Raw genomic sequence first — 57,671 nt, 5'->3', positions numbered from 1 at the left:
TTGGCTCGAGGCCAACGTGCATTCCAATTCAGGCCGATAGGTGCGTCTGACCGGTCACTGAGCTGGTCCCGATTGTCTGAACAGATTCCCTCCTCGATTGGTCGAGGCTCTGCCGAGGCTAGCCTCGCCTTTCAATCCAATTGCGCTGCCGCGTCCATCGTCGCAGGACACCACGTGCCCATTACGAGATTGGGAGGTTTGCAGCCGCAAGGGCCTCCCCGTTTCAAATGGTGCCAGGCGAGCAAGGTGTGGTGCTTGCTCAGGACAGGTAATTTACAATATTCCAATGCTGAGCTTTTGAGATGCCAATCGGCTATTCTTCGCAATCAAGACGAGCCGTTTGTTGACGTAGCGAAGGGACTCCTCGTCCAGCCCATCAAGCATTGTGGCATTGAGGGATTGTCTTTTGATTGACAGCTTCGTGATTTCCGCTTGCGCCTTTTGAGTCAGCGATATCTGCAAGTATCTCGCATCATCGGGCGAGGTCACGCGGGAAAGGAACCCCATTGCCTCGAGTTTCTTTGTTTGGTTGGTGACGAAAGCGGGATGAATTCGCAGCTTGTTCGCAACCGCTATTCCCGAGACTCCTCGGCCTTCATCGAGTTCGTCAACAGCCATCAAGATCAGCCACTGCGGTTCGGTTATGCCTAATAGCTGAGCCCAAGTCTTGTGTATTTCCTCGAGCTGGGAATGGACCTCGACGATATTCCAGATGAAGTCACTAACTGCTCGATCGAGTTGTTCTTTTACTTGCATGGTGTTGTTCCCCGGCAAATCTAGATTGGCCGACACGCGCACAGTCGATGTTCACTCCGGCGGAAACGTACGTACTCTTCTTATGCGTTCGAAAATAGAGCTCACAGGACACACTACATCAAAAACAATTGAGGCGTGCAATTGATCTAAGTGCGCATTGAAGTTGGATGTCGCGCAAATGTCACTTTTGCGTTTGACTCGTCATTTAGGCGGCGTTCGCCTTCGTTCCGCTACCCTTATCCGCCAAAACTTCGTCCACGAAATCGTCTTGCGATAGAATAAAGTTGCTCTCATCGAATCGCGCACATGATTTCGATCTGACGCTTTATTGAAGCCGAGATTGCCATTCGGCAGGTCGTGGCGAGACGCCTGTGCTCAGGCGGGTTGCTGACTGCGAGAATTCGATAGATTTAGCTTCGAATTCCAAAGGGAGCTATAATGGCCGTCATCCTCAAGACATGACTCGCCTCTAACGTGATGGGTTGGGTGAGTTGATCCGTCTGCATACGACGTAGGCCGCCTGATTGACGCATGCGCGCTGGCACGGCGAGCTCTATGATGGCGTTGCGTGAAGGTCAGGCGGCCTGGTGATCGGCGGGCTTGTCGGCTTGGCGCAGGCGTTTCCATTCCCAGGGCAGCAGTTCGTGCAGACGCGAGGTGGGAAGATCGGCGATACGGGCGAGGACCTCGGCGAGCCAGGCCTTGGGATCGACGTCGTTGAGGCGACAGGTCGTGATCATCGTCAGCATGATGGCGGCGCGGTCGGCGCCACGCTGGCTGCCGGCGAAGGTCCAGTTGCGCCTTCCCAAGGCGATGCCTCTCAATGCGCGCTCAGCACAATTGTTGGTCAAGCAGATCCTGCCATCGTCGAGGAAGCGGGCGAAGTCGTCCCAGCGCCTGAGCATGTAGTTGATCGGCTTCAGGACCTCGGAGGAGCGCGAGAGGGTTTCGCGCTCACGCAGCAGCCAGGCGCGCATGTCCTCGAGAAGCGGCTTGCTCTTTTCCTGGCGCACGGCGCGCCGCTCGTCGGCGCCGCGGCCGTTGATGGCGCGCTCGATCTCGAACAACGCATCGAGGCGTCTGACCGCCTCCAGCGCGATCGGGGAGATGGGTTTGCCCTTCTGGCCTTCCCGAGCATTTTTCTCGATGTCGGCCAGCTCGAAGAAGCCCCGCCGCGCATGGGCGAAGCAAAACGCCGGCGTGATCGGCAGCGCCTTCTTTTGCGGATCGAACAACGGCTCGAAGCCGCTGTAGCAATCCGCCTGCAGGATGCCGGCGAAGGCGGCCAGATGCCTCTGGGGACGCTCGCCTCGTCGGTCGCTCGAGGCGTAATAGACCGCCGCCGGCGGCGCAGGCCCGGCGAAGGGCCGGTCATCGCGCACATAAGTCCAGATCCGCCCGGTCGTGCACTTGCCCTTTGCCAGGATACGGATGGTGGTGTCATCGCCATGCAGGCGCTCGGCAGCGAGCACATGGCGTTCGATCAAGTGGAAGAGCGGCATGACGGCGAAGGTCCCGTGGCCGACCTGGTCGGCCAGCGTCGACAACGGCAGGTCGATCCCCTCGCACTTGAAGCGCGCACTCTGGCGGTTGAGCGGGATATGCATGCCGAACTTGTCGAACAGGATCGTCGCCAGCAACTGCGGGCCGATGAAGCCGCGCGGCGTAGCATGGAACGGCGCCGGCGGCTGGGTGATCCTCTCGCAATCGCGGCAGGTGAACTTCTCGCGCACCGTCTCGATGACCTTGAAGCGGCGCGGGATCTCCTCCAACGTCTTGGTCACATCCTCGCCGATCTTCGCCAGCCGCGATCCACCGCAGCAGGCACAGGTCGTTGGAGCCTCAATGACGACGCGCTCGTGTTCGATGTCATCCGGCCAGGGCTTGCGAACCGGCCGCTTGCGCGTGAAGGCGCGCACGGCCTGCGCCTTTGCCGCCGCGGCCTGCGCGGCAAGCTCATCCTCGCTCGCCGTGGTGGCGAGGTCTTCGAGCTCCAACTCCAGCTGCTCGAGCAGCCGTGCCGTGCGCTCGGAACGCGGCCCGTACAGTTCGCGTTTGAGCTTCTCGATCCGCAGCTCGAGATGCGCGATCAACGCCTCGTTGTCCGACAGCTCCGCCCGCGCGTTGGCCGCTTCGGCTTGCCAATTGATGGCTTCGGCCTGTATCTGGGTGACCTTCGCCGCGGCCGCATCGCGTTCGACCTCGACCCGCAGCCGCGCTTCGCGTTCAGCCCGCAACGCCTCACGTTCGATCAACAGCGCCGCCTGGGCGCTGGCAAGATCCGAAGGAAGATCATCCGGCTTCAAACTCATGAAGCCAGTGAATCAGATTTCCCGGTAGGTTCAATCGCAGAATGCTATCCAACTCGCGTTGGACGCAAAGTTTCTTGAGGATTCCGCCAGTCGATCCCAGACAGCAGATAAGAAAGTTGCGCCGGAGAGATCGTCACCGCTTCACCGGCGGCCGAAGGCCAGATGAATCTTCCTCTTTCGAGTCTTTTTGTAAACAGGCATGCTCCCTGAGAATCGTGCCAAATGATTTTTATCAGGTCTGAACGGCGCCCCCTGAAGCAAAACAAATGACCCCCCAGTGGGTCATGCTTCAAGACCTCCTGCACCTGCAAAGCCAAGCTCGGAAAGCCGCGCCGCATATCGGTATGGCCCGTCGCCAGCCATACCCGCACGCCAGAGGGGATCGGAATCATCGCAGCGCCTTCAACACCGCCGACACCAGCAAGGGCGGCGCCGACCCGCAAATCCGGATCCGCCCGCTCCCCGTCAATTCCACCACGATCACTTCACCGGACGGTGCCGCTTCCTTGATCGGCTCCGCTTCCGTCGCCGCTTCCACAAAGCCCTGGTCAGCAAGGTCCTGGCGAAGCCGGCGCCGCCAGGTGTAAATCAGCCCCGTCGAAATATCGTGATCCCGCGCAACCTGCGCCACACACGATCCCGGCGCAAAGGCCTCCGCAACGATCCGGCACCGTTCATCCTCGCTCCAACGCCGCCGCCGTTCCGGCCCCGTCAGCACCGAAATCTGACCCATCAATGGCTCTTAAGCTCGCTCTTAAACACGTGCTTATGAGTGCTCAATCCGCCTCTCAGAACAAGGCGGCCGTCATCGTAGGCGTACGTTGATCCCTCAATAGGACGAGCGTAGAGGACGGGTGGGCCGTGCTGTGGCCCTCAGGAATATTACCGACGAGCGGCGAATTTTTTCCGCGTCCTCGGCCCTATGCGTCCGACAAAGACAAAGCTTTGAATGTTGCGTTCGGACTTGTCCGTGTGGCATCAGGAGCGTGCGCCGATGTCTTGAGAGTCTCATTCCAAGTACGCGGGGTCGTCGCGCCGAGACCGTCACTTCTTGAATGATTTGGGTCTTCCAGGCGCCACGATTGCAATCCACACGTTCATAGTGAATGCGCAGGGAGTGCGCGGGGCCAAATGCCTGGCGCAATATTGGCTGCGCTCGCGCGTTCAAACCGGATCGGTTCGCGCTCCGAGAAACGCTCTATTCGAGATTATGTTAGCCCGCGGCCAGAATTGCATGCCTGACCGCTTAGAAGTAGTCCGCTTCTCGAGGACCACGGTGGCCTCAAAGTGTGGCGGAAGCGAACGCCGAACGCGAGCCCCTTAGCAGCAATCTTCTTCAGTCCTCCCTTGATGTAAGAAAGGCGCGGTACGCCTGCTGGATGCCATCATTTAAGGAGGTTTTCGCGTGCCAGCCAAGCTCTGCGAGACGGCTGACGTCGAGCAACTTACGCGGCGTACCGTCGGGGCGAGAGGCATCGAACGCGATCTCGCCTCGATAGCCGACTACCTCCGCGACAAGCCGGGCGAATTCCAAGATCGTGACGTCCTCGCCAGTCCCTATATTGATCAGCTCCGCACCCGAATAGGTCTTCATTAGGTGGACGCAGGCATCCGCCATGTCGTCGACATAGAGGAATTCGCGGCGGGGTGTGCCGGTGCCCCACACCAGGACGCTTTTTCCACCGGAGACCTTGGCTTCGTGAAAGCGGCGGATTAGAGCTGCGACCACATGACTATATTCCGGGTGGTAGTTGTCGCCGGGACCATAGAGGTTGGTCGGCATCACACTGATGAAGTCACTTCCGTACTGACTGCGATAGGCCTCCACCAGCTTGATGCCGGCGATCTTGGCGATCGCATAGGGCTCGTTGGTCGGTTCGAGCGGACCGGTCAGAATCATGTCTCCGCGCAAGGGCTGGGGAGCAAGTTTCGGATAGATGCAGGAGGAGCCCAAGAACATCAGCTTCTCCGCACCGTTTAGATGCGCGGCATGGATGACGTTCGCGGCGATCGCGATGTTGTCGTAAAGAAATTCGGCGCGCAGTGTATCATTGGCGACGATGCCGCCGACCTTGGCCGCAGCCAAAAATACCACCTGTGGCCGCGTCTTGGCGAACCAGCCGAATACCTGGGCCTGGTCGCGCAGATCGACCTCGCTTCGCTCAATGGTGACGAGCCGGGTGTCTTCCCGCGCGAGCCGGCGCATCAGCGCCGCCCCGACCATGCCGCGATGGCCGGCGACATAGACCGTCTTGCCTTTCAGCTCAAACGGGGCGCTTGCCATTTTCGGCTTCCCGTTTCGCCTCGGCAAGATCGCCTGCGACCATCTCCTGCACGAGCTGTGCAAAGCTGCGCTTCGGCTTCCAGCCGAGCTGTTCGCGCGCCTTGCTGGCATCACCGATGAGAAGATCAACCTCCGTCGGGCGGAAATAGGTCGGGTCGATCCTGACCACGATCTTGCCGCTCTTGATGTCGACCCCAGTTTCTTCTACGCCCTTGCCGCGCCATTCGATGCGGCGACCGACTTCGGCAAAGCCGAGCTCGACCATCTCGCGCACCGACCGCGTCTCGCCGGTTGCGAGCACGAAATCGTCAGGCTTTTCCGCCTGTAGGATCATGTGCATGCCTTCGACGTAGTCGCGTGCATGCCCCCAGTCGCGCTTGGCTTCGAGGTTGCCAAGATAAAGTGTATTTTCGAGACCGACCTCAATGCGGGCGACGGCGCGAGTGATCTTGCGGGTCACAAAGGTCTCGCCGCGGATCGGGCTTTCGTGATTGAACAGAATGCCGTTACTTGCGAACATGCCATAGGCTTCGCGGTAGTTCACCGTGATCCAGTAGCCATAGAGCTTTGCCACGCCATAGGGCGAGCGCGGATAAAATGGCGTGGTCTCCTTCTGGGGGACTTCCTGAACCAGGCCGTAAAGCTCCGACGTAGACGCCTGGTAGAAGCGCGTCTCTTTCTCCAGGCCAAGAATGCGAATCGCCTCGAGCAGGCGTAGCACGCCGATCGCGTCGGCGTTTGCGGTATATTCCGGGCTTTCAAAGCTAACGCCGACATGGCTCTGGGCGGCCAGATTGTAGATCTCGGTCGGTCTAATCTGCTGGACCAAGCGGATCAAATTGGTCGAATCGGTCATGTCACCGTAGTGCATGAGAAACGGCACATTGCCGGCATGCCTGTCCTGATAGAGGTGATCGACTCGCGCGGTGTTGAAGGAAGATGACCGCCGCTTAATGCCATGCACGACATAGCCGAGCGACAGAAGATATTCGGAGAGATAAGCGCCATCCTGCCCGGTCACGCCAGTGATCAGAGCGACCCGCCTGTGAGAGTTTCCGTTAGACAAATTCTACCCTATGCAAACGAAGTGATCATTTTCCGTGCCCCTTGGTCACCGCCGTACGCACCCGGCCGGAACGCTATTCGAGGGAGCAAAACCGGCCACGGTGATAAACAAAAGGCTGGCCAAGGACAATAGACGCTTACGACAATGATTTTGCAAAGGTTTTTGCCATTTTCCAGATTTGGCCGTGCAAAGGCGGTCAGAGGAACTGCTCCGAGCGGGATGCGGCCTTAGATCCTCTGAATGAACTCTCTACCCGTATTCGGCAATCGCAGGCCCGCCACGATGTTCTTCATGCGCCGCAATCTCAGAGCGATAAAAATCGATCGAAATCGTGAGGATCACCGTCAGAGCAAGAAGGTGAAATCCGTCGAAAAATGCAATCACGCGCGGAACTAATGCGCCAATACACCACCCCTTGCATCAATCCACTTGGCTGCTGCGCAATGAGAACTCTTGCAGGTAGCTGAAGAGAATGAATCGGCAAAACCATATCAGCAAAGGGCGATAGGAGCACGACGTTGCTGGCGCTGTCCGCATAGGGGGGTGGGCAAAACTCCCTGGGACGGTTTGGGGCAGACGCGGATGAAGCAGTAATAGAAGCAACTGTGATCTATCCCACTTGAATTTAGGAACACGCGCTTCGTATTATCTTCTTCATGAGGGGACGGGGGATCTGCAAATGTTGGATACCGCTACCGCCAAGCTTCTGCGCGCTGTCCTCGACGAGGTCTGCGCGAGCATTTCTCGCTACGAAACAGGCGTCCGTGCACATGTGGCCGCTAAGCTTCTGGAAGCCGCCACCAGAGGCGAAACAACGCCCAGTCGCCTCAAACAGATTGGTATCGAAGCGCTTCGTGAAGCACCGACCATGTGGCGGTAGGCGCGGACAAGGTGAATCTCCAAGTTACCGTCCTAAAAATCCTTGTGAGCTATCCGGACGGCTTCGCGCCGATGGAGGATCTTAAGCGCGACATGGCGATTCTAGCGACGAGTGGTCGAGAGTGGGACAAGCGCACGACGAGAATGGCCGCCCGTGTTCAGAACCTCGACATCTTTTCCCAGAAACTCATTGAGCGGATGAACGGTGGCTGGCGTATCATTGAAGAGGGCCGTGCCGTCCTTGATCTCATGGAAGCGCGGCCGGTCGTTGCACAGCTGCCGCCCGAAACGAACGAATCTGCATCCGAGCAAAGAGACGACTAATCACGGATCGAGAAAGTCGTGCCGGTGTTGTGAACGCTAAAATTAGCATGCTGAGAACGATGCTTCCTCAAGTCTTTAGTCCCGTGCTCTATGTTCCTGGTGCGGCCGGACTGGATGCCGCGCCTCGTTCATTCCCGCTGACGAGAGATGGTAGGCCGCCCAAGTTGTATCGTTCCCTGCATAGGCCATCGGACCTGCCTTGCATGCAGACAAGCCAAAAAAGATCCAAGCCGATCTGATCTGTTCGGTCCCCAGCGTTTTCCACGCTGGGAGCATGTGTCGTCTCACGTATTCTACGCGCGCCGTTGCGCGCGCAACGCGGGTGACGGTGCCATAGATTTAAGAACCTGCGGAACGATTCGCGATGGCTTGTGCTCTCGCGACCAGAGCGTTCGCCTATTTCCGCTCGGGGCGTGCTCATGCGATTGCGGCATCCTTGGATTCCGCAATCATGCCTCAGCCTGGCCCCGCTATACGGACGATGACGCAAAGCAGGGCGATTGAGGCGGCCCACAGCGCCAAGTAGTGCCACCAACTCAACTCACGCTCCGACGTCTCACGTGCGATGGTGGCAGCCAAGCCCCCCAAGGTCATGCCGGCTATGACGGTTACGAACATATCAATGTCTTTCATAGGTGCTCCATTCAACCAGGCGCGCGCCGCGGTTTGCTCCCCACGTAAAGAGCTGGTTGCGCGTTGTGATCGATGCCGCGCCTGGCGTTGGCCAGACCGATGATGGGAGAGTCGAAACATAAATGTTCGGCCCACCACAGTCGGTGCGTGACAAACAGGAAAGCAGGATCATGCGTGGGCCCACACGGCGGGTAGCCGATATTCCAACTATGCAAACGAGTTCGTCCGGGCGAGAAAGCCCAGAGTGCGCCCCTGCACAATTGAGGTCGTGATCCTCAACCGGGAAAGCGACTTCACTGAACCATCCCTACAACTTGACGCTACGTACGGTTCAATCCCCAACGACATCCATGCGAAATTGTCCAAAGACTATTTCGCGCGCAGGCGCACTCCCGAATCGCAAGTGGCATCCTGCTGAACGATCTTCGCTATGTCACTGTTTGCGATGTGGTGTTTCGACCTTCCCAGCGCGGCGACACATGGCTCTTGAGCGACATCAATGCGCGTTAAGAACGTCTCTATCTAGTTTGTGGCAGTAGCCGACCAACCCGCGCTACCGTGCTGCTGAGGCTATGGGCTCGGATTGCTGCGCAGTCCGGGCCCAACGCTTCGAGAAGCACTTCGGACTGTACGTTTCCACGGAGCACGAATTGCTTCTTGGTGACGACGTACTGATGGGCTGTGAAAGTCGCAAACATTCCTGATGAAAACAATGAGCCGGACTGTCGTGGCTGCAGGCCGTAGCGAACCAAACGTGGGGGCGGTGGGGCCAATTGTTGCCTTGGTGACAATTCGAATGACTTGATGTTCACCAAAGCTGTCCTTTCGAAGATGCTCGCGCGAACTGCTTGTGAATGCAGCGCTCGCGGTCGCGGCACACTACTTGCTTTGTTCAACGTAGCATCGCCACCCAGTCTGGTGATGTAGGGGCGGGCCGGCGCGCCCCCGCTTGTTCGTCAGGCCCGCCCTGTTCCGTTCTAAAAACCAGCAGCGCGCATGCCTGGTGGTAATTCAAAAACTTGAGACGGCCTCAGATTGAAGGTCGCCCGAAGGGACAATCGTATGGAACGCCTAGACCGATCACGGCCGCACTATCACTTGTCGCATGCTGGCGCGAACATGCAAAAGCCATTGTGCTATCTGCGTCACATCGTCGGCTTTGCTGCGTCGCGGTTATCAACAATCGCCCGCAGTGTGTCCGCGCCAATTCATCTACATCAACGTCTGATTCTCGACGCCCGTCCACCGGTGTGAGATCTGCCGTTTTAGTCCCAGTTTCCGAGAGCTATTGGAGAAATAGCGATGCACAACGTCGTCTGCATAAAACAGGTTCCGGACTCCGCGCAGATCCGCGTCCATCCCGTAACCAACACCATAATGCGCCAGGGCGTACCAACAATCGTCAATCCTTACGATTTGTTTGCGATCGAGGCCGCCATGGAGCTACGCGACAAGATTGGTGGCGAGATCACTGTTTTGACCATGGGCCCCCCCGCCGCCGAAGACTCGCTTCGAAAGGCGCTGACCTTTGGGGCGGACCGCGCTGTGTTGCTCACCGATCGTGTTTTCGCAGGCGCCGATACGCTGGCGACGACTTACGCGCTGGCGGCGGCCATTCGTAAGATTGGAGAAGAGTACGGCCCGCCCGACCTCATCTTCGCTGGCAAGCAGACGATCGACGGCGACACAGCGCAGGTTGGGCCTGGTATTGCCAAGCGGCTTGGCGTGGTTCAGCTCACCTACGTGGCCGAGATCACGAGCCTGGATCTCGCGGCGCGCGCAATCGAGGTGGAGCGACGTTCGGAAGGCGGCGTGCAGGTGCTTCGAACCAAGCTTCCATGCCTCATTACCATGCTCGAGGCGACAAACGAGATCCGGCGAGGTGGCATGAAGGACGCGCTGCGCGCGGCACGTACTGACATCGTAAAATGGAACGCGCACGATGCAGGCATAGTAGATACACAGAAATGTGGTCTTAAGGGCTCCCCGACAATCGTTAAGCGCGTGTTCGCTCCCTCCAAGCGCGCCGAGAAAGCAATGCTTGTCGAGGGAGCCGATCAACCTGTGCCGGCATTAATCGATGCAATTTTCAAGCAACGGCCGAAGCTTGAAGCTGAACTTGCAGCGCTGGCGCGCGCTTCCGACGTGCGATCGGAGCGATGAGCCGTTGAAATGTCTCTCGATCTTCGCGTCGTGGTGTTGCCCATGAAGCCTTGGTACAAAATTCTGTACGCCCAGGTATTGATCGCAATTATGCTGGGCACCATCGTAGGATGGTTATGGCCCTCGGTCGCCACCAACGACTGGATCAAGGCGATGGGCGACGGCTTCATCAAGCTGATCAAGATGGTGATCGCGCCGATCATCTTCTGCACGGTCGTCTCCGGCATCTCTCACATCCAAGATGCCAAGAAGGTCGGTCGCATCGGCGTCAAGGCGCTGGTCTATTTCGAGATTGTGTCGACGTTTGCACTCCTGATCGGGCTCATCGTCGGCAATCTCGTCAAGCCGGGCGCGGGCTTCGGCAGCGCCGCGGCGAGCGCTAACGCAGTTGCCAACTACGCCAAGCAGGCCGAAGGGCAGAAAACCGTCGACCTCATTCTGCACATTATTCCCGACACCGTGGTCGGCGCTTTCGCGCAAGGCGAGATCCTCCAGGTGCTGCTGTTCTCGGTCTTGTTCGGCTTCGCGATCATGGGCCTCGGCGAACGGGGGCACGCGATCCGCAACTTCATTGACGATGCCGCCCATGCCGTGTTCGGCGTGATCTCGATCGTGATGCGCGCGGCACCGATCGGCGCCTTCGGTGCGATGGCCTACACGATCGGCAAGTTCGGCACCGGCGCGATCCTCAACCTCGTCGGCCTGATCGCGACGTTTTACGTCACCGCGGCGTTGTTCGTGGTGATCGTGCTGGGCATCATCGCGCGGCTCGCCGGCTTCTCGATCTTCAAGTTCCTTGCCTATATCAAGGACGAGCTGCTGATCGTGCTCGGCACCTCGTCCTCCGAGAGCGCGCTGCCGTCCTTGATGGAGAAGCTGGAACGTCTCGGCTGCTCCAAGTCGGTGGTCGGCCTCGTGGTGCCCACGGGATATTCGTTCAATCTCGACGGCACCAACATCTACATGACGTTGTCGACCCTGTTCATCGCGCAGGCGCTTGGCTTCGACCTCACATTGGGCCAGCAGATGACCATCCTGGTCGTGGCCATGTTGACCTCCAAGGGAGCCTCCGGCATCACCGGTGCGGGCTTCATCACGCTCGCCGCGACGCTGGCGGTGGTCGACCCGCGCCTCGTGCCGGGCATGGCGATCGTACTTGGCATCGACAAATTCATGAGCGAATGCCGCGCGCTGACCAATCTTTGTGGCAACGGCGTCGCCTGCGTGATCGTCGCCTGGTGGGAGGGCGAGCTCGACCGCAAGAAGCTCAGTGGGCGCGTCTGCCGAATCGATCCCACGAGCCTCAGGAAATCAGGATAGGCTAGACGGGCGTTAGGCGACGGACCTCGGGATAACCGGCTCGACCGTGGCGCCAATCGGTGCGGCTGACGAACCAGGCATGACCCGAGGGTAACCTGCCGATCTGAATTCCGCTGCCAACATAAAATGACAGGGGATCTCGAATCTGAAGGCCTCGGTCGAGTCGGACATAGCCGAGTGCTCTATAGCTCGTGGACATCCGCCGTTAGCTTGCGACGGCTATCTGGAGGCGACACCAATCAGCTGTAAAGTACGCAACGTTCCATGCAGCGACAGAAACGAGACAAAACTATCTCCGAAGGAGTTCTGTTAGTGCGCTAATTGAGTCTGCCGAGCAACGAATATCCCCAATGTCCCGCGATAACGCGAGCGCTCTTACCGCTATAGCCGAAAGATCTGGAATCTGACACTCAAGTTCATTCAGGCGTTGTTTCAGGTCTTCTAGCTGGGTCTGAAGTTGTTTAATCGCCGCATCTTTCTGTATTGCAGAGTTAATGGTCCAGTCCCGTAGCGCTTGCATGAGTCGTCCCCGTTTTCATCTCGCGCCATGTCTTAGCGATGTTCGTGGCCGGAATTGGGAATTCCTCGTCGAATGCTTGGCGGTTTAACGTCGCACCGGACCCGCTCTGCTATCTGGGCAGCCTTCGCAGCCGCCAGCGTCATGTTGACCAGCGGGCGCGGCCCTCCTGCAAGCGACTATGCTGGTAGTGGAATAAGGCTTAGCCCGGCATTGGAGTGGCTTGAATCTGACGTTGCGTCAGGTTGTAGGTCTTCAGACAATCGCGATCGACTTCACTGCGTCAACGTGTGTCGATTAGTCAGCTCTCAGGGAGAGTTGGCGGCCTCGCGGGGGATCAAACACATGTAGAGAGCGTTCGAATCAATGCGCGACGAAGGGCACAAGAAAGATCACGAACGCTATGGTTGCAGCGCTCGTATCGAAGCGCCCGCACGCAGTCGGCAATGGCAGAAGAAGCCTTTGAGAGTGGGCGCGGTGCGTCCGTTCCGTTTGCCTCCGATCATTGCCGACCTCGGATTGAAGCATCGGACAAGACCGACAGCGCCATCGAATCAAATGGAGCAGGTTCGTGTTTCGCTGATCGACTGCGCCATCACCATCGCTTTCCCTAAATTCTGCGAGGCGGGTTCTTTTGTCGAACGACGGCCCGCCGAACAGATTGTCTTATTCGGACCTAGGATCAACTGTTCACTTCAAGAGATGGACCGCTTGAAGGTTTGCAATCAGCTACGCCGCAGTGTGGCGTCACGGCCGCCGCTTGTCGCTTATCGGTGAGCTCGCGTTGCTTTTGGGAAGCTCGACCGGGTCGTTCAGCTCCGAGCCAATGGGGGTGGCGGCAAGCGCGGCATTCCCTCTCGCCTAATCTTAAGGCATTTGCCCAGGTTTCGACGTGATCGGGCCTTGCGCCGAATCAGCACGAGCGCGGCAGAGCTGAACGCGTGGAACAGCGACGTATTTCATGAATGCAGAAAGTGAACAGATGAGGAAGCAGAATGGTCATTGCTCGGCAGTGCTCGAGGAAGCGTCTGGGCAGAACATGATCTACGTCAGTATCTGCGCGGCAAAGGAGCTAGCATGAGAGCGCAAATTGGGGACCAGCTCGAGGGCGGTCGCGTACGATATGGAGAGTTCGCCAGCGCACCGGGATCAGGTCCTTGCGGTCTCTTCATCGTGCAGGGGCCCTGCGGCGCTAACCTCAAGATCGTTGGATCGCTCCACCCGCGCTGGGAACATGTCTCCGTTTCGATCCCGCGGCGCTGCCCGAACTGGCAGGAGATGTGCTTCGTCAAGGATCTATTTTGGGACGAGGAAGAGTGCGTGATGCAGCTTCACCCGCGCCGGTCAGAATATGTAAATAACAATCGTTACTGTCTGCATCTCTGGAGGCCGACGAATCAGGAGATTCCGACACCACCCTCGTGGTTCGTCGGGATAGTCGGGATCGGTCCATCTGAAGCGGCTAGGCTGGCTGCACGAATACCGGTCGGATGACCCGGCCCAGATCTTAAGGGAGAACGCGCGATCAAGCATTGAGGCTCATCATCCTCGTGACGGATGGTGCGCTGCAGGCGGGTTCGCGGGCGTGAAGCATGGAACGGTGCATCGGTCCATTTTATGGGCCTTTAGGAACTAGTGATGTCGATCGGCAACCCGTAGTCGTCCGCTAGCTTGTGCCCGTGACGAAGGACCCATCCACTGTTCAGATATGTTCCATCGATACAATCGATTTTACGAGCGACCGCGATCGGTCGATAAGAAAAACGCTTCGACAACATTAATTCAGGTCTATCAGGATGGCACCGAGAAGATTCTCGGGTTCGCCTCGAGCATCGAGGGCGGATGCCAGTCAAAGCCATGTTTTCGGCGACCGTCTCGTCGAGGGCTGCCGGCAAACCTCCGTATAAATAGTCCAACCATTTCGATGTCGGCTACCTACTTCCGTTCGATTGAATCACCGCTAGCTCCGGCCGTAGCCTCGCGGACGAGAACTGTCGATTGCAGGTGTTGAATGCTGCTTCAGAAGGATCGAGTGCAGTGCGGTCAGGTCGCCTCACAAGTGCAGAAGAGGTCCCTCCTAGATTTAGTCCGAATGGCCCACACGCTCAATATCATCTCCGTCGTGTGCGACGATCAGTCGGTCCGTGAACCACTAATGGATATGCTCATTTCGGCCGGATGCGTGGCCGAGCTCTTCCGGAGTGCAGATGAATTCCTGAGCTCAAAAGGCTATATCAGCACGTCTTGTTTGATCGCTGACACGCAGTTGCCGAGGGCAAATGGGCTCGACTTATACGAGCAGCTCATTTTATCCGGAAACGTAATTCCCACAATCCTGCTTGTGACTGGCCCCGACGACAATCGTGCGCGCGCGCTGCAGGCCGGCGTGTCACATTTCCTGCGTAAGCCGTTCAACAATGGCGAACTGCTTGCGTGCATCAAATCGGCACTGAAAGACCGAACGATGATTCGAGGTCGCCCTTGAATATAGGGTATGCCTGCTTGGAGATCCCGTCCTGCGGGCTCCAGTTGAGCCGGTCCTGGCGGCGAATGTGATGAGATTATTTATCACGCCGACCTTAATCGCTTGGCAGTAACGATCCCGCTTTTTCAGCGTATTGAAAAAGGGGATCAAAGGCACGGGCCCAAAGCGTCGGGCGATAGTCGCACGGCAGGAGTCGCACGTGCATTTAACCAAAGGAGAGGTTTGATGAAGATTACGCCCTTGTTCAGAGAGGGTCTGCCGACGCTGTTAACGCAGCCCATGCTTGAGGACTATAGCGCATGCTAGAATCGACCTCGAAGCTAGATGTACACGAGCAGCTTGTTTCGCTTCTGGGAAATCAGAGCCCCGTTATTCTGGATATCGGCTGTAACGATGGAACCGACACGAAGCGGTTTCTGGAGTTGCGTCCCGAGGCGCGGTTATACTGTTTTGAGCCGGACCCCCGTGCTGTGGTCCGCTTCAAGAAAAATCTACATTCGGCCCTCGACAAGGTGAGGCTGTTTGAAATTGCGATTAGCGATCGAAATGGAAAGATTGATTTCCACCCAAGCAATGGGGATGGGGAGGTCGAGGAATGGGACCTCTCTGGCTCAATACGCCGACCAAAGAACCACCTTGCTGAATATGAATGGGTTCGATTCGATAAGCCGATCTCGGTTGAAACTCGAAGGCTGGATGACTGGACCAGTGAAGTTAGCGTGGACAAGATTGATTTGATTTGGATGGATGTTCAGGGAGCGGAGTCCGATGTCATCGCCGGTGGTAAACGGGCTTTGAGCAATACGCGGTTCATCTACACGGAATATAGTGACCGCGAGCTTTATGAAGGCCAGCTGTCCCTAAACGCCATCCTTGAGCTTTTACCATCATTCGAAGTGGTAAGGCTCTATCCCCGCGCAGTGGAGGGCGATGTATTGCTTAGGAATACGAACTGTTAGCGCGGTCCTTAAGCTTTCTTTGCAACCAGAGAGCCGCATCACGCGATCCGCGTGATGCGGCAGCGCAGTTCAGCCCGGATGGTTCTTTATTAAGTTATTCGTTTCGCTATTTGCGATAGCGCTTGCAGATTAGTTCGCGCGCGACTATTTGATCGATGAAATTTTCTCGCGCTGGCAGACCGCAATGAAGATGAATGACCTGAAGTCAATGAGTGTGGACGAGCTGTGGAATCTCCACGAGAAGGTGTCCGCCGCTCTAACTCAACGGATTGCGGCGGAAAAGGTCAGACTCGAGGAGCGGCTGCGAAGCATCGGAGCGTTCGATAACCCACCTCGGCCCACCCGTGAGCGCCGACCATACCCGCCAGTGCGGCCAAAGTATCGAAATCCGAAGAACCCGGCGCAAACTTGGTCAGGACGCGGGAAATTGCCCAGATGGCTCGACCCGCAACTGCGCGCCGGCCGAAAGTTGGATGACTTCCTCATTGACCGATCTGCGCGTAAGCGTCGCCACAAGGCCTGACAGGCGGGTCAACAATCCTGATTCGACTTTATATGGCAGCGCCTGTTCTGAGCTGTTGCTTCTGACCAGCTACGGCTTTCGTCACGCGTGTCTCGCAAATGCTCGACGGCTTCGCTAGAGCCTTCGGCTCTGCACGTCCACACGTTCCAGGCCGCCAATAGCTCAACCTGAGCGGCCAACGCCGTCTGGTGCGAGCCGATGGTCTCAATTTCCGGACCTTTTTGACAAATTGTCTCCACAAAACGATTTCGGCATCCTCTTTTGCGGCCAGCCCTTTCAGTGAAGCGATCGGCTTGGCAGCGGAGCAACGTGCCACGCATCATCGCCTGACCAAGAGCTGGTCCGTCTCCTTCCATCCGTTTGCGTTCGCGGCCAAAAGCACCTGGGCCGCAAAAAAGAGGCCGTCAGGTGCGTCGCAAGGTCTTTGATGGCGAGGACGAAGCAATCGATGGCCTAAAGCCGGTCAACGTCATCCGTTTCTGAGGACCTATTGGATTGCGAGTACAGGTCCACATTTTGGACCGAGCAACCTCACTCCACGAGCTATATAGCTACCGCGCGGCGGCTCAACATAGTCGACGCCATCGATCCAAAAGGACATATCGTCGATCGCAAGCTGCGGATTGTAAATCCACCCGGTCTGGACAGCCTTCACCACGGCGAAGGCTCCGTGTGGCGAAAACGAGTCCGGGATAACGACATCAGCATCCTGTTCGCATCCTGATAGAACCTCAATAAGCTCTTTCACCTTCATTTCGCAGCCTTAGGATCGCATTTGCGAGGAGTATTCATCTATGACTTCTGTAGGATCAGTAAACCCCACGTCAAGCTGAAGCTGCCAATCGCGATCAAGCCTCGGTGCGTTCGCGCGCAGCGCTAGCTCTAGGCCGGTCAAAATGTCGACGCACCTATGACGTTTTCGGGTGCCTGTCATAACTAATCCGCGAACGGTCGATCCGGTTGCCGCCTGAACGCTCAGCACGCTCAGCGCCGCCGCACAAGCCCAGCTAGGCGAGAGTCGGGCGAGCGAATGCCGACGTTCCACGAGCAGGAAGCTGGCTCAGCGCCCAGCTGATTCTTTATGACCTTCGAGATAGTCCAGGCGAGCGGCTGAGCTATGTCGGCGGATATCATCAGTCCATCTTCGGCGATCTGGCCTTGAGCGAAGCAGTGTCGCCTGCTGGCTTCTCCAGCAGCATAATATTACGTCGCAAGAACCGTCGAGGGCTTGAACCGGACCCAGCGTCAAGTTGTAGAAGCGCAAACGGATGACGACACAAACAACGAGAAGGGCCGTTTCATGATCTCCTCGCTGTTCCGCCGGGAAAGCGCAACCGCTTTGGAAAGAGAGACTTCTTAATGATGCTGTTTCTAGTTCTGCTTCCTATCCTGTTCGTGGGGTTCGCAGCTGGGTACGCTATCCGCGCATGGCGCTCTCGGAAAAGGCGTGAGCGCTATCGTCTGTACGGGCCCTACCTTCGGACAACATCGCGCATGACCGAACGTCAGACCGAATTGTCTAAGCGCAGAGCATTCTGACGCTTTATAGGAGCGTCGGCATGGAACTGAGACGGAAAGCCGAAAGGTGCGCGTAGTCGGCGGTTCAGCGGATAACGCGCATCTTCCGTCAATCGAGCTCATCTTATCGACGATACTGCGATCATAGACGTAAGGCGCTGGTGCGGACAAAGAAATCCGAGCTAGCCGCAGGTTAGAGCGTCCAATGAGTTGCGGGTCCTTGATGCGACACCTCGTTCGCGAGCCTCGCGTCATCCACCTGCAGAGCCCCCGCCGACTGCCCCGGCGGGGGTGTCTTTTGAACGCCGAGGCGCACATCGAGCTCGATGCGTCACGAAAAAAGCAAGGACCTTGATAAGAAGATGCTGAAAGGTGAGTGAGTTCGTCAGGTTGAAAGGCGATCGCTTATCCATTTCGCGATCCCGCGTGTCTTTGATGCGCGTCGGGACCACGCGCCGAGACGATTTGACGAGAACGGTTACGGTTCCGCTCCGGTCGCGTTCCATCTTGAGATTGCACCCTCGGCCCCTCGATCATTGCCATTGCTCCACCATGGACCAGCGGCGCTGGCCATCACCGCTGTTGGCAGGCGGCTTTTCTCTGTTTGGACCGCGCGTGTCGCTGCTCAATCGCGGCCGCGGCAAAGACAAGGTCCCGTAGGGGCGAGCGGAACGGCGTCGAGGTAAGTCGTGTGGCAATGTTCGCCGGGCTGATGCACGCCGTTGTTGGCGAAAAGTCCGCCTGCGTTTGTGAGTGTGTGGCCTCAGGTTCGTTCACTAAATCGCTTGAAGTTATCGCAGCGTCAAGTTGTAGGCTTCAAAGATCGATCGCGACTAAAAGCGACTGCCGCGGCAATGATGCAGCTGCGCTCGCAATTCGCGCGAATGCTGATGAAGGTGGGCTGTGGTGGAAGCGAGATCTGGAGCATGTTTCAGTTGCCGCGCGCTTCTTTGGATGGCGCAAGATAGCAATTGCCCAGCGTTCGTCGAGACCAGAAGCGGCGCCGAACAGGCGGAAAGCCGTAAGGAGTCAAAACTCTAGTCTCGTCGGCTCCAACTTTGGGAAACCGGCGCGCGTTGCGCGATCCTCCGGCTCTTGCCCAATTGTTAAGCGCTAGCAACACACTCCGACCGGTCCGAGAGCAGGCGATGGATCTCAAATTGATCATGGGCAAAGTCGCGAGCGGCGCCCTGTTAGATCAGCAGGAAATGGCCTTGGCGATCGACAGTATGATGTCGGGCAAGGCGACACCCTCGCAGATGGGCGGGTTGCTGTTGGCGCTGAGGGTGCGCGGCGAGACAGTGGAGGAAATCACCGGCGCGGTTTCCGCGATGCGCGGCAAAATGCTGCGGGTCGATGCGCCCGCCGAATCGATCGACATTGCGGGCACGGGCGGCGACGGTTTGGGTTCGGTCAACGTCTCGACATGTTCTTCCTTCATTGTCGCGGGCGCCGGCATTCCTGTCGCAAAGCATGGCAATCGCGCACTCTCCTCACGCTCGGGCTCCGCAGATGTACTGGCATCGCTCGGCGTCAAGATCGACTTGAACGCGGAAGGTGTCGCTCGCTGTGTCCGAGATGCCGGCATCGGGTTCATGTTTGCGCCAACCCACCATCCGGCGCTGAAAAACGTGAGCGCAACCCGCCTGGAGCTCGCGACCCGCACAATTTTTAATCTCGTCGGGCCGCTTTGCAATCCTGCGGGGGTGAAGCGGCAGATGGTCGGCGTGTTTTCGCGCAAGTGGGTGCAACCGTTAGCGGAAGTCTTCCAGAGGCTCGGCGCGGAATCGGCCTGGGTGGTCCACGGCAGCGATGGGCTCGACGAGATCACGCTCACCGGTCCTACCTTTGTCAGCGCCCTCGACAAAGGCCAAATTCGCAGCTTCGAGGTGACGCCGGAAGAAGCCGGGCTCCCCCGTTCCGGAGAGGAGGGTCTGACGGGTGGCGACCCCCATACCAACGCGCTTGCACTACGAAGCGTGCTCGAGGGTATGCCAGGCCCATATCGTGATGTTGCCCTCTTGAACGCGGCAGGAGCCTTTATAGTGGCGGGTCGCGCCACAACTTTGAAGGAAGGAGTGGGGATCGGGCAGGAATCACTTGGCAGTGGCGCCGCCGCCGCGTGCCTGAAGCATCTGGTCGCAGTCTCCAACGCCGAATAGACAAGATGACCGACCTCGACATTCTGACGAAAATCGAGACATATAAGCGCGAAGAAATCGCAGCTGCAAGGCGCGTGCTTCCGCGCGCCGAGCTCGAAGCGCACGCACGGCGTGCGCCGTCTCCGCGCGGTTTTCTCAACGCAATTCGCAAAAAGCACGCCTCGGGTGGCTATGCCCTCATCGCTGAAGTCAAGAGAGCATCCCCGTCGAAGGGGCTCATTCGCACCGACTTCCATCCGCCGTCGCTTGCCAGATCGTATGAAGCAGGGGGTGCGGCCTGCCTCTCGGTCTTGACGGACAAACCGTCCTTTATGGGTGACCTTGACTTTATGGAGGCGGCGCGCACCGCCACCAACCTGCCAGTCTTGCGCAAGGATTTCATTTTTGACACTTATCAGGTGATCGAGGCTCGCGCCCGTGGCGCCGACTGCATTCTGCTGATTATGGCGGCGCTGGATGACGGGGCTGCCAAGGACCTCGAGGCTGCGGCCTTAGCGTACGGGATGGATGTATTGATCGAGATCCATGACCGCTCCGAGCTTGATCGCGCCCTCAAGCTTCGCTCGCGGATGATTGGCATCAATAACCGCAACCTGCGCACTTTTGTGACAAATCTCAAGTCGAGTGAAACGTTGGCACCACTCATTCCGAAGGATCGACTGATTGTCAGCGAAAGCGGAATCTGTGCGTTCACTGATCTCGAGCGGCTCTCACGTGCCGGTATCGCAACCTTCCTTGTGGGCGAAAGTCTAATGCGTCAGTCCGACGTGACGGCGGCAACTCGCGCGCTACTCTCAAAGAACTAAGCTGCCACCGGGGCATATCAATGACACACAAAACCTCCAACCAGTTGATTCGGAACGCTCAGATCCACGACGAGAACAGCAGCCTTTGCATGGTCTGTGGATCGGGAGCACGCGTCAATGTGCAGCCCGCCAAAGCAAATGGTTCTCGTGCGACGAGTTCGAAATCGGCCCTTGGACCGTGGCGGCGTCCGCGAGTGTTCATCGCACGTCGAGCCGCGACCAAGACAAGGTCCGCAGAGCGCGCGGTCAACTTGCACGTTGCCCCACCGGCCGGCTGCCGTTCCTAGGTTTGAATTGCCGATGAGTGAGATTCGATCAATCGAGGAGGCCGAGTTTCGCCAGGCTATGCGAAATTTGGCCAGCGGCGTTGCGATCGTGGCGACGGGAACGGCGCTTGAACGGCGTGGGCTAACGGTGAGTTCTATTACCTCGATTTGCATAGAGCCACCCTGTTTGCTGGTTGGCATCAGTATCAGTTCTGGAACACACGATGCGATACTTGCGAACGGCAAGTTTGGCGTGAGCCTCCTTGCTATTGATCATCAGGATATCGCTCTGCGATTTGCCGGCCGGGATGGCTCCAAAGGTGTCCAAAAGTTCGATACGGCTCCTTGGGATCAGGGGGTCCTCGATGTGCCGCTATTGCAAAGCGCAGTCTGCGCTCTCGAATGCGTTCTACACCACTACCAAGTCGTTGGCACGCACGGGGTATTCATCGGCCGAACCGTTGCGGCGCGCCCAGGAGATGGCAGTCCGCTTGTTAACTGTCGCGGCGAACTCCGAACATTGCCATAGGGTTGAGCGCCGCTTTTTCCGGTTGGGTTTCGACACTGGTGGCTAGACTGGGCGTCTGCGAGGGCGCCAAAAAAGGAAAAGTGTGGCTGGTCGGCCCTCCTGCGCCACTTGGTCGACCGGGGGCGTGGAATCGGTCATTTCCAACGCCCGCAGAGGTCTTATCGAGAGCGGCGCCGATTTCCTGCCTGAGGCGCGCTATCAACGCTGCACAGGTCCACTTTCACCGCAACGTCTTCAGCCGTGTCTCTTCGACCAGGATTTGCGAGGTGATCCGCATGCTCAAGGCGATTCAATGACAACCCAAAGAACGAGCGACACTGCGCTAGGAGGAGCAAGACAGGGTGTGAAGTGCAGCTGAGCAATGGTTGAGGTAGCCGCCAGCGTTGGCATTTAGGAGGCGCCAAGAGAGAGCAGGTAACCATTCCTAGCCAGCGCTGGCATGGCCAGCTTCATCTTCGGCCAGCTCCCACGATGGACCGAATGATGATCGCCGTATTCAATGAAGCCTCCAGGGGGAGATCCCCAAATGCGAGCTGACAAAGAAGATAATTGGCACCCGCCTCTTCCAGATGACTAAGAAGCGTTTGCTGTATCGAAGCGGCCGTGCCGGCGACGCACAACTCACTCTCGATTGCTGCATCGAAAGTCAAGGGTAGGTTCGGTGGAGTGGGGATGTTGTTGCGCTCATAAAGGAACTTAAAGCTTTTGAGCCAGCGGTCATAAGCAGACGCAGCGAGTGAATAGGCATCCGCTTCAGAATTGCCAGCTACGACCATCCGCAGCAACCCAAGAAACGGCGACGATTGATCATTCGTGTCTGAGCGTATTTCTCGACGCGAGCGGTAGGCATCAGTGACCTTTCGAACAGACGATGAAGGTCCGATGCTTGCGATGTTTGCACCAATCTCAGCGGCCCAACCTGCCGACTCGGGTCGATTTACTGCGATCCATGTCGGGGGATGCGGTCGCTGATGAGGCGTTAGCGTCAATGGAACGTCATCGAACTGGAAATGATCGCCTTCGTAGCAAAGCGAGCCGCCTTGCATGGCCTTAACAAGGATTTCGCTGGCTTCTGCATAACGGCCCGGTGCCGCGTCCGCACTGACCCCGAAATAGCTCAATTCGGCGGGAAGGGAGCCGCGCCCGATGCCAAGCTCAAGTCGGCCGCCGCTCAAGTGGTCCAGCATACAGGCCTCTTCAAATGCTCGCAGGGGATGATGCAGGCTAAGCAGCATGACCATCGGGCCGATGCGAAGATGTGTTGTGCGTTGTGCGACGCTGGACAAAAACAGATTCGGTGCGGGGCTTCTCCCATGCGGGGTACAGTGGTGCTCTGCCAGATGATAAGCATAGAATCCCAGCCGATCGCATGCCTCGGCGAGTAGGAGGCGATCGTTATACTGCTTGGCGACATCATGGCCGTCAGCGTCGAGGTGATCGAAGATGCCGAACGCTAATTTTGAATGTTGGGTAGTTGTCACTCGATCACCTCATGTAGTGAAGCTGGATAACGATCAGTTCGGGGTTAGTTTGACGATGAAGAAATGCGGCTTACGTTCGAAAGAAGCACATCCATTTGCCTTTCTGTACCGATCGTAATGCGTATAAAATTCTCGAGGCCGTTTTCGGGGAAGAACGCGACAAGCACGTTCTGCCTCTGCAATGCGGCTTGCCACCAGGCGCCATCGTGTCCTTCGGGCACGCGGGCTAGCAAGAAGTTGGCGTGGGAAGGCAACACAGTAAATCCAAGCTTTGATAGCGCGACGCTCGTTCGCTCCCTTTCAAGCATGATATGTCGATGATTCTCCTCGAACGCTGCTCGATGCTCAATGATGCTCATGCCGACCGCATGACCAATCACATTCATATTGAAGAGATTCTGCATGGTACGAAGCCTGCCGATAAGCTCGGGGTGACCGAAGCCGAAGCCGACACGAAGGCCCGCGGTGGCATAACTTTTTGAGAAAGTGCGCAACAAGAGAATATTCGAATAGCGGTTGACGAGCCGTAGCGCGTTATCAGGCGCGAAGTCGACATACGCTTCGTCAAGCACGATCAGTCGGTCCGATTGTGCGACGAGCCTTTCGATATCCGCGATCGGAACAAACGTTCCCGTCGGATTGTTCGGATTGGCAAGCACGACGAACTTGGCATCGCGGGCGGGGCCGAAAAGCAGCTGGTGTGTTGGCAGGGAATGGTCCTTACCCCACCCGATCTCCAGAAATTGGGCCTCGTGCAACATGGCGAGCTTGCGGTTAAATGAAAATCCGGGCGACATCATCGCCACGGCATCGCCTGGAGCGAGGAACGCTTTGTAGATAAGGCCGAGGAGTTCAGACGAACCGTTGCCTGCAATCACCTGATCGGCGGAGAGGCCGTAAGCGGAGGCGGCCGCCTCTCTTAGGCCGACATTGTCATCTTCCGGGTACAGATAATGCCGCTCGAAGGCTGCAATCGCGGCTTCCCTGACGATTGCCGGCAACGGGAATGGGTTCTCATTCATGTTGAGCTTGACGCAATTTGCGTCAAGCTCAGGGGGAGCGGGCGGCGGCACTTCTAACTGCTTTGCCACGTGCGAAAGGGATGAAAGTGCGCTTAGCAGTCTTGCGTCTGACATGTGGTCGCTCCGTCGAAAGGCATGGGTTCTGAGCATGGCGATAATCCCATCTGAGTGAAACATTCTGTATTTTGCGCATCAGCTTCCGCACCAGCAGGCCGGCCATATCTCGACAGCCGGTCGGCGCGGGTCTTCACCAATTTCTATATGACAATCCTAACAGTTGCATGATCTGTAAAGATAAACTAATACTTGCGCAGCGAGGCCTGAATTGCAAGAGGGCACTCGTCGGATGTGCACTCTGCCATGATCAAGCAGAGAAGAATGCGCAACTTGAGCGTTGTTCAACTCCAGCGAATAATCCTTACCGGCCTTGAGCACTTCAGCGACACTTCGCTCGAAGCTGTCGCTCGTGACTTCAGACAGAATGGTGTCTGCTGTTCGGCCACGACGGCGCTCAAGAACGTTCGTCGGGGGCGTTGTCATGTGTCGAGCGGAGGGGCGACGTCGCTGCCCTCCAGCGGGCACACACAAATGCCTCTGGGTGGCTTCTCGGAAGTGGTCGGGAGGCGTGATGGACGGTCGCGGCGCAAACATTTGCGTTTGAGACATTCACAATCCTCGTTCGAGAGTCGAAGGCCCCGATGCCTCCCCACTTTTGGTAGTTTACAACTTCACCTTACGTTCGGTTCAAGCGATTTCGATGAACATCGGACAATGTGTCACTTGCTACAAAGAGCCGATAATGGGCGCGCTGAAGCGCCACGCCATACATAATCTCGTGAACGAGCCGTGGGCGGAGCATCCCGCCAGCGAATTGGGCAAACGTCGAAGTCGTATTGAATCGTTCTAGTCGTCGCGACGATTGAAAAGTTCTAGCCAACGCTCAAGAGGCATCACCGGCGTGACGTCGCACTAGCATTGCGTGAGATTGGCACTGTTGTTGCACCTGCAATGCACCGGAAGCATGCGAGTGAATCAACGAGCGTGGTGACGTGGCGCGAGCGGGAGGGGATTGGATGGAAGAGAAATTGGCATGAAGGATCTGAACGACGACAAGAACCTACGAGACTCTGAAACCCTGCTTTGTCACCTCGGCCGCGCGCCGGCGGAACACGCGGGGATGGTGAATGTACCGATCTACCGCGGCTCAACCATTATTTCGGAAACCTTGGAGGAATGGGACGACCGCAACAAAGACAATCCTAGCTACGGTCGTTTTGGCTCGCCCCTGTCGCGCGCGCTTGAGGCCGCCGTCTGCAAGTTAGAGGGCGGCTTTCGTTCGATTCTCTTCCCATCAGGGCAATCTGCTTGTACTCACTCGCTGCTAGCCTGTCTGAAAGCGGGCGACGCTGTTCTGATCAGCGACGGCGTCTACGCGCCTGTGAGAGCCTTCGCGGACAACGTACTCTCGAGGCTTCACATTGAGGCGCGATATTTCTGTCCAACCAAGCCGTCAGAATTGGCAGCGAAAATAAGCGCGAATACGCGCGCCATCTATTTGGAATCGCCATCGTCCATGACGTTCGAGGTTCAAGATGTGCCGGCACTCGCGGCGATTGCACATCGGTCGGACGCACTTGTGATTATGGACAATACGTGGGCGACACCTCTGTATTTCAGACCGTTCGAGCACGGTGTCGACATTTCGATTCAAGCTGCGACGAAGTATATTGTTGGCCATTCCGATGCGTTGCTTGGCGTTGCTACCGCGAATGAAGCGGCATGGTCCGCACTGAAATCAACTGCGCATCATTTCGGCGAAATTGGCGGACCAGATGATATCTATCTGGCCCTCCGGGGACTTCGTACTCTAGCTTTGCGCATGAAGCGGCATTGGGAAAACGGCGTTGTTCTGGCGCAAAGCCTGCAAACCCATCCAGCTGTCGACACGGTGTTGCACCCGGCGCTTCCCAACGATCCTGGCCATGTCATTTGGAAGAGAGACTTTCTGGGTGCCAGTGGACTCTTTGGGGTTGTTCTAAAGCCGATGTCACGGCCGCAACTTTCGGTTCTCTTCCGTCGCCTGCGTATCTTTGGGATTGGTTTGTCCTGGGGTGGGTACGAAAGTCTCGCGTTGCTTGTCGAGCGACCGAAACGAACCGAAGCCTCGCTTGCGTTCCCTGGACCGCTGATTCGCATACACGCGGGCATGGAAAGTCCCAGCGAGCTAATCGCGGACATGCATAACGCACTGAACGCCGCCCGCGAAGCTGCAGTTAATGGCATCGTGCCCCGAGAAGGGAGCGAGCTCGTCAGTGAATGTCAAATAGTCAGTTAGACTTGATGTTTGTTCCTGGGCCGGATTGTCGCCGCACCTCGAGGCTGCCGCGCTGGCGCTCGGTCAGCGGCGTCTCGTGCAATTCGTGTTATGCAACTGGGAGGTAGATTGCCAGGTCGGAACCTGACGCACCAACGGCAATCTCACCCGTGAGATATGCCTCGGCCCAGCCGCGAACCCAGCTGTTTCTCGTGCCGGACATCAAACCATTCGGTGCTTCGGTTGGTCGCATCGGAGAGGCCGTTCGGAGATCACTCTCGTTCCAACGCCGCGCTTATCCCAACACTCAGCAAGGGCGTTGGCAGAGCTGCGACAATGTGTCTCGCGCGAGAAGTTGGCGTCACAAAGTGCGAATGCCTCCCAAACGCATCTGCGTGGCAGCGGGTTTGACGGCCATGAATTGTTCGACTGCAATTCAGTCGTTGCCGGAATGATTGTCGACGCGCGTGCGAGCTACCAGATCGAGCCAGGCCCTCGCGGCATGCGACAGATAGGCGCCGCGCCGCCAGATCATCGCAATGCGCCAGTCCGTATCGGCTTCGTCGAGCGGCACCCGGACGATCGAAAGATGTGTGCGTTGCTCGGCAATCATCCGTGGCAGAAAAGCGACCCCCATGCCCGCAGCCGCAAGCTCGATGATAAAATCAACCTGGCTACTACGCGCCGCGACGCGCGGCTCAAAACCGTGCCGTCGGAAACCCTCTATAATCACGCGGTTCAATGCAAATCCGGTTTCGAAGAGAATGAGCGGAAGCTCCCGCAATGTCGGAATATCAAGGGATCGACACCGTGAAAGCTTGTGGTCAACCGGTAGCAGAACCGTGAGGGGCTCGCGCTTGACGTCCTGCCATTCAAAGCCTTCCGATACGGGCAGAAGCGAGGCGGCAAGTTCGATCTCGCCCGACAGCAAAATCTCCTCCAGGCGCTCGCATCCGTACTCCACGAGCCGGATGTCGACGCCCGGATAACTTTTACGATAGATCGCAAATAGCTTCGCGAACAGCGTGCCGCTGCCAATCGGTGGCAAACCGAGTTTGAGAATGCCGCATTTCAGGCCGCGCAGCTCGTTCAGTTCGGAAATTAGATCATCTCGTTCTGTCAGAATCCTGATCGCACGACGATAAACAATCTCGCCGGCAGCGGTAAGTTTGCTGCGATGGCCGATCCGGTCAAGTAATGGCACACCAATCTCGTCCTCCAGCTGCCTGACCGCCTTGCTCACCGTAGACTGCGTCGCGAACACGACTTTGCCAGCCTTAGAGAACCCGCCTTGCCGTACGACCTCCACGAAAGCGCGCAATTTCCGAACGTCCATGTGAATTCCAAAGTCGAATAGACGCTAGTCGATCAATTCATTCGTTGCGCCATCGGCGGTTCTCGAGGTGACCTCGCGCCCCCAAACGCAATCTTTGCATCGGCCCCGCCAGGACAGTGCAACTCTCCTGGCCGAGAAATCCATTCTTGTTTTCGCTCGTTTGGGGCGGTTCTCTTCTGAACCGGTGGTCTTACATACTGATCATGCTCTTCCGGTTTTCGGCCTCGCTGTGAGCCGCGCACCGTCCTGCATGATGCTGAAGTGCCGCAGCTGCTACGATGTTGGTGCCGATCCAGGACGACCGTCGGTGTGGTTTTCCGCTAGTAGCAGCATTCAGTTTGAATGCAACGAGTAATCCGGATGGGGCTTACTGGCTGAGCTCTTGCGGATCGTCTCTTTCTAAAGACAAGCAACGATCGGACCTTGCGCCACACTTTGAGGCCGTGCCGAAAACGGCGGTACGATTTCGGCTTGGCGAAGAGGATCAAGCGGAGTGCCCGTTCGCGTTGTATGCAGCCTTGTGTTTTAGGCAGCGATAATGCCTTGCATGCCTTAGCGCGTCGGTGCTCGAAAATTGCTCATCTTCCGGCTGGTTCATCACGAGCTGGGCGATTCGGTGTGAGCGGAGTAGAAATGGGCTCGGCCCCGGCGTTCCAACCCTCGCGATGTTGGTTGCGCGGTCAAAATCCACAGTCGACCGGTTGCCCGCATCCATCGCGCGAATGCGCCGAAGTGCTGCATAGAGCGACGAGTCGACATGCTCATGAGACTGGCGCGCCGCAGGTCGGTCTTTTTTTTGCCAAACGTCCTTGCAAGGAGCCCCGCCGCCGGCGCGATGTTTCGACAGGAGAGACGGTGCAAGTTTTGCAGGTACGAAGTGGCGTCTTCGATCCAGAAGACCTTTCAGTGTTGGGGAAGATCTACGATGAGACGGTGGCGGCGCTACCTGCAAGTATGAGAACTCCCCTCAATCGAACAGAGATTGCCAAGCTTGTACTTGGACGTACCACCGCTGGTGAGACCGAATTGGTTCTCCTAAGAAGGCTAATGGTGGCCATTGCGTCAGTCGCCTAGAGCGCTTGGATATACCGACGTCGTCCGACGCCATGGCAGGAGAGTGGTGCTTGTATCTTGCATGTCACTCAGCCCGCTAAGGCGCTCCCCAGAATTCGAGGTTCGATGTTGTCGACGGAAAGTTGGCAACAAAATCTCCTGGCCGTTGAAACCGCTTGAACCTCACGTGACGTTAGGTTGTAGGTTTGAGAAAGAGAAACATGACCAGACCTACAGTACTCAGGCGTCGCTGGCGACGCATCGGTGAACTTGCAGAGGCGACCGGCGTGACGGTGCGCGCGCTGCGTCATTATGAGCAAACGGGATTGCTCGCAGCATCGCAGCGCACGGGTGGTGGTCACAGGATTTACGACTGTGAAAGCGTTAGAAGGGTTTATCACATCCTGGCGCTTCGCGAGCTTGGCTTCACTCTGCAAGAGATCCGGAAAGCGATGGAGGGCAGATCCTCGCTTCCTAACTTGTTGAGCGAGCAATTGGAGCGAGCGGAGCTTCAGGTCGCGCGCGCAACCAAGTTGCGCGATCGTTTGCGCAACATCACAAAGAATACCGAATCGAACGTGAGTGTGGACGAACTACCTGCTCGCCTCGATGCGATGTCGCAGGATGGGTGCGGGCATACTCGCCGGCGTGCACGCGCTCCGGATGATGCAGATCGATAGGCGGGTAGGAGGAACCATTGGATTGCGCGGACGATCGCTCGGACAAGGCGACGTTCTGTGCGTCCGCTAACATCCGCGGCCGAGGTGTTCGAAAACCACAGCAAGCCTTATCGCAAGAGCAAACTACAGTTAGGGACGTCAAATGGCCTTCTTTAGCAAAAGTTCGGTTGCCGGCGCGGTGGTCCTTGCATCTGTATTGGTCTCGGTCGCGTCCGCTGACGACATCTATATTGCAGTAGCGGGTCCCATGACAGGCAGCAACGCTTCTGTTGGCGCCCAGATGCGGTATGGCGCTAGTGCGGCCGTAGATGATTTGAATTCTTCCGGAGTGTTTCTCAATACAAAGATCAGATTGATCGTTGCCGACGATGCCTGCGATCCGAAGCAAGCCGTGGCGGTCGCAAATCGATTGGTGTCGGATCAGGTCAGGTTGGTCGTTGGCCACTTTTGCTCCTCTTCATCAATTCCCGCCTCCGATGTTTACGATGAAGCAGCAATTATCCAGATCTCGCCTGGATCAACTAATCCTCAACTGACCGAGCGGGGCCTCAAGACGGTTTTTCGGATCTGCGGCCGTGATGATCAGCAGGTCTTAGTCGCCGCCGATTATATCTTGCGGCACTATTCGAAGAGTAAGATTGCCGTCCTTGATGACAAAAGCACGGCTGGGAAGGGCATTGCAGACATTGTTGCATCTCGTCTCAATGATGCGGGTAAGCAGCCTCTGATGCGGCAAAGCTATATGGCTGGCGAGAAAGATTACACGGCGCTAGTGGCGAGATTGAAGAGAGAAGCAATTCAGATCGCCTATATCGGTGGCTACTACACGGAGATCGGCTTGATCGTACGGCAATCAGCGGACGCACAAGCCGGCTTCACGGTCATGGCTAACGATCCCTTGATGACCGGCGAGTTTTGGGCGATAGCGAGCGGTGCCGCAAACGGCACTCTCTTCACCTTCATGCCCGACGCCACCAAAAAGCCTGAGGCGGCCGACGTCGTCGCTCGATTAAAAGCATCCAACAAGTCTCCGGAGGGTTACACGCTTTACACTTATGCTGCCGTACAAGCATGGGCAGACGCGGTTAAGCGCGCGGGCTCGTTCAACGCTCTGCGCGTGGCGAAAGAACTTCGGTCGCAAGAGATCGAGACCGTGGTCGGCCAAGTTCGATTTGATGCCAAAGGTGACAATGCCTCTCCCGGCTTCGTAGTCAATCGCTGGCGCGACCACGCGGTCGAGATGGTCGAGTAGCCTCGATATTGGTGACCTGATCAATAGCCGTCACGTCGACGCGCCCGCAGCTGATCTGACGAATCGTTCGCCAAATGGCCTTTTTGTGGCAAATCGAGTCGATTGGAGGGAAACGAGCGCTGGCCACGAGATGCAACGTGATCAGTTGGCAGCCGAGTGCATTAATCGGAGGAGTGACGGACTAAGCGGACGTCATCAAGTCCGGCGAGAGCTGCGTGGAAACGTCCTGATCGTGAACAATCGCCGGCACTGCAAGCGCTATTGACTAGCCATTGTCGTCGACATCAGTTCTTGGAGCACGAAGCGTATTACGAGCCGCAGTTGTCATTTTTTGAGCGTTTGCAGCCGAGTCGTTAGCTGGTGAAAGGTCGTTCGATGGATGGCTTAAAGGAGTTTTGGAACTAGCACGCCCAGGAGCTAGGCGAGCTGCCTCCTGTAACAAAACCTCGCGCATCCATATGCTCGCCGGATCGGTATTGTGGACCGAAGGCCACTGAACCGCCTCGGTAAAACCGGGAAGTGGTAGCGGAAGTTTGTTGATCCGCAGTGGCATTGTCTTTGCGAAGTACTTCACAAGCGTCAAGGGCATCGTGGCTATTCGGTTGGTACCCACTAGCATGTGCGGGATCATGCTAAAGCTCGGCACGACGAGCTCAACCCGTCGCCTGAGGCCGTGCTCTCTCATGTACCAATCGTCGATGGAGGGCACTCGCGAACGTCCAAATTTGACCGCAACGTGCCCCATCGACATGTACCGTCCGAATGTAAGCTGCCGAGACAGCTGCTTGTTCGAACGGCAACCGACGCACACAATTGTCTCGTCAAAGAGGGCCGCCCTGGGGTGCGTATGCGACATGTATACCTCAGGCACGATAAGAAAGTCGATTTCTGCGCGTTCGAGCGGGTGATCGAACGGGTCCGCGAGAGGCATCAACTCGAACCGTATTCCGGGAGCTTCTCGTGCGACGCGCTCGACGACGTTTCGGAACAACACGATCGTAGCAAAGTCCGACAGGCAGATTCTAAAACGGCGGTCGGATTCACTCGGCTTGAACGTATCCCGCGACGTAATCGAGACCTGGATGTGGAGCAGAGCCTCCCGAGTTGGAGCGGCGAGGGCTTCCGCACGCGGGGTCGGGATAAGTTCTCGCCCCCTCATCGTAAAGAGCTCGTCTCGGAAGTAAGTGCGCAGTCGGCCGACTGCCGCGCTCATGGCCGGTTGACTCAAATTGATGCTGCGTGCCGCCGCCGTGAGATTGCGCTCGGTCATGAGAGCATCGAGCGCGACGAGGAGATTTAGATCAAGGCCTCGGAAACGCATTGTTACCTATCCGCAATGTAGATGTTTCTCATCCAAACAATCGATTTTACCAGTTCGCGCAGCGCCAGCTAGGAAAGCTGACAGACTTTAAGAACTTCGTAGGTTTTGGAGCAGCGGTGCGTGACGCGGCAGATCGCAAAAGATGGCGACGAAGCTCCCTCCGCGGTTGCGCGCAGCCTAGCTCGACGGTCGTCATTCGATCGTAACATTCGAGAACATTGTACAGATTCCAGCATTAACCAGTCGTGCGAACGGTCTTCGATCGCACACGCAGTGAGCCCTCACGCTCGTCTTAAGATCATTGAACGGCACGAGGTTCGTCGCGTGCATCAAGGTCGGTGCCAGAGTTTGCACGAAGCAAATCATGGCACGACCAACATCGTCCCGTCCCGCTTTCCCTGCATGCAGTCAGCATTCCCGCTGCGCAAGCCGGGGAGCATAACGTCGGGTACAGCAGAGTTGCGGCACCTTCGTAAAATGCTCCCTCCTGAGAAAAGCTCTACATCACCGTCGTGTTTAATAGCAACCGCACGCCGTTTAATAACGCCGCCAGGAGCGCGGTTTAAACCATCGTATACTCCCTACATACGATTCAATGGCAGGTGCCTACTCGGATATGAGTGGGTAAATGCGCGCTCCTTCGATAGCTTCCGTGTTGCGCAGAGACGTCACGAAGAATTGGCGTTCAGGCGTAATAAAGAAAAACGGAAGTGCGGAATAATACATGAAGCAATAGCTGTAGCAGAGCCGGCCGTTACTCGCCTGAAGGAGAGGACGGCCACAGTTAGCTGCGGCACGTTCAAGATCGTAAATATCCAAAAAGACTTGATCCTCGCACGTCGCGCCTCAAACGCCGTCGGCAAGTCAACATCATTCACAGCCTCTGACGACACCATGGAACGAGCGCCATCGCACTGCTCGTCGCTCGCCTGATGCGTGCTTCAGGAACGCTGCAAGAAGCAGGAGATCCTTTCATGCGCCCTCAACTCCAGTGGAGGACGTGCTGGGAAAACGACTTACAGCTCGCCGACCACGTCGAGATCTCCGAGTTCTTTCGCAATGCCTACGGGCCAACCGGGGTATTCAACGCAAAACCCTTTGAAGGCGATCGAAGCTGGGCCGGCGCGAGACCCGAGCTCCGTGTAATCGGCTACGATGATCGCGGTGTGGCGGCTCATATCGGCGCGCTGCGCCGGTTCATCAAGGTCGGCGAAGTAGATCTGTTAGTCGCTGAACTCGGATTATACGCGGTACGGCCGGACCTCGAAGGACTCGGAATCTCGCACTCTATGCGCGTGATGTATCCAGTGCTGCAGGAGCTTGGCGTTCCGTTCGGGTTCGGTACGGTTCGACATGAACTCAAAGAGCATATCCACCGGCTACTCGGCCGCCCAGGTTTGGCGACGATTATTCCGGGCATTCGCGTGCGGTCCACTCTTGCGGATATCTATGCCAACCTGCCGCCAACTCGCGTCGACGATGCACTTCTCGTAGTGTTTCCGATAGCGAGGTCCATGAGCGAGTGGCCGCCTGGTACAATCATCGAGCGAAACGGGCCAGAGCTGTGAAAGACGCCAATTTAGCCTTCGATGCGCGCCGCAAGCGCGCCGAGGATACGGTCGGCTGCGGCGTCTATTTGACGTTTGATGACGGGCCTAATTCCTATTGTACGCCGGATATTCTCGATGTGCTGGCGGAATTTCGCGCACCAGCGACGTTCTGCGTAGTCGGCACATATGCGGCGAATGAGCCGAGGCTGATTCGACGGATGATCGCGGAGGGGCACGAGGTCGCAAATCACACGATGACGCATCCGGACCTATCCAAATGCAAACCGGATGAAGTGCAATACGAGATACTAGCGGCGAGCGGCGCTATCAGATGGGCGTGCCCGCAGGCGTCAGTGCGACATGTGCGTGCGCCTTATGGCATCTGGACCGAAGAAGTGCTGGCGATGTCAGCGAAGGCCGGCCTGGCTGCTCTTCCCTGGTCAGTCGACCCGCGCGACTGGTCCTGCCCCGGCGTCGATGCGATCGTCGATGCAGTGCTAACAACCGTCCGCCCCGGTGCAATTGTGCTCCTGCACGATGGATGCCCGCCCGATGAGTTGGGACAGGGCATTCGTGCCGATCGGCGCAAGCAGACCCTGAAGGCGCTCCCCAAACTTATTCCAGCCCTGCGGGATCGCGGATTTGCGATCTGCCCGCTTCCCCAACTTCACTGAACAAACCAAGTCCCATGAATCTGATTGACACAACTAGCACTGTTATCGTTTCGTCTTATGCGCTGCTCTCAGCGGTCTACAAGACCGCGCAGGCGTTCCATGCCTCGCCGACACACACGCCTTCGGTGTCGACACATGCGGTCCGCCCTGAAGCCGCGACGAGCGTGGATGTGATCGTACCATGCTTCAACGAGGACCCGCGCACGCTGTCGGCGTGTCTACAATCCATCGCAGACCAAGACTACGTCGGACAGCTGCGCGTCTATGTGGTTGATGACGGCTCTTCGAATCGCGAGGATGTGGCGCCTGTCCATCAAGAGTTTGCGCGTGACCCAAGATTTAGCTTCATTCTGCTTCCGAAAAATGTTGGCAAGCGGAAAGCGCAGATTGCCGCGATCCGCTCCTCGTCCGGAGATCTGGTGCTTAACGTCGATTCGGACACAATACTCGCGGGCGATATGGTCGGGAAGCTTGCGCTGAGAATGCAAGATGCGGAGATCGGTGCTGCTATGGGGCAGCTGACGGCAAGCAATCGGGGCGCCACTTGGCTAACTGGCTTGATCGACATGGAGTACTGGTTGGCGTGCAATGAAGAGCGCGCAGCTCAAGCCCGTTTCGGTGCGGTCATGTGTTGCTGCGGCCCATGCGCTATGTACCGACGATCCGCCCTCGACTTGCTGCTGGATCAATACGAAGCGCAATACTTTCGAGGAAAGCCAAGCGATTTCGGCGAGGATCGTCATCTCACGATCCTGATGTTGAAGGCAGGGTTTCGAACTGAATACGTTTCCGACGCCTACGCCGCGACGCTCGTTCCGGATAGGCTAGGTCCCTATCTGCGCCAACAGCTTCGCTGGGCTCGGAGTACGTTCCGCGACACGTTGCTTGCGTTGCGCCTTTTGCCAGGTCTCGACTCATACCTGACACTTGATGTTATCGGGCAGAACCTCGGACCGCTGCTTCTGGCGTTTTCGGTTGTAACGGGCATGGCGCAGGTCGCAGTCACGGGTACCGTGCCATGGTGGACAGTTCTGATGATCGCATCAATGACCATGGTGCGATGCGCCGTAGCGGCCTTTCGTGCTCGCCAACTTCGATTTTTAGCGTTTTCCCTGCACACGCCCATCAATATCTTTCTGCTACTTCCAGTAAAAGCGTATGCCTTATGTACGCTAAGCAACAGCGATTGGCTCTCACGCAAGCCGGCCAAGACCCTCGGGCCTGGCGGAGAACACGTGCTCAAGCAGAGCCAGCAACCCCAATCAGACCCCGCGATGCCGGCTCGCAAGCGAGATGGTTCGCGCCGTCCTTCTGGTGGTGACACGACTGCGCTTGCAGCGGCGAGCGACGGTGCGGACTAGAGGAGCGGCTGGCCATGAAGTTGGATGAGACTCACTCATTGTTGGATCGAGAGCTGGCTGCCGATGATCCCTGGCAATTGGACGGCAACCCGTTCGAGCGTGAGCGTCACGCGCAAATGCTGCGGCTTTCGCTTTCCAATGGCTTTATCAGGAATGCGCTCGAAGTCGGATGCGCTGCAGGCGCGTTCACGGAAAAGTTGGCGCCTCACTGCGACCGACTTACAGTTGTCGATGTCGCGCCGCGAGCGATCGCTCGGGCAAGTCTCCGGACCAAGCAATGGTCACACGTCACATGGGTTGTCTCCGACATCGAACAGTTCTCGAGAGCCGAGCCGTTCGATTTGATCGTGGTGGCCGAAGTGCTCTACTACCTCCGCGATGTCGCCGAGATGCGTACCGCCATCGGCAATTTGATGCGCATGCTTGCGCCGAATGGTCATCTGGTTTTCGGATCAGCGCGTGATGCCACTTGCCGGGGCTGGGGGCATGCTGCCGGCGCGGAGACGATCATCACGATGTTGAGCGAAACATTGGTCGAGGTCGAGCGGGTGCAATGCCAAGGTGAGTCGGCCAACGAAGACTGTTTGCTCGCTTGTTTTCGCAATTCGAACTGCTCTTCGCTTCCATTCCAAAACCAATCTTAACATGAGGCACTATGCGCATCTGTGGCATCAAGCTGACGCATGACGGGTCCGTCGCTCTTGTGGAGGATGGACGTCTGGTGTTTTGCATCGAGCAGGAGAAACGCGACAACAATCGGCGGTATCAGACCATCGATAATCTTGACACGGTTGTTCTTGCCTTGGCGGAACATGGGCTCGCTCCCAGCGATATCGATCAGTTCGTCATCGATGGCTGGGATGGCGAAATCGAATCGGAATTCCAGGTCCTGAGTGGGTCGGAGCGTCTCACTCTCAAAGGTGCACCCTATGTGGAACGTCCCGAGGGACTCCTCTTCTCCCACGAAGGGACCGGCCTTGCGCTTGACGGCAAGAGTTTCTCTTACAGAAGCTATGCACACGTCACAGGCCATGTTGCTTCCGCATACTGCACTAGCCCTTTTGCGAAAGCGGGAGAGCCCGCCTTCTGTCTCGTGTGGGACGGCTGCATCTTTCCACGGCTCTATCATGTAGCACCTGGTGGCGGCCGTTTCCTGGAATGCCTATTCCCAATGATAGGCCATGCCTATGCTGTCGCCGGCCACCACTTCGGACCGTACCGGCAGCCTAACCGAACCAATTGGGACCTGGGTGTCGCGGGCAAACTGATGGCCTATATCGGTCTGGGTACGTCTGATGAAGACATCATAACCGTGTTTAGCAGCCTCTATGAGAAGCACTTTGCGGCAAACACCGAGTCCGCTCGGCAATACCGTGAAAACATAAATAACGCCGAGGCGTCACTGGCGGCTACACACGACTTCTTCGCGGAAAGCGCACTCCGATTGGACGCCAAGCGAGCCGAAGATATCCTTGCATCGTTTCATGTTTTCCTTGAGCGCCTGCTCGTGCGAGAGATGGGACTTGCTTTACTGCGGCATTCGCACTTTCCGGGGCCGCGCAATCTGTGCATAGCCGGGGGATGCGGTCTTAACATCAAATGGAACAGTGCGTTACGTGAAACCGGTCTGTTCGATGCTGTATGGGTACCGCCGTTTCCGAATGACAGTGGCTCCGCAATCGGCGCCGCTTGCTCAGCGATGGTGGCGGACAAGGGTTTTGTGCCACTAGAGTGGTCGGTCTATAGCGGCCCGGCCCTCAGAAGCGGTGATGCATCAGCGGAATGGGACGCCACACCGTGCAGCATAAGGGAGCTTGCTGCGCTCCTTGCAAGTAATAAGCCCGTGGTATTCCTCGCTGGTCGCGCCGAACTTGGGCCACGCGCCTTGGGTGGCAGAAGCATTCTTGCCGCCGCGACTTCGCCGGGAACGAAGGACTACCTCAACGACATCAAATTTCGCGAACATTTCCGCCCTGTTGCGCCAATATGCCTGGAGGACCGTGCGCCGGACATTTTCGATCCTGGAACGCCGGACCCGTACATGCTCTTCGATCATCAGACGCGTCCAGAATGGCGAGACAGGATCCCGGCCGTTGTGCACCTTGACGGATCTGCCCGACTGCAGACGATCAGCAGAACATCCGAGCAGACGGTTGTTGAGCTGCTCATTGAATATGAAAAACTCACGGGCATTCCGCTGCTTTGCAATACCAGCGCTAACCACCATGGACGTGGCTTCTTCCCCGACGTCGCAGCTGCCTGCGAATGGGGGCGCGTCGAACACGTCTGGTGCGAGGGTTTACTCTGGACCAAAACGCTCGCAACGAAGGTGCCGTCGTCCGAGCGAGCAGCTGAGATGGACACATGTCGAGCGTAGCTATTGACCTTGCCGCGGTAAACAAATCATATCGCGGTAAGGTCGTTGTAAACGGGTTGACATTCACTGTTGCGGCAGGAGAGTGCTTCGGATTGCTCGGACCGAATGGCGCTGGCAAAAGCACGATTGTGCGTATGGTCCTCGGCATGGTGCCGCCGGACGCCGGCAAGATTACTGTGCTCGGCAAGCAAGTACCGGCATACGCTCGCTTGGCGCGCGCAGGCGTGGGCGTAGTCCCGCAGTTTGACAATCTTGAGAACGAGTTCACCGTACGCGAGAACTTGCTGGTGTTCGGGCGTTATTTCGGCATGAGCGCGCGTGAAATCGAGGCAGTCATTCCACCACTGCTCGAATTTGCCCGTCTTGAAAACAAAGCGGATGCACGCGTTGCTGAGCTATCCGGCGGCATGAAGCGGCGGCTGGTGCTGGCACGTGCGCTGATCAATGATCCACAGCTGCTCGTTATGGATGAGCCGACGACCGGTCTCGATCCGCATGCTCGCCATCTGATCTGGGAACGACTGCGCTCGCTACTTGCACGCGGCAAGACAATCCTGCTGACGACCCACTTTATGGAAGAGGCAGAGCGGTTGTGCGATAGGCTGTGCGTACTCGAAGAAGGCCGCAAGATCGCTGAAGGCGAGCCTCACACGCTCATCAACGAGCAGATTGGCTGCGATGTCATGGAGATCTATGGCGGCAATCCACTCGAATCCATTGAACTGATTAGGCCTTACGCACAGCGCATTGAACAGAGCGGCGAGACCATCTTTTGCTATGCGCCGGATCTGGAGCAGGTGCGCAAGCAGTTGCGGGGGCGTGCGGGTTTGCGTCTTCTGGAGCGTCCGGCGAACCTCGAAGATGTGTTCTTGCGCCTTACTGGACGCGAGATCGAGATATGATGAGAATGACTTACGGTGCGGCGATGCCCGCCAACGCACGCAACTGGATCGCGGTATGGCGTCGCAACTATTTGGCCTGGAGAAAGGTCGCGCTAGCATCGCTTCTCGGCAATCTTGCCGATCCGATGACGAATCTACTTGGTCTTGGCTTTGGCCTCGGCCTAATCGTTGGCCGCGTGAACGGGACTTCTTATATCGATTTTCTGGTAGGAGGCATGGTCGCGACCAGCGCGATGACTTCCGCGAGCTTCGAAACGATTTACGCAACATTCGCCCGCATGCACACGCAACGGACCTGGGAGGCAATGCTGTGTACACAGCTGACGCTCGGCGACATCCTGCTCGGTGAGGTGGCGTGGGCAGCCAGCAAGGCCCTGCTTGCCGGCACTGGAATTACAATCGTTGCCGCGGGACTGGGGTATGCAGCATGGCCATCCATGCTCTATGCGCTACCCGCAATCGCCCTCACGGGATTCGTCTTCGCAAGCTTGGCGATGGTCATCGTATCACTCGCGCCCAGCTACGACTACTTCGTGTTTTACCAGACGCTAGTCCTTACACCCATGGTGTTTCTCTGCGGCGCGGTGTTCCCGATCACACAGTTGCCCGCCGCCTTCCAGCTCGTAGCCGCCTTGTTGCCCCTGGAGCATTCGGTCGAGCTTATTCGCCCGGCGATGCTTGGCCGGCCAGTCGGCAGCGTCGGCACACATATTGGCGCACTCTGCATTTATGCCGTGGTGCCGTTCTTGTTGTCGGTTGCGCTGCTTCTCCGACGCCTGATGCGATGAGAGGCCGCGGTGGAAGCGTTGACCAACGCACGACCCATGGTGTGGAGATCCGTCAAGTCTCCACGGTCTCGTGTGCTGGTGCTGTCGGGTTGGTGTATGCAGCGGCGAGTGGCTGAGAGGCCGCTGGTCATAATTGAGCCTTTTACAATTAACGGAGAGTGAGATGCTGTGTCTCGGCATGAGCGGCGGACTAGACAAGGTTTATGAATATCGACCCGAGCTTCCAAGCACATTTCTTCACGACGGCGCAGCTGTGCTCATGCGCGACGGACGTGTTATCGCGGCCGTTGAAGAAGAGCGTCTCAATCGGGTCAAGCACTCTAACAAATTTCCGAGCCGTTCGATCCAATACTGCCTCGAAGCGGCAGGTGTTCAACTGAGCGACGTCGATCGCATCGCGTTCTATGCAACCGAAGCATACTGCAATGCGATGCTCGAGCGCCTGTTCGTTTCGCAGCCGTCCGACACTATTCCGATGGATGCCAGGCTTTTGCTGCGAACGATGCTGGCTCAGGAGTTCAACACCGAGGTCGATCCGTCCCGTATCTCATTCGTAAGTCACCACCAGGCGCACGCGGTAAGCGCATTCGCAATGTCCGGATTTGAAAAAAGTCTTATTCTTGCAATCGATGGCGGTGGTGAGTTTCTCTCCGGCCTCGTTGCCATCGGAGCTGAAAGCGAGGTTAACCAACTCAAGAGCTTCCCGGAGAGCAACTCTTTGGGGCTGTTTTATCTCGAGACGATACGATACCTCGGCTACAGCTTATTCGACGAGTACAAGGTCATGGGCCTTGCCCCATACGGAGACCCCGTTCCTTATCGCAAGCTATTCGAGCAGTTCTACGAACTTGGAGATAACGGCGGCTTCCGGCTCTACCTGGATCGCATCGGTCCGGCGCTGGTCCGCAATATTCAGGTTCGGCGGAAGGGAATGCCATTCACCCAGCAGCACCGCGATGTCAGTGCTTCTTTGCAGGAAGCGCTCGAACGGATCGTGTTTCACATACTTCGGCATTATCGGGAAGCCACGGGAATGACGCGGCTGTGCTTGGCTGGCGGAGTAGCTCACAACTGCACCGTGAATGGTAAGCTGCTGTATTCAGGACTTTTCGAAGATATTTTCGTGCAGCCCGCGGCGCACGATGCCGGTTGCGCGTTAGGCGCTGCACTCATGGCCTCTCGTGAGATTGATCAGCCCGCGCCGCGCGAGCGGCTCCAGGAGGTCTATTGGGGGCCCGATCTCGGGACCGAAGATACCCTGGAGCAGGAACTGAATGCATGGGCCGGGCACCTCGATATTGAACGCAGTGATGACGTGGCGGGCAGGGCGGCTGACTGGATGGCAAACGGCGCAGTCATTGGCTGGGTGCAGGGTCGGTCGGAGTTCGGACCACGTGCGCTCGGCAACCGCAGTATTCTCGCCGACCCGCGACCTGCAGCTAACAAGGATCGCATAAACGCGATGGTCAAGAAGCGCGAGGGTTATCGGCCGTTCGCGCCCTCCGTGTTGGAGGAGGATGCTCCCGAATATTTCGATCTGCCGGCTGGTTTGAGGGAATTTCCATTCATGAACTTCGTCGTTCGTGTGCATGAGTCAAAGCGCGACTTGCTGGGAGCGATCACGCACGTTGATGGCACTGCACGGCTGCAGACAGTGTCCCGCAAGTCAAATCCAAGCTACTGGGGCCTTATCGATGAGTTCAAGAAGCGGACGGGCATTCCAGTTGTGCTCAATACCTCCTTTAACAATAATGCCGAACCGATCGTGGATTCGGTTGCAGACGCCGTCGCCACATTTCTGACGACCGAGCTCGATGCTCTTGTGGTCGGGCCGTTTCTGGTCAGAAAGCGATCTGTGACGCTTGACGATTGGACTTCGCTCGCCGTTTCACTGCCACCTTATGCATCCCTGTATCGCGTTCGCGCTCACACCGCACGAGATCGGCAAGAGACGGTATGCGAGGTCCGCACCACGTTTTCCGGCGGCGGCGCAGTGCGTATCTCAGATGAGCTGTTCGATCTGCTGATGCGGGTCAAGGGCGAAGCCGTCCTCAGTGACCTCTTCGACTCTATGGTATTGGACCACACGAAGCGTGAGGCGCTGATCGAAGAACTGAGGGGCCTGTGGCAGCAACGCCGGGTGCGCCTACATCCGCCCTCATGCGCTACTCACTTGAAGAGTGACTCCCATCAGATGACAGAACTAGCATAAGCGCACTCACTATCATTGGGGCGAATCTCTAAGCATGAGGGCGAGGCCCGGGAGGAGAGCGTACTCCCGTGATAGCGCTCCTATGCAAGGGAGCCGATGGATATGCTCAATGTTGTATCGAACACCATCGTTCGAGCGGATAGTCGCTCGGTCCTAAGCAGGTCATCAGGAGTTGCCGGGCCGTGAAGCATGGTGACAGGCTCGAGCAAAAGTATGCGCGGCTGCTGATCGATCCGGTACGTTACCGCAAGGAAAGTTAAAATGTTTGATGACAGGGTTAGGAAGGAAAGGTTCGTCGTTTCTCGGCGGCGCACCGGTCTCGGTGATTGCTTATGGTCGCTGGCGGCAGCCTGGCAGTACGCCAAGCGGACAGGTCGTACGCTGGTCATCGATTGGCGGGGCTCTTGCTATCTCGGTCAGCCCTTCACCAATGCGTTTCCGGTATTCTTCGAACAAATTGATGAGATCGCCAGCGTACGTGTGATCTGCGACGATCAAGTCAACAATCTCTCACTTCCCGGGTCATTCTTTCCAACGTGGTGGAATCGACCATCGATCGACTGCGTTTATCGACCAGATGAGCAGATCTTCCGAGAGCGCGACGAGCTGAGACAGCTTTTCGAGTCCAAGGACGATACTGACGCGAATACTGTGGTGTGCGATGCGTGTTTGATGTGGGCTTGTGATCAGGACGCCGAGCGACAAATATTTCGCAGCATCAAACCGCGGTCTGAAATTCAAGCTCGGATCGACGCGATATATCAGGAATACTTTGATGGGTGCAGCGTAGTCGGCGTTCATGTTCGACACGGCAATGGCGAAGATATCATGGGGCACAGGCCTTACTGGGCCGATCCAGAGGTTGCCTTGCGGCAGGTGTGCACTGCCATCCAAAAGGCCAAAGCTCTACCCCATGCAAAGCCCGTGAAGGTCTTTTTGTGCACGGATAGCCCGAAGGTTCTTGACCAGGTCTCGGCCAAGTTCCCCGACCTCTTTACGATCTCGAAGCGCTTTCAAGCGGATCAAGCCGGCCCGTTACACAGTGCCGAGCTAGGAGCGGACGGCGGATCTTCGGCCCTTATCGAGATGTACCTTCTCGGGCGATGCGATACCGTAATTCGTTTTCCTCCGACCAGCGCCTTTACGCGCTATGCTCGACTTGTCGCGCCGCGCATTATTGAGTTTGATTTGAATGATCCGGCGCATTTAATCCTGATTGAAGAGCCGCCTAAACGCCACCCGATCTGATAAACCAGATAACGCATATTCTCGCTGACCATACGGCCGTCGTGTGTCCTCTGTTACTTCCTCGGGGCGAGCGCTTTGCCGAGGCTTAAACGGCGGTGCCTGCGCGGCAGATTGCCTGGCTTCGTAATGATTCCCGCCGATCATACCCCGCTTGGCGACCCGTAGATGAAGTGCGTCCCGCAAAGCCGTGTTGATTGCCGCTGAGCGGGACTTACGTCTTCGCGTCGACGAACGGCCTTGTTGGAGATCGAGTGCGTCTCTAGAGCGCAGCGAAATCAAAAAAGGCGCCAACCGCTGGAACGACGCGCCTTCACTGCATGTCGCTGGCGCAGCGGCCTAGCCGATAAATCTAACCTAATCGGCTGCTGCGTCTGGTTGCAATCCCGGCCGGTGTGGCCGAGGCAATGAACACCGCCCTGCTTGACCGTCCTGCGCATCGAAAAGATCGGTGCCATCAATTCAAGGAGCCCGCCTCGCGGACGTGATGTTCGTCGGTTAGCTCACAAATTGTCCGCCTTCGGATGCATTGAAGGGTTTCGGACAAACAAGGCCCCCCTGTTGCGGTTGCACCACGGCGAAAAAGACAATGGCGCACGTGTCCGCCGGCGCGATTTCGTGCGCTTGAAGAAGAACGAATAGACGGCAAAAGCGACTGTCTGAAAGGACGCCGCGCCTGATGGCCGGAAGAGGCTAAGCCGTTTTCGCGCGTGACATTGCGTCGCATCGTGCCGGCGTTTTGGGTATCCGACTGGTCCAAATCCTGCACTCACCTAGGCGTGAGTGAATGGACAACGACAAAAGAAGGAAAGATATCGTTCATTTATCGGCATGTCGTACGAGAGCGCGCTCCGACGTCACTGTCGGAAATAGATTTCACGTTGCCGAAAGTGTATGCAGAATGCAGCGCGTTTGGAAAAGAGGATCTAGTGCTCGAGCGAGAACCAAGGTCACCTAGATCATGATCCACGACGGTGGAACAGATATGATCGGATTCGCTCACGCGGAAGAAATCGCCCATTGTTGCTAAATGGACGTCGGTTGTGTTCCAAAAAGTGTCCGCGCAATTGTTTGAAGGAACGTGATGCGAATGAAAGCCCCTTCTTTATCGTCGTGCCATGAAAAAGTGTTATATCTTAGCGCCATCAGAATGAGCGCGAGATCGAGCGTGAGATGCAAGACGATGTTTCGAAGTGCCAACTAACTGCATGTGGGGAGAACAAGGGCGGCGTCGACGTTGTCGGGGTGCAGATTGATTCCGAATGCGAGTGGCAAGGCCCGGAAGCCGGATCGAACCTTCCCGTGATCCTGCCATTGAACGAGATCGCACTTAGAGGGGTGTTCGAAATATCGAACATGCTCGCCAGCCCGTCGCGGCTCGAAGTCGCGTTGGCAAATGTCATCGATTTGCTGCAGTCCTCTTTGCAGATGCGACATGGTGTCGTGTCTCTCATGGCAGACGATGATGTGCCCGAGATTGCAGTCGGCGCTGGCTGGACCGAAGGAAGCGATGAGCGCTACCGTATGCGCCTGCCGCAAAAAGCGATTGAGGAGATCGTGACGACGGGCATCCCGTTCGTCGCTGAAGACATCGCCAAGCATCCGGCCTTTAGCGCAGCTGATATGGACGTGCTCGGCGTATCCGATCACATGCGATTGTCGTTCATCGGCGTTCCTATCAGCGTCGATGGAAAGGTGGTTGGCACCCTATCCATTGAGCGAGTGCCAGACCTGGATTCGATGTTCCCACTCGATTCCGATGTCCGGCTACTCACCATGATCGCGAACCTGATAGGGCAGGCGGTGAAGCTCCATCGCTTGGTCGCGCGCGATCGCAAACGCCTCATGGCGGAGAGCTATCGATGGCAGAAGGAACTGCTCGAATTTAAGCAGCCTGCGCGAGAGCGTAAGAAGGTTCACATCGATGGTATTATCGGTACCAGCCCGGCGTTGCGCGCACTGCTCGACAAGATCGCGGTCGTAGCCAAGTCGAATGCGACGGTTCTTTTGCGAGGTGAATCAGGCACCGGCAAGGAGCTGGTTGCCAAGGCAATCCACGAGCTATCCCCGCGTGCCAAGCGGCCGTTCATCAAAATGAACTGCGCCGCGCTGCCTGAGACCGTGCTGGAATCCGAGTTGTTCGGGCATGAAAAAGGAGCCTTTACCGGGGCCCTTAATTCACGCAAAGGACGCTTCGAGCTTGCCGACAAGGGAACGCTGTTTCTGGACGAGATCGGCGAGATCTCAGGCTCGTTTCAGGCAAAGTTGCTGCGGGTTCTTCAGGAGCAAGAGTTCGAACGGGTCGGTAGTGGTCACACCATGAAAGTTGACGTCCGAGTGATCGCTGCAACCAACAAGGACCTAGAAGGGGCGGTGTCAAAAAGTGAGTTTCGCGCCGACCTCTACTATCGTATTAGTGTTGTTCCATTGCTTCTGCCGCCGCTCCGCGAAAGGCGCAGCGACATTCCGCTGCTTGCCACTGAGTTTCTGAAGAACTTCAACAGCGAGAACAGTCGCACACTAACGTTCGATCCGGACGCCGTGGACGTTCTGATGAATTGCGGATTTCCTGGCAATGTTCGTGAACTTGAGAATTGCGTTCAGCGAACTGCAACACTGGCGCCGGGGCCATTCATTGTCAGGAGCGATTTTGCCTGCTGTCATGGTCAGTGCCTTTCCGCCCTACTATGGAAAAGCGGATTGGACGAAGCGAAGCCGCGCTCCACGCTGATCAGTGAGCTATCGCCCAAGCCAGCTACGCCAATCCCCGACGCAGCCGGGTCGGTTGCGGTTCTGACTCCGCCTGTCCTGGCCGAGCCGGTTGCTGGTACCATCTCGAGCGGTACGAAGTTGACGGATCGCGAGCGCCTCATTGCTGCCATGGAGAAGACTGGCTGGGTGCAGGCAAAGGCGGCGCGCCTACTCGGACTAACGCCGCGCCAAATCGGCTACGCGCTGAGGAAATACGGCATCGAAATTAAGCGCCTGTGAGTGGCTGCTGAGCTGGTTAGGATGTGAGTTTGTCGGCCCGCGCAATCAACGGCAGTGATCGTAGATCTTGCCATAGACCTAATGGAGACATGGTGGGCCAGGGATCCAGCTGAGCGAAGCGACTCCTTTCCTAGGGCGACCACGTGGCGGCCGCGGAACGAGACGATCAGCCAATTGATCGGACTTCAAAAGCGACAAGGCGTAAGCGGTGGTCATTACGACACGCCGCCCCTCCCTTTTTTACCGTTGCAGAACTGGAATCGTGACGCGTGGCGGGTCCGAAATATGGCTCAGCTTAGGTCTGATCCGTCAGCCGACCCGCATACCCAGAGTCGTTTCGTAGGCAAGACAGTAGAAAAATTGTCGATGTCAGCCAGAAACAACAAACGCGTGTCTCAAAAGTCAAGGACAGATACGCCGAAACATCAAATGATTGCGCGACCAAACGGAGCATTTCTGGTCATATGGAAATGTGGACGTTGCGTGGGAGGCGCACCTCGCCCGCGGAGAGGGAGCCATTCCCCTCCTCAACAGCCGAGGCATCTCGCTTCCAATACGTGGAATTGTCGCTTACCGACAATAATCGTCGGGCCGTCGCCGTAGTTCTCGGCAACAACCCATTGGTTATCTTACAATTGTCCGGTGCCGCCGAGTACCCGTAGAGACAGCTCCCAGCCCAGACACTTCGAACCATGCGCCTCTTTGAGGATCCAGCAATAGGCCAGGCGACACGTCGAGTTCTTTTCGCTAATGAAGAAGCATAAGCCCCGACCATCACCTCATGTACCCTGGGCTACTCTGTCGGCCGATGGCTGCGCGCTTTAAGCTTGACCGAGTTAACGCTGCTGGTCACCACGCCCCGCATCGCCAGATAATAAGATTCCGCAGTTCGTTCAAAGGAAGCTGGTGCAGCACCTCAGTGAGAGACAAGTGATCCATGCCCCTCATTTGACCTGTCATCCCGTCGCCAGTTTGTCAGGTGAAGTGTCATCGAGATCCTCCTCGATCAACCCAGCCGCGTATAGCTGATCGAGCAGGTCGGCGATTGCAAGTACGCTCATTCCGTCTGTGGCAACTTGCATAACTAGCTCCGAAGCTGTGCAATTGCCGCGGGCGATTAGATCGCCAACAGAAATTGGTGCTACGTCATCGAGCACCCGGTGTTCCCTGTTGCGTGAGCGGAGATGGAAATACCGGTCTCCTGCTTGATACTGCAGGTCTCTGCGGAAGCAGATCGGCAGGTCGGCGGCTGGGCTATCGAGCATATATTGGTTGATCATGATCTGCACCCCTTTCCGAAACTCGCCAGGCGTCCTGAAGGAATGTTGACCCAGGATGCGGTATCCGAGAGGCCAGCGATCGCTACCAGGTACCGGCGTGACTAGCTGTAAACGTCCTTGGCGCATATTGACGAGGAATCCCGAAACACAGGCAATCGTCGTATGGTCGCGCTCCAGCAAGGCGACTGCATCATCTTTGTTGGCGACGCGGAGCTTCTCCTTTCGCTCGCGCGCGCGTCCGGTAAGAGCCTTTGCGATCGGTGCCTCCTTGCCCTGTAAGATAAGTTCGACTCCCATCAGTTCCTCGGGCGAAAACGCCCTGTGAATCTCATTCAGATGCCTTGTGCTCAACACGGAAAAACGGTTCGTCGTAGTACCATGCATGTCGAAAAGCTCGAGCACGCGCCTAGTGAGTGCCTCATCCTTGAGTGGGGCGGCCGTCGTTGTTTGCGGCAATGCGCCCGTGATCTGATAGTAGTCGAACAGAAAGCGGTCATAGTCTGGGTTGTCCATTGGATCTGTGGCCCAGTAGCAGAAGCCGGTACGGGCTGCTGAACCAAACATCTCGCTCGCGGCACCAACCACGCCACGCCAAAGCTCTGTATGGTCTTTGCTATACTCGTAATAGCCTTTGAAGCGATCGGCCGAGAGGCCACAGAACGAGCAACCGACGCTGCAGCCTTCGCTTAGCTCGAAAGCGATAATGGGGTGCGTGACCGCCGGCGCCGATCTGCCCAACTCGTCGTTGCAGCGCCGGATTTGGCGCTCGCGCCAGGCATGAAATCGAGGGTTGATCATCGACATTCCGCCTTGGTCGCGCAGGAGGTCGCGATGGCGCAACATCTCGCGCATATACTCGTCCCACATCATAGCCAGCGGCCAAGGGGCAGACTCCGGCTTGAATCGGTATTTCAGGTGGCTACCGCGCCAGAGCGGCAGCATCTCCATCGGGTCGACTTCGATACCGAAGCGCTCCGTTACAGCTCGAGGGGCCTCGACGTTCTCCGAAAGTGCCTTACGGAAGTCCATGTCACCAGCCAGCCGCTCCATGAAGCGCTTCACGTGTGACAACGTGCGCCGCTGCGCGGGGGTGAGCCGGTCAAAAATCGATCGACTGTGTTCCCCTTGAGCGTATGGGTGAGCCCTTAAAGCCGCATCGCCTGATGGCATTATCTCACTCTGACGAGGGTTGCATTCATGCGACCACGACAACAATGACTACAACTAGAACGACGGCGGCGACGCTAGGGAACGGTTCGATGGTCGTCGGCAGGTCCGTAGCGGAATTAACCAACTCCCTAGTTTGTACAACGCTGCTCATGGCTTCAACGCCGGTACTGTGCTTGCCGCCCGCGGTCGCCTCAGGCTTTTTCTCCCTCGACTTCTGTCGGCGGTGCACTCGGATGTAGCTCTTGACCTCATCAAGCGTGAAGTCGTAGTCGAGGCTCTTTCCGATGCCTACAATCGGGCTCAGACCTGTAGCAGTTGGTTTGACGCTGTTGAGCAGAGCACCCTTTACGCTTAAATCGTCCACAAAACGCTCTACGTCCGTTCTCGACATGGCTACTCTCCGCGCATTCGCTCGATGATGCTGGTCCTGTCCCACCTTCGCAAGCGATCGCTAGGCGCCAAGCAAGCCGCGTGCCGACCCGAAATGGCAGGTTCTGCGCGATCTGACGCACATATCGACAAGGCAGCCTACCTGCGCGAAACACTCGCGGGGCGGCTGTACGCTAAAGTTCTAGCCGGCCGCGCAAACATCAGACGGACCTGTATGTCTACCTGCTGCAAGCGGGCCCGTACGGGTGCAACGAACCATCGGAATCGCAGGGGCAGGCTGCAGCCAAACGATGACCATTGCCCACCTTCAAGAGCGCCAATCCATGGCAGTTGGGACTTACGACCGCTTTCCGGGCCGCTGCGAGAACGGCACTATACTCGGCTGCCGTCCAAGTTCGGTACGTAGATTCCATATAGCGTTGTTTGCCAGATGAAGAACATTTTTTTCGCCGGTTTCCAATGAACGTTCCAGGTGGATTCGCAGCCGAGCGCGGAGCAATGCCTCCGCATTATGGGTCAGGAACGGGTCTTTCTCCACAAAACGCCATGACTTCTCAAATGCCACGCTCACCAGAGCGTCAAATCCTTGCTGCTGTTGGGGAGAAGGGTGATCCATGAACGGAAACTCCAGTAGAATATCCTTTCGGCAACGGCACGCGGCTGGCCAGAAGTGGGACGTAGGCGCTGGAACGCGTCGCGAAGCATTCGCAATCATTCATCCCACTGAATGCATGTCGATGCGTTGATCAAGCCTATACAGGCGCTTGTTGAAGCCATGATGACTACTGCTGTTTGAAGTCGCTTGTATTTAGCGAAATTCAATATGTTAGTACCTTCAATAGTAAGATTGACGCGTCAAATCACGGATCGAATCTATCTGTCGCGGGACAGCCGTGGCTGTTGTCCGATTAGCGAGGCGGCGCGGTAACTCTGTATGGACTGCGCTGTTCTCTCAATAAAGACTCCGCGCAAAACCTCAATCCGTGCCGCGGAGAAATCCAAAAAATCTCTACCCGGGCGCGGTTACGCTTGCCGAGCCGAAGCGGCGTCGTGTGTGCAACGCATCACGACTCGAAACGGACCGTTGTTGGGAAAGAGCGTATCCCAACGGTCGATCTGCCACCGGATGGTGTCACCGGAAGGCTTTAGATTGTTGGCTAAGATACGGCGACTGTCCACGTACTATAAGAGTCAGCATAGTGTTTAGATGCGATGGGGACTGGGTCGCTGCAACATCTCAAGCGCGTCGCAAAGATAAGCCTGACAGGAATTCGAGATATCACAGTACGTCCATGGGAAAGCTCTGGTGAGCTGCTTTGTCGACGACGCAAGCTGAATTGGAGCTTGCGAAAACGTCGCGCCAACAGTGGCACCCATCTGAAATTGTGCAAGAAAGTTTTTCTGAGCGATACTTCTAATTTGGTGATGTCCCATTGCGTCGCGCGATCACTTTTGCGGCGTTGTGCCGTGCTCCGATCGCTTGGTCTTCAGTCATGAATCCGGCTTCGATCAAGTTGTCCAGCACCATGTTGGCGCGAGCATGAGCCGTAGTCAGGTCGATGTGAGGAGCATATCTTGTCGGCGCGTTGATCAGGCCGACCAGCATCGCAGCTTCAGCGAGGGTCACGTCGCGGGCAGGCTTATTGAAGTAAAAGCGCGCCGCACCATCGACACCGAGGGTATCGGCGCCCATATCGACACAGTTGAGATAAAGTCTCAAGATTTCATCTTTGGTCAGATTCCATTCTAGCCAGATTGCGAGCAGAACCTGCTTGATTTTGTGTCCGATGCTGGGCTCTGCATCCAAAAGCAGTGTCCTTGCGAGTTGCTCGGTGATTGTGGAGCCGTGCTGGTGGGCGCCGTTCTGCGCCCCAAGTAGCAGGTGGAAAGTACCAGGGAAATCGATGTCAAGATGGTTGTAAAATTGTCGGTCCTCGGTTGCGATCGTGGCCTTGATCAGCGCGTCGGGAAAGTCCCTAAGAGGGATCGGTACCCCATGGCCAATCGGCCCGGCGAGCCCGTTAAGCAAGCACACTGTGACATCGGAAGCCTTCAGGCAATCCTCTTGCAGAAGGGCGCGAGTAGTCGAGATGGCAAAGGCCAGCACAAGAAGCAATCCACAGAAAGTGAAAGTCAGGGCCTCGGAAACGGGTTCGAGAAGGAGCCAGCGCTGCCACCGGCCCAGAGAGATGCCGTCTAGAAGCCTCGAGTAACGGTAATACAATTCCCGCAAGTCCCTCCCGTAGGACAGTAGGGCGAGTCCGAAGGACCGCTCGCGAGCCGACAAGCAGTGCCGGATGGTGGACGTCTTTGGTGGTATAATTTGAATCACGGGGATCTTTCAGGTTTACGTACACGGGCCTAAGCGGCGGGCGACCAGGCGTCCTTCGAAAGCTGAGGCAAACCTTAAGAATTGCATAGCTCAGCGGGATGCTGTTTCCGTTTGGCGCGGGAGGGAGAGGCCAGCGCGAGGTTGAGATACGCGGTCGTGATCTGCTGCGTCCGAGTGCGCTTTCGTCCGAATGCGCCCTGGGCGACAAGGTCCGATTCTGTAAATGTCAGCTATTCGGAAGCGGAGCGAAGCGCTCGCTAGGTGCTCATCCGCGGAAAATATCGGTTGTCCGAACTGATTGATCGCGGTCGCAGCCGTTGGTGCCAAAAAGGTTGCGGAGCGTCTATTTCATTGCTCGCCGTATCTCGAGAGGCATATCGAAACAGATGATGTTCTGACCAAGCATCGATGCTCCCGCTGTCTGATGTGAGTTCTGCCTTCTAAATCGGCAAGCAAGCTCGCCCGCCAACATAGGGGGCAAGTGTGGCGCCTTCGCGCGGTTGCTGAAGCGAAACATCGGCAGCACCTGACGTCCATCGCAAAGTGCGTCAACTTTCGCCCCAAAAAATCGACGAGCCACGTGTTGCCGACAGCTTCAGCCGATCCGGTTCGTGGAAGGGGTGTTCCGTTGGAGCGTGCATTCGCCGATGATTCGCAGAGGCACGCGCCGCTTGAGGCACATGAGCGCAGCGGCACAGGATCTTTGCGCGTACCCCCAGATGCCGTTCGTCAATCGCTGAGGTCTTTCTCGCCCGAGCGAGAATCGAGTTGTTTGAGCACAGTATGCTGAATCTTACCCAGGGCCGTTCTCGGCAATTCTTCTATAAAAATGATTTCGCGCGGCGCTTTGAAGCGTGCGAGATGCGATTGCACATGTGTTACGAGTGCCTCGCCGTCTATGTGGGCTCCGGACCGCTTGATCACATAGGCAACCGGCACCTCATCCCATTGTGGATCCGGCCGGCCGATGACCGCGCACTCAGCAACATCGGGATGCTCCAAAAGTACGCGCTCGACCTCCGCCGGATAGATGTTTTCTCCACCGGAAATGATCAGATTCTTCTTACGGTCATGGACCCAAAAATATCCGTCGGTATCGCGACGGGCGATGTCGCCAGTACGATACCAGCCGTCATGCATCACCTCGCGCGTGGCCGGATGATTGCCCCAATACTCCTGCAATACGTTGGGCCCGCGCACAGCGATCTCACCTGGCGACCCCGCGGGCAACTCGTTACCTGCATCATCCATGACAACCGCTTCGCAGCATATTCCGGGCAGGCCGGTCGACCCTTGCCGCGAAAGGTCGCCGCCGAGCCTTGTATAGATCGCAATGGGGCTTGTTTCCGTGGAGCCGTAAATGTGGAGCACCGGCACCCGACGTGCAACCAAGCGATCAACCAGGTGCTGCGGCACGGTCGAGGAACCAACGGAAACCGCCTTCAGTGACGAAAGATCGGTGCTTGACCACATTAGGTGGTCGGTCAAGGCCTGAATGGTCGCAGGCACCAGGACCGTCAAAGTGGGGCGATCCTGCTTGAGCGCGGCAAGCGTAGCCTCAGTCGCAAACCGTGAATGGATTGTGACGGTCGCGCCGAGATGCAATGCAGGCGTCGTCTGAATGTTGAGCCCGCCGACGTGGAAAAGCGGCAATACGGTCAGCACATGATCGTCAGATGTGAGGGCGTGCATGTGTTGGCTCATCACGCCATTCCACAATAACGCCTCCTGGCGGAGCACCGCCCCCTTCGGCCGGCCAGTGGTGCCCGATGTGTAGACAATCAGAAGCGGGTCGGCCAGGTTTGCGCGAGGCTCGTAGCTGTCCCCCTGTGTCTGATCCAACAAGCCCTCCCACGTGCACGCGCCGGGAGACGCAAAGCCGAAGCCCACGGTTGCGATGCCGGGCAGCGTCTCCGACAATATCGGCAGAACGGCTCCAAAAGCCTGCTCAAGGACCAGAACCTTAGCGCCAACGTTCGAAAGGATGAAAAGCTGCTCAGCCAACGCCAATCGCCAATTCATCGGCACCAATATCGCCCCGATCCGTGCGCAAGCGTAGAGGAGAACTAGATAATCAGGGCGGTTGAGGCTCAGGACAGCGACGCGATCGCCCCTCTTAACGCCGAATGCTGTTTGCAGGGTTCGTGCCGCCCGGCCGATGCGTTGATTAAAGTCGGCGTAACTTAAGGTGTCGCCCTCGAAGTGGATCGCAGGTTTGTTAGGAGCGAACGCCGCGTTACGCTCAATCAATGTGGAGAGATTCACTACGTCATCCTTTGTCGTTGGGTCCGTCCAGTAGCCACCCCCGAGTCGGCAAAACCATCGCTAGTCAGCGTTCTTTGAAGGCCGTGATCTCGTGTGTTACGCTCCTCGGCAAATGCAGCTTAAGCTACGATGGACTGCATTGTTTCCCCTGTCGGGGCCTCACTTAACAGGACCATTGGGGGATCACACTCAGCTCGATATCGCGGAAGATAGTGTAATTCCGCCGAATCCACTGATGAAGTTCCGTCGAAGTGTCCTTCTCGTGGCGCAGATATCCCGTGAAGGACAAGCCTAGCCGGCAGATGTAATTATTGAGAAATACCGGCAGTGCCGCAAAACGCACCACGGGCCCGTGGTGCATAGCCTCGAACAGTTCGCCGCGGACAAAGAATTCGTTATGTACGGTGATTAGGATCTGCTTCGGGACCTGCCGCCGCAGCATCTCATGCGCACGAGCTGACACGCGATTAATATCTGCGACAAATAGAATGATTGGCACAACGTTTTGTCGTATCGCTTCGCTGAGGAAGCCGATCTCGCCGCACATCTTGAAGAACTCGTCGAAAGCGTGGAAGCCAAGGTCGATCACCTTGGCTACCCCGTCGTTTAGAATGAGTCGATCAACGAGCTGCATTTTGCCATAGGTATCGGTGACATCCGCCGTCTCTGTGATGGAGGGGAGGTAGTCGAGCAACGACGGCTCCTTCAAGTTGATATCGAAGGAGAGCACCGCACCGTTCTTCAGTAGCAAGAACTCGCTCAAGAGCCGAGCAATCAGCGTCTTGCCGACTTGCGGGCTTGCAGAGCAGATGATGTAGACCGGGGTGGCCAAAATCGCTAATCCAGCGCGTATGGATCCGCAAGGGACTATCTTTCGCCCGCACGGGTCACCGACTTCGCGCCGGCGAGATCGGTCAGGTTGATGCGGTCATACTCGCTCCAGACATTGGCGAGCCAATGCCGTACGTAGCCGCGCAGCACGAACGAGAAGTTCGCGGCGTCGTCGTGTGGTCCCTTGTTCGCGACGAAATTGACGAACGGAACGGAGGCGACCTCGACCTGTTCATAGGCCATCTCGTTGAGCTTCGGGATGGTCAGATCGGTGGCGTCTTTGATTCGCTTAAAATAGGAATCGTAGGTCGACTGGTCCCACTGAAAGAACTGGGTGTCGTTGATGAAGTTCTTGACTAAATAGTATTTTGCGCCGGCCATGAAATCGCTTGTTTCAGCTATCTCATCTAGCGAGGCGATGGACGATCCCAATACGTGAAATACTGCGAAGGTGAGTTGGCCTGACCGGGCGGCCTCCAAAAAACCTATGTCGCGCAGGGACGCCAACGCTGGGGACATCAATCCGGCACGAACATCGATGACGGTAACTGATAGACCGGAGTTCAGCGTATCGAAGATCTTCATCTGGTCCGCGGTTCTCGTCATGTCCACTATCTCAGTGATCGCAGGATGAAAGCGCTTGAGCGTCCCGCGGGGCGACTCCGTGTCAAAGGCGCGGGTCTGCACATTATTCGCGCTGAAATAATCTAGAAGCGTCCGAGATACGGTCGTCTTGCCGACTCCTCCCTTGTCTGCGCCGACCACAATTACAACTGGCTTTACCATAGAAGTCCTCTCAGGTTATCGCTTCATACGTGCGACCGCGAAGCGAGCGGTCTGTGTGTTTCCGGTCCTGCCTTCGACCCTGTGTTGGCCGAAAGAGGAGATCTTCCGATTTGTGAAATGTCGTTTGCAGCTATTGTTGCCGGAGGGCCCCGTCTATTGTCGCTCCGGAATCGGCTGCATCTTGTTCGTTGTCGGAATTCTGCATGTTTTGATACTTTTTCTCGGTTTCGCACTGTATGCGGCAGCCATGGAGGCCGTGGTGTGATCTTGACCTGCGTTACACTTAGCTCTTGGCAGGCAGGATCATGCGACTGAGCAGAGCGCACACACCAAGCCGGTATGTCGCTCCTCTTGCTTTCCTCGGCAGGATCTCTACGCGAGAAGCGCTGATCGCGTGGAACGCGAAGAGAAAACCATCGCAGTAGACGGCCTCAAAGCCGCGACTAAAATGATGGAAAAAGTGTTCGACCACGGATGAGCTCCCACAGGTTCAGGCGCGACGGATTGTCAAGCCGGAATTCTCAAGCGCCTGGAGGATCTCGCTTGCGGTACGCTGAGCACCACCGTTGTTCCTGCCGATCAAGTTGGATGCCACGACATCGGCGACTACGGCGCATGCTCTCTCGTGCACGGCCAACTCGTCCTCAACATAGTCGCGGCAAGCTTTGCAGGCGATCACCGGACGGCCGCTCCAGGGGTCGTGTAATGCGCTCTGATCATTGGCATGACATTTCGGGCATTGCATGGGCAGTTCTTTCGGCATCGTTCAGTGCGTGAGTGACTTCGTGTTGGTCGGAACGCGCTCGTTCCGCTTGACGGAAGTAGCGCGTCGGATTGAGTAAAAAGTCGGTCCCGTTGGATTGGAGCTCTCCTTGCGAAGTGCGTGTCGCGCGAAAGCGCGTACTCAATGCGTTGCCCATGTCGACTGCGCGCAAACCGCAAAAGCTACATTCTAAAGACACCGTAACGCGGCGCTTCGATTGGAGTATTAAGGGAAGCGCTCAGGGCGATTGACAGTGCGTTTCGCGTATCTACGGGATCAAGAATGCCGTCATCCCAAAGCTCGGAAGTTGCATAATAGGCGCTCGATCGTGCCCGATACTCTTTCATGATCGGCTCTCGAATGGCTGCCAGTTCTTCGTCGGACAAACGCCCGCCGTCACGCGCCAATTGCCTTGCCTTGACATGGGTGAGTACGCCCGCCGCTTGCTCCGCTCCCATGGCCGAAATCTGCGATTGTGGCCAGGTAAACAAGAAACGTGGATCGAATGCTCGCCCCGCCATAGCGTATGTTCCCGCTCCGTGGGAGCCATTGCAGATCACTGTGAGTTTGGGTACCGACGCTGCAGAGACGGCCATGATGAGGTTGGCGCCGTGCTTGGTGATGCCGCCATGTTCGTATTCTCGTCCAACCATAAAGCCGGTAGTATTCTGCAGGAAGAGCAGGGGCGTCCGGTTCTCATCGCAGAGCTGGATGAAGTGAGCGCCCTTCAGAACACTGTGGTTCTGCAACACGCCATTGTTTGCGATAACCCCGATCTGATATCCGTGGAGACGCGCGAAACCGCATATCAGGGATCGGTCATAGCACGGCTGGTACTCATGGAATCGGCTGCCATCCACGAGGCGCGCGATGATCTCCAGAATGTCGAACTGAACGCGAGGATCCTTCGGAATGATGCCGTATAGTTCGGATGCGTTGTAAACGGGAGGCTCCGGAACGGATTGATCAATCGCTTCTTTCGTTGGACGCTTTATGCGATCGACGATGTCACGCGCGATGGCAATCGCATGCATTTCGCAAGTCGCGAAGTAGTCGCTCGTTCCCGAAACGCGCGTATGCATGTCAGCGCCACCAAGCTCTTCGGCAGATACCACCTCCCCGGTGGCGGCTTTTACGACTGGAGGTCCACCGAGAAAGATGGCCCCCGTTCCCTGCACGATGATGTTGTAATCGCTCAGCGCCGGAACGTAGGCCCCTCCCGCGCTACAGTGCCCCATGACGATAGCGACCTGCGGCACTCCCATCTTGGCGAGAATTGATTGGTTACGCAGGATTCGACCCGCGTGGTAGCGATCAGCGAAGAACTCAGCCTGCAGAGGCAAGTATCCGCCGGCGCAGTCGCAAAGATGGACCACCATGAGGCGGTTCTCAATTGCGATATCCAATGCCCGTACAATCTTCTTCACGGATAGTGGATACCAAGCTCCGCCCTTCACACTGGCATCATCTGCGTGAAGAATGACCTCGCGACCCGCCACGATGCCGAGGCCGACGATCTGCCCGGCGCCCGGTACCTCGCCATCATAAGCCTTGTTGCCAGCAAGCGTCGAAAGCTCGAGAAACGGAGTTTCAGGATCGAGCAACGCTTCGATCCGATTACGAACAAATAGTTTGTTTTGCCGCCGCAGGCGCTCAATGTCTCTTGTCGGTCGATCGAAGCGAGCGGAACGCTGGCGCTCCTTCAGCTCGGCCGCAAGCCTTCGGTTGTGGAGCTCGTTAAGGCGAAATTCCTGCGACGTGGTGTCCACCCGAGAAACAATCCGTTGCATGTC

44 protein-coding genes and 2 pseudogenes (1 of these 46 cut by a window edge) are annotated in these 57,671 nt (G+C 57.0%); 24 read left to right on the top strand and 22 right to left on the bottom strand.

What is annotated here, in order from left to right:
- Positions 1 to 273 precede the first annotated feature (273 nt).
- The 6 genes from QA640_RS36815 to gmd form a co-directional block, all read right to left on the bottom strand.
- Positions 274 to 756: a MarR family transcriptional regulator gene (locus tag QA640_RS36815; RefSeq protein WP_283037660.1), complete on the bottom strand. Its 483-nt coding sequence runs from the start codon at positions 754 to 756 to the stop codon at positions 274 to 276.
- 575 nt (positions 757 to 1,331) lie between these two features.
- Positions 1,332 to 3,068, bottom strand: a complete 1,737-nt coding sequence (locus tag QA640_RS36810; RefSeq protein ID WP_283037659.1) for an IS66 family transposase — start codon at positions 3,066 to 3,068, stop codon at positions 1,332 to 1,334.
- Between the two features lie 44 nt (positions 3,069 to 3,112).
- Complete coding sequence (tnpB, locus tag QA640_RS36805) at positions 3,113 to 3,406, bottom strand: IS66 family insertion sequence element accessory protein TnpB (protein WP_247992126.1); 294 nt, start codon at positions 3,404 to 3,406, stop codon at positions 3,113 to 3,115.
- A gap of 50 nt (positions 3,407 to 3,456) precedes the next feature.
- Positions 3,457 to 3,801, bottom strand: a complete 345-nt coding sequence (locus QA640_RS36800) for a transposase (RefSeq protein ID WP_283037658.1) — start codon at positions 3,799 to 3,801, stop codon at positions 3,457 to 3,459.
- A 603-nt stretch (positions 3,802 to 4,404) separates the two neighbouring features.
- The gene (locus tag QA640_RS36795; protein WP_283037657.1) at positions 4,405 to 5,352 is read right to left on the bottom strand and encodes a GDP-L-fucose synthase; all 948 of its coding nucleotides are present in this window, start codon (positions 5,350 to 5,352) and stop codon (positions 4,405 to 4,407) included.
- On the bottom strand, positions 5,333 to 6,418 hold the full coding sequence (gmd, locus tag QA640_RS36790; RefSeq protein ID WP_283037656.1) for a GDP-mannose 4,6-dehydratase: 1,086 nt from the start codon (positions 6,416 to 6,418) through the stop codon (positions 5,333 to 5,335). Before gmd ends, QA640_RS36795 begins: the two co-directional genes overlap by 20 nt.
- A 679-nt stretch (positions 6,419 to 7,097) precedes the next feature.
- Between gmd and QA640_RS36785 the strand changes: the two genes are divergently transcribed.
- Positions 7,098 to 7,298 carry a hypothetical protein gene (locus QA640_RS36785; protein ID WP_057748097.1) on the top strand — a complete coding sequence of 67 codons (201 nt, stop codon included), beginning with the start codon at positions 7,098 to 7,100 and terminating at the stop codon, positions 7,296 to 7,298.
- Between the two features lie 11 nt (positions 7,299 to 7,309).
- Positions 7,310 to 7,564, top strand: a pseudogene (locus QA640_RS36780) (hypothetical protein); the annotation flags it as partial.
- Between the two features lie 513 nt (positions 7,565 to 8,077).
- On the opposite strand, the gene QA640_RS36775 reads toward QA640_RS36780, so the two are convergent.
- Positions 8,078 to 8,254 (bottom strand): hypothetical protein, encoded by a 177-nt coding sequence (locus QA640_RS36775; protein ID WP_283037655.1) that lies wholly within the window; start codon positions 8,252 to 8,254, stop codon positions 8,078 to 8,080.
- 1,302 nt (positions 8,255 to 9,556) lie between these two features.
- Between QA640_RS36775 and QA640_RS36770 the strand changes: the two genes are divergently transcribed.
- The 6 genes from QA640_RS36770 to QA640_RS36745 all read left to right on the top strand — a co-directional run bounded on the left by QA640_RS36770 (position 9,557) and on the right by QA640_RS36745 (position 16,221).
- Positions 9,557 to 10,417 (top strand): electron transfer flavoprotein subunit beta/FixA family protein, encoded by an 861-nt coding sequence (locus QA640_RS36770; RefSeq protein WP_283037654.1) that lies wholly within the window; start codon positions 9,557 to 9,559, stop codon positions 10,415 to 10,417.
- A gap of 9 nt (positions 10,418 to 10,426) precedes the next feature.
- On the top strand, positions 10,427 to 11,737 hold the full coding sequence (gene dctA, locus QA640_RS36765) for a C4-dicarboxylate transporter DctA (RefSeq protein ID WP_283037653.1): 1,311 nt from the start codon (positions 10,427 to 10,429) through the stop codon (positions 11,735 to 11,737).
- 883 nt (positions 11,738 to 12,620) lie between these two features.
- Positions 12,621 to 13,031, top strand: coding sequence for a hypothetical protein (locus tag QA640_RS36760; RefSeq protein WP_283037652.1), 411 nt, complete (start codon positions 12,621 to 12,623; stop codon positions 13,029 to 13,031).
- A 1,315-nt stretch (positions 13,032 to 14,346) separates the two neighbouring features.
- The gene (locus tag QA640_RS36755; protein ID WP_283037651.1) at positions 14,347 to 14,739 is read left to right on the top strand and encodes a response regulator; all 393 of its coding nucleotides are present in this window, start codon (positions 14,347 to 14,349) and stop codon (positions 14,737 to 14,739) included.
- A gap of 299 nt (positions 14,740 to 15,038) precedes the next feature.
- Positions 15,039 to 15,698, top strand: a complete 660-nt coding sequence (locus QA640_RS36750; protein ID WP_283037650.1) for an FkbM family methyltransferase — start codon at positions 15,039 to 15,041, stop codon at positions 15,696 to 15,698.
- A gap of 184 nt (positions 15,699 to 15,882) precedes the next feature.
- A complete protein-coding gene (locus QA640_RS36745) occupies positions 15,883 to 16,221 on the top strand; it encodes an H-NS histone family protein (RefSeq protein ID WP_283037649.1) in 339 nt (112 codons plus the stop codon).
- Positions 16,222 to 16,708: 487 nt separating this feature from the next.
- Here the strand turns inward: QA640_RS36745 and QA640_RS36740 are convergent, their stop codons facing one another.
- The gene (locus QA640_RS36740; RefSeq protein ID WP_283037648.1) at positions 16,709 to 16,975 is read right to left on the bottom strand and encodes a hypothetical protein; all 267 of its coding nucleotides are present in this window, start codon (positions 16,973 to 16,975) and stop codon (positions 16,709 to 16,711) included.
- 1,912 nt (positions 16,976 to 18,887) lie between these two features.
- Between QA640_RS36740 and trpD the strand changes: the two genes are divergently transcribed.
- The 3 genes from trpD (at position 18,888) to QA640_RS36725 (ending at position 21,502) form a co-directional block, all read left to right on the top strand.
- A complete protein-coding gene (gene trpD / locus QA640_RS36735; RefSeq protein ID WP_283037647.1) occupies positions 18,888 to 19,901 on the top strand; it encodes an anthranilate phosphoribosyltransferase in 1,014 nt (337 codons plus the stop codon).
- A gap of 5 nt (positions 19,902 to 19,906) precedes the next feature.
- Entirely contained in the window at positions 19,907 to 20,707 is an 801-nt protein-coding gene (gene trpC, locus QA640_RS36730; RefSeq protein WP_283037646.1) for an indole-3-glycerol phosphate synthase TrpC, read from the top strand.
- A 117-nt stretch (positions 20,708 to 20,824) separates the two neighbouring features.
- Positions 20,825 to 21,502 (top strand): flavin reductase family protein, encoded by a 678-nt coding sequence (locus QA640_RS36725; RefSeq protein ID WP_349253659.1) that lies wholly within the window; start codon positions 20,825 to 20,827, stop codon positions 21,500 to 21,502.
- Positions 21,503 to 21,951: 449 nt separating this feature from the next.
- Here the strand turns inward: QA640_RS36725 and QA640_RS36720 are convergent, their stop codons facing one another.
- Positions 21,952 to 22,983, bottom strand: coding sequence for an LLM class flavin-dependent oxidoreductase (locus QA640_RS36720; protein WP_283037645.1), 1,032 nt, complete (start codon positions 22,981 to 22,983; stop codon positions 21,952 to 21,954).
- A gap of 44 nt (positions 22,984 to 23,027) precedes the next feature.
- Positions 23,028 to 24,119 carry a histidinol-phosphate transaminase gene (locus tag QA640_RS36715; protein ID WP_283037644.1) on the bottom strand — a complete coding sequence of 364 codons (1,092 nt, stop codon included), beginning with the start codon at positions 24,117 to 24,119 and terminating at the stop codon, positions 23,028 to 23,030.
- Positions 24,120 to 25,095: 976 nt separating this feature from the next.
- Between QA640_RS36715 and metC the strand changes: the two genes are divergently transcribed.
- Positions 25,096 to 26,340, top strand: coding sequence for a cystathionine beta-lyase (gene metC, locus QA640_RS36710; protein ID WP_283037643.1), 1,245 nt, complete (start codon positions 25,096 to 25,098; stop codon positions 26,338 to 26,340).
- 415 nt (positions 26,341 to 26,755) lie between these two features.
- On the opposite strand, the gene QA640_RS36705 is transcribed toward metC, so the two are convergent.
- Positions 26,756 to 27,655, bottom strand: a complete 900-nt coding sequence (locus QA640_RS36705; RefSeq protein ID WP_283037642.1) for a LysR family transcriptional regulator — start codon at positions 27,653 to 27,655, stop codon at positions 26,756 to 26,758.
- Between the two features lie 1,274 nt (positions 27,656 to 28,929).
- Between QA640_RS36705 and QA640_RS36700 the strand changes: the two genes are divergently transcribed.
- Positions 28,930 to 29,388, top strand: a complete 459-nt coding sequence (locus QA640_RS36700; protein WP_283037641.1) for a MerR family transcriptional regulator — start codon at positions 28,930 to 28,932, stop codon at positions 29,386 to 29,388.
- Between the two features lie 142 nt (positions 29,389 to 29,530).
- Positions 29,531 to 30,640 (top strand): branched-chain amino acid ABC transporter substrate-binding protein, encoded by a 1,110-nt coding sequence (locus tag QA640_RS36695; RefSeq protein WP_283037640.1) that lies wholly within the window; start codon positions 29,531 to 29,533, stop codon positions 30,638 to 30,640.
- Between the two features lie 409 nt (positions 30,641 to 31,049).
- On the opposite strand, the pseudogene QA640_RS36690 reads toward QA640_RS36695, so the two are convergent.
- A pseudogene (locus tag QA640_RS36690) lies at positions 31,050 to 31,961 on the bottom strand (LysR family transcriptional regulator); the annotation flags it as partial.
- A 974-nt stretch (positions 31,962 to 32,935) separates the two neighbouring features.
- Here QA640_RS36690 and QA640_RS36685 point away from each other — a divergent pair.
- From QA640_RS36685 to nifA, 10 genes are all read left to right on the top strand, one after another.
- Positions 32,936 to 33,529 (top strand): NodA family N-acyltransferase, encoded by a 594-nt coding sequence (locus QA640_RS36685; protein ID WP_349253658.1) that lies wholly within the window; start codon positions 32,936 to 32,938, stop codon positions 33,527 to 33,529.
- Positions 33,484 to 34,185, top strand: coding sequence for a chitooligosaccharide deacetylase NodB (gene nodB / locus QA640_RS36680; RefSeq protein ID WP_283037638.1), 702 nt, complete (start codon positions 33,484 to 33,486; stop codon positions 34,183 to 34,185). Before QA640_RS36685 ends, nodB begins: the two co-directional genes overlap by 46 nt.
- A gap of 14 nt (positions 34,186 to 34,199) precedes the next feature.
- Positions 34,200 to 35,546, top strand: a complete 1,347-nt coding sequence (gene nodC, locus QA640_RS36675; RefSeq protein WP_283037637.1) for a chitooligosaccharide synthase NodC — start codon at positions 34,200 to 34,202, stop codon at positions 35,544 to 35,546.
- A 14-nt stretch (positions 35,547 to 35,560) separates the two neighbouring features.
- Positions 35,561 to 36,190, top strand: a complete 630-nt coding sequence (nodS, locus tag QA640_RS36670) for a nodulation methyltransferase NodS (RefSeq protein WP_283037636.1) — start codon at positions 35,561 to 35,563, stop codon at positions 36,188 to 36,190.
- An 11-nt stretch (positions 36,191 to 36,201) separates the two neighbouring features.
- On the top strand, positions 36,202 to 37,923 hold the full coding sequence (gene nodU, locus QA640_RS36665; RefSeq protein WP_283037635.1) for a nodulation protein NodU: 1,722 nt from the start codon (positions 36,202 to 36,204) through the stop codon (positions 37,921 to 37,923).
- Positions 37,911 to 38,825, top strand: a complete 915-nt coding sequence (gene nodI / locus QA640_RS36660; protein WP_283037634.1) for a nodulation factor ABC transporter ATP-binding protein NodI — start codon at positions 37,911 to 37,913, stop codon at positions 38,823 to 38,825. The genes nodU and nodI overlap by 13 nt, the downstream gene beginning before the upstream one ends.
- Positions 38,825 to 39,613, top strand: coding sequence for an ABC transporter permease (locus QA640_RS36655; RefSeq protein WP_283042999.1), 789 nt, complete (start codon positions 38,825 to 38,827; stop codon positions 39,611 to 39,613). Before nodI ends, QA640_RS36655 begins: the two co-directional genes overlap by 1 nt.
- 163 nt (positions 39,614 to 39,776) lie before the next feature.
- Positions 39,777 to 41,825: a carbamoyltransferase gene (locus tag QA640_RS36650; protein WP_283037633.1), complete on the top strand. Its 2,049-nt coding sequence runs from the start codon at positions 39,777 to 39,779 to the stop codon at positions 41,823 to 41,825.
- A gap of 261 nt (positions 41,826 to 42,086) precedes the next feature.
- Positions 42,087 to 43,073 carry a nodulation protein NodZ gene (locus QA640_RS36645; protein WP_283037632.1) on the top strand — a complete coding sequence of 329 codons (987 nt, stop codon included), beginning with the start codon at positions 42,087 to 42,089 and terminating at the stop codon, positions 43,071 to 43,073.
- Between the two features lie 1,170 nt (positions 43,074 to 44,243).
- Entirely contained in the window at positions 44,244 to 46,061 is a 1,818-nt protein-coding gene (nifA, locus tag QA640_RS36640; protein WP_283037631.1) for a nif-specific transcriptional activator NifA, read from the top strand.
- 956 nt (positions 46,062 to 47,017) lie between these two features.
- Here nifA and QA640_RS36635 read toward each other — a convergent pair.
- From QA640_RS36635 to QA640_RS36590, 10 genes are all read right to left on the bottom strand, one after another.
- Positions 47,018 to 48,391, bottom strand: a complete 1,374-nt coding sequence (locus tag QA640_RS36635) for a radical SAM family RiPP maturation amino acid epimerase (protein WP_283037630.1) — start codon at positions 48,389 to 48,391, stop codon at positions 47,018 to 47,020.
- A gap of 145 nt (positions 48,392 to 48,536) precedes the next feature.
- Positions 48,537 to 48,902: a hypothetical protein gene (locus QA640_RS36630; protein WP_283037629.1), complete on the bottom strand. Its 366-nt coding sequence runs from the start codon at positions 48,900 to 48,902 to the stop codon at positions 48,537 to 48,539.
- A 336-nt stretch (positions 48,903 to 49,238) separates the two neighbouring features.
- Positions 49,239 to 49,517 (bottom strand): hypothetical protein, encoded by a 279-nt coding sequence (locus tag QA640_RS36625; RefSeq protein WP_283037628.1) that lies wholly within the window; start codon positions 49,515 to 49,517, stop codon positions 49,239 to 49,241.
- 798 nt (positions 49,518 to 50,315) lie between these two features.
- A complete protein-coding gene (locus QA640_RS36620; protein WP_283037627.1) occupies positions 50,316 to 51,125 on the bottom strand; it encodes a transglycosylase domain-containing protein in 810 nt (269 codons plus the stop codon).
- 837 nt (positions 51,126 to 51,962) lie between these two features.
- On the bottom strand, positions 51,963 to 53,498 hold the full coding sequence (locus tag QA640_RS36615; protein WP_283037626.1) for an AMP-binding protein: 1,536 nt from the start codon (positions 53,496 to 53,498) through the stop codon (positions 51,963 to 51,965).
- A 163-nt stretch (positions 53,499 to 53,661) separates the two neighbouring features.
- Complete coding sequence (locus tag QA640_RS36610) at positions 53,662 to 54,333, bottom strand: hypothetical protein (RefSeq protein WP_283042998.1); 672 nt, start codon at positions 54,331 to 54,333, stop codon at positions 53,662 to 53,664.
- A gap of 32 nt (positions 54,334 to 54,365) precedes the next feature.
- Entirely contained in the window at positions 54,366 to 55,115 is a 750-nt protein-coding gene (locus QA640_RS36605; protein WP_283037625.1) for a hypothetical protein, read from the bottom strand.
- A gap of 490 nt (positions 55,116 to 55,605) precedes the next feature.
- A complete protein-coding gene (locus QA640_RS36600) occupies positions 55,606 to 55,878 on the bottom strand; it encodes a hypothetical protein (protein ID WP_283037624.1) in 273 nt (90 codons plus the stop codon).
- A 182-nt stretch (positions 55,879 to 56,060) separates the two neighbouring features.
- Positions 56,061 to 57,668: a carboxyl transferase domain-containing protein gene (locus QA640_RS36595; protein WP_283037623.1), complete on the bottom strand. Its 1,608-nt coding sequence runs from the start codon at positions 57,666 to 57,668 to the stop codon at positions 56,061 to 56,063.
- Position 57,669: 1 nt separating this feature from the next.
- On the bottom strand, positions 57,670 to 57,671 hold a 2-nt sliver of the coding sequence (locus QA640_RS36590) for a biotin/lipoyl-containing protein (protein ID WP_283037622.1). 502 nt of this gene lie beyond the right edge of the window; a 2-nt sliver of its 504-nt coding sequence is all that appears in the window; its start codon lies off the right edge, out of view; its stop codon straddles the right edge of the window (only 2 of its three bases are visible, at positions 57,670 to 57,671).

The organism is Bradyrhizobium sp. CB82 (assembly GCF_029714405.1).
GTDB lineage: Bacteria > Pseudomonadota > Alphaproteobacteria > Rhizobiales > Xanthobacteraceae > Bradyrhizobium.
This window is presented reverse-complemented; position numbering and strand designations above follow the sequence as displayed.

Bases quoted from the DNA above. Each gene is read 5' to 3' on its own strand.
- QA640_RS36815 (WP_283037660.1), bottom strand. From the start codon at position 756: ATGCAAGTAAAAGAACAACTCGATCGAGCAGTTAGTGACTTCATCTGG.
- QA640_RS36810 (WP_283037659.1), bottom strand. From the start codon at position 3,068: ATGAGTTTGAAGCCGGATGATCTTCCTTCGGATCTTGCCAGCGCCCAG.
- tnpB (WP_247992126.1), bottom strand. From the start codon at position 3,406: ATGCGGCGCGGCTTTCCGAGCTTGGCTTTGCAGGTGCAGGAGGTCTTG.
- QA640_RS36800 (WP_283037658.1), bottom strand. From the start codon at position 3,801: ATGGGTCAGATTTCGGTGCTGACGGGGCCGGAACGGCGGCGGCGTTGG.
- QA640_RS36795 (WP_283037657.1), bottom strand. From the start codon at position 5,352: ATGGCAAGCGCCCCGTTTGAGCTGAAAGGCAAGACGGTCTATGTCGCC.
- QA640_RS36785 (WP_057748097.1), top strand. From the start codon at position 7,098: ATGTTGGATACCGCTACCGCCAAGCTTCTGCGCGCTGTCCTCGACGAG.
- QA640_RS36775 (WP_283037655.1), bottom strand. From the start codon at position 8,254: ATGAAAGACATTGATATGTTCGTAACCGTCATAGCCGGCATGACCTTG.
- QA640_RS36770 (WP_283037654.1), top strand. From the start codon at position 9,557: ATGCACAACGTCGTCTGCATAAAACAGGTTCCGGACTCCGCGCAGATC.
- dctA (WP_283037653.1), top strand. From the start codon at position 10,427: ATGTCTCTCGATCTTCGCGTCGTGGTGTTGCCCATGAAGCCTTGGTAC.
- QA640_RS36760 (WP_283037652.1), top strand. From the start codon at position 12,621: ATGCGCGACGAAGGGCACAAGAAAGATCACGAACGCTATGGTTGCAGC.
- QA640_RS36755 (WP_283037651.1), top strand. From the start codon at position 14,347: ATGGCCCACACGCTCAATATCATCTCCGTCGTGTGCGACGATCAGTCG.
- QA640_RS36750 (WP_283037650.1), top strand. From the start codon at position 15,039: ATGCTAGAATCGACCTCGAAGCTAGATGTACACGAGCAGCTTGTTTCG.
- QA640_RS36745 (WP_283037649.1), top strand. From the start codon at position 15,883: ATGAAGATGAATGACCTGAAGTCAATGAGTGTGGACGAGCTGTGGAAT.
- QA640_RS36740 (WP_283037648.1), bottom strand. From the start codon at position 16,975: ATGAAGGTGAAAGAGCTTATTGAGGTTCTATCAGGATGCGAACAGGAT.
- trpD (WP_283037647.1), top strand. From the start codon at position 18,888: ATGGATCTCAAATTGATCATGGGCAAAGTCGCGAGCGGCGCCCTGTTA.
- trpC (WP_283037646.1), top strand. From the start codon at position 19,907: ATGACCGACCTCGACATTCTGACGAAAATCGAGACATATAAGCGCGAA.
- QA640_RS36725 (WP_349253659.1), top strand. From the start codon at position 20,825: ATGTGCAGCCCGCCAAAGCAAATGGTTCTCGTGCGACGAGTTCGAAAT.
- QA640_RS36715 (WP_283037644.1), bottom strand. From the start codon at position 24,119: ATGTCAGACGCAAGACTGCTAAGCGCACTTTCATCCCTTTCGCACGTG.
- metC (WP_283037643.1), top strand. From the start codon at position 25,096: ATGAAGGATCTGAACGACGACAAGAACCTACGAGACTCTGAAACCCTG.
- QA640_RS36705 (WP_283037642.1), bottom strand. From the start codon at position 27,655: ATGGACGTTCGGAAATTGCGCGCTTTCGTGGAGGTCGTACGGCAAGGC.
- QA640_RS36700 (WP_283037641.1), top strand. From the start codon at position 28,930: ATGACCAGACCTACAGTACTCAGGCGTCGCTGGCGACGCATCGGTGAA.
- QA640_RS36695 (WP_283037640.1), top strand. From the start codon at position 29,531: ATGGCCTTCTTTAGCAAAAGTTCGGTTGCCGGCGCGGTGGTCCTTGCA.
- QA640_RS36685 (WP_349253658.1), top strand. From the start codon at position 32,936: ATGCGCCCTCAACTCCAGTGGAGGACGTGCTGGGAAAACGACTTACAG.
- nodC (WP_283037637.1), top strand. From the start codon at position 34,200: ATGAATCTGATTGACACAACTAGCACTGTTATCGTTTCGTCTTATGCG.
- nodS (WP_283037636.1), top strand. From the start codon at position 35,561: ATGAAGTTGGATGAGACTCACTCATTGTTGGATCGAGAGCTGGCTGCC.
- nodU (WP_283037635.1), top strand. From the start codon at position 36,202: ATGCGCATCTGTGGCATCAAGCTGACGCATGACGGGTCCGTCGCTCTT.
- nodI (WP_283037634.1), top strand. From the start codon at position 37,911: ATGTCGAGCGTAGCTATTGACCTTGCCGCGGTAAACAAATCATATCGC.
- QA640_RS36655 (WP_283042999.1), top strand. From the start codon at position 38,825: ATGAGAATGACTTACGGTGCGGCGATGCCCGCCAACGCACGCAACTGG.
- QA640_RS36650 (WP_283037633.1), top strand. From the start codon at position 39,777: ATGCTGTGTCTCGGCATGAGCGGCGGACTAGACAAGGTTTATGAATAT.
- QA640_RS36645 (WP_283037632.1), top strand. From the start codon at position 42,087: ATGTTTGATGACAGGGTTAGGAAGGAAAGGTTCGTCGTTTCTCGGCGG.
- nifA (WP_283037631.1), top strand. From the start codon at position 44,244: ATGCAAGACGATGTTTCGAAGTGCCAACTAACTGCATGTGGGGAGAAC.
- QA640_RS36635 (WP_283037630.1), bottom strand. From the start codon at position 48,391: ATGGAGCGGCTGGCTGGTGACATGGACTTCCGTAAGGCACTTTCGGAG.
- QA640_RS36630 (WP_283037629.1), bottom strand. From the start codon at position 48,902: ATGTCGAGAACGGACGTAGAGCGTTTTGTGGACGATTTAAGCGTAAAG.
- QA640_RS36625 (WP_283037628.1), bottom strand. From the start codon at position 49,517: ATGGATCACCCTTCTCCCCAACAGCAGCAAGGATTTGACGCTCTGGTG.
- QA640_RS36605 (WP_283037625.1), bottom strand. From the start codon at position 55,115: ATGGTAAAGCCAGTTGTAATTGTGGTCGGCGCAGACAAGGGAGGAGTC.
- QA640_RS36600 (WP_283037624.1), bottom strand. From the start codon at position 55,878: ATGCCGAAAGAACTGCCCATGCAATGCCCGAAATGTCATGCCAATGAT.
- QA640_RS36595 (WP_283037623.1), bottom strand. From the start codon at position 57,668: ATGCAACGGATTGTTTCTCGGGTGGACACCACGTCGCAGGAATTTCGC.